This is a genomic window from Pseudomonas lundensis, assembly GCF_002269125.1.
Lineage (GTDB): Bacteria > Pseudomonadota > Gammaproteobacteria > Pseudomonadales > Pseudomonadaceae > Aquipseudomonas > Aquipseudomonas lundensis_A.
In genome coordinates this window covers 1-56,319 of record NZ_NQKI01000003.1, presented here as the reverse complement: position 1 = coordinate 56,319, position 56,319 = coordinate 1, and the positions used below count along the sequence as shown (strand labels likewise).

Below are 56,319 nucleotides of genomic sequence, written 5' to 3'. Positions count from 1 at the left end.
GTCGGGGTCAAGCTGGACGAGCTGTATCAGCCGTACTGGATCGAAGGCGCGTTGCAGGTCAAGCCGAGCAGCAGCGAGCTGGCCGATGCCGGGTATCAGATGGACGCACAGAAAATCTATGTGTACGAATTGCCAGAGTAATCGCCAGTCACGCCCGTCTCGGCTTCCGGGCCCAGTAATGGCAGGCCGCGACAGCGATTAAAGAGTGGTGGTTTGCGGGTTAGTTCACGAAATTTTCACAATTTTTCAGCCCATCGTCGTTTCATTGAGCTGGGTCAACAGAGTGGCTCGGAGCGCTCATTACCATTGGTTATATAAATTTTAAATATCCAATTGGAGCTCCCATGCACAAGTCTTTGCTCAGCGCAGCGGCACTTGCCCTTGCCGTCGTTGCCCCGCTTGCCCACGCGCACACTGAAGGCGACATTATCGTCCGTGCCGGTGCCATTACGGTTAACCCCAAAGCCGACAGCTCCAGCGTAAAAGTAGACCAGGGTCCGCTGGCGGGTACTGATCTGGGCGGCAAGGCAACCATGAGCAGCGACACCCAATTGGGTCTTAACTTTGCGTACATGGTCACCAACAACATCGGTATCGAGTTGCTGGCCGCGACCCCCTTCGAGCATGACGTGAAAATCAAAGGCACCGGCCTGGACGCGGCCAACGGCAAACTGGGTACCCTCAAGCACTTGCCACCGACCTTGAGCGTTGTGTACTACCCACTGGACTCCAAGTCTGCGTTCCAACCGTACGTGGGTGCCGGTATCAACTACACCTGGATTTATGACGAACACGTGGGCAGCCGCGCCAGCGCTGCGGGCTTCGATAACTTCAAAGCAAAAAACTCGTGGGGCATGGCCTGGCAAATCGGTGCTGACTACATGCTGACCGACAACATCATGATCAACGCCCAGGCGCGCTACATCGACATCGATACCCGCGCTACCGTAGAAAACAACGGCGTTGCGCCTGGCACTCGTGCCAAGGTCAACGTTGACGTGGATCCATGGGTTTACATGGTTGGCCTGGGTTACAAGTTCTAAGCAATCGCCGGACATAAAAAAGGCGCCTTTCGAGGCGTCTTTTTCATTTGCAGCGTGTATTAGCGACCCAACAAACGCGCCAGGCCTTCACTCATCGGCGTGGTCTCGTCCAGCTTGAAACGCTGTAACAGGCGGCTGTTATCAGCACGCGAATGCCGAATGTCACCGGAGCGCGCCGGGGCGTAGCTGATCGGTGGCAACTCGCCGACCACTTCGCTCAAAGCAGCCAACATTTGCTTGAGGGTCGTGGCTTTGTTCAGGCCCACGTTGACCGCGCCTTCTTCCACGTGTCCGGCTTCGACTGCCTGCACCAGAATCTTCACCAAATCGCCCACATACACAAAGTCGCGGGTTTGTTCACCATCGCCAAAGATGGTGATGGGCAGGCCTTTTTCAGCACGCTCACTGAAAATGCTGATCACCCCCGAGTACGGCGAAGACGGATCCTGACGCGGCCCGAAGATGTTGAAGAAGCGGAAAATCACCGGCTCCAGACCGTGCTGGCGACGGTAGAAGTCCAGATAGTATTCGCTCGACAGTTTGTCCGAAGCATACGGGGTGAGCGGCGCTTTAGCTGTGTCTTCAACAATTGACTCGCCTTCGCCGTTGTTGCCATAGACCGCTGCACTGGACGCAAAGACCACGCGTTTGACGCCCGCTTCGCGCATGGCTTCGCAGACGTTCAAGGTGCCGACAAAATTGCTCTGGTGAGTGCGTACGGGGTCATCCACCGATGCCTGAACCGACGCCACTGCCGCCAGGTGCACCACGGCACGGCAGCCGGCCATGGTTTTGGCGACCAACGCGGCATCAGCCACATCACCTTCGATCAGTTCAACCCTGGGGTTGTCCAGAGGCAGGTTGCTGCGCTTGCCGGTGGAAAGGTCATCCAAGATGCGCACTGCGTAGCCTTTGGCCAGCAATGCATCGACCAGATTGGAACCAATAAACCCGGCACCGCCGGTTACGAGAATGGGGGCATCAGCCATGACGATAAAACCTGTCCAGTAGGGCCGGGAGGCCAGCGCGCCAGGCGCGGGGCTTGATCCCGAAGGTATGCAGAATTTTTTTGCACGCCAGCACCGCATGCTGCGGTTCCTCGGCGGCATCGGGGCGCGCGGCGTGCGCTTGAGGCGTCGGCGCTTCAATGGCCAGCGGGTGCAGATTGCGCGCCTCGGTCAGAATGGCCTGCCCCAGTGCCAGCGGCGTGGTGGCCTCGTGACCGGCGTAGTGATAGGTGCCCCACAACGGCGCCGCACAGTCGAGTTGTTTGAGCACCGAGATAATCACCCGGGCTGCGTCATCGACCGGGGTGGGATTGCCGCGACGGTCATCGGCCATCAGCAATTCCCCCGTTTTTTCAGCCTGGGCCAGAAAGCGCCCCATCGCGCCATCCGGGCTGTCATCAAGCAGCCAGCCAAAACGCAGCAAGACGTGCTGCGGGCAAATCGCCCGCACCGTTTGCTCAATGCGCCATAAGGCCTGGCCGCGCAAGCCCAGCGGGACAGGCTCGTCTTTCTCGCTGTAAGCAGTGGCCCGGGAGCCATCGAACACGCGGTAGCTGGAAGGCTGTATTAGCGTGATGCCGTGGTGCTGGCACAGTTCGGCCAGACGCTCGACAGCGCGCTCCTGGGCAGTCAGGCGAGACTCGCTGACAGACTGCGCCTGAAACCAGTCGAAGTAGTAGGCAAGATTGATGACGGCGTCCGGTCGGGTGTCATCGAGCAGTTGGGTCAGACTCGCAGCATCCCAACCGTCTTGCGGCGGACGCGGGGCCAGGAAGTTGATGTCTTCCTCGGCACCCAGACGAATCAGCGCCTGCCCGAGAGCATTTCCGCCGCCCAATAACATAAGGCGCATTCGCATAGAGTGTGCAGGCTCAGTCTATTCAGAACGGTGATGTATACCAGAAAACCAACCGTACAAGCCGTTGGCCATGATCAAGACCCCCGCATTTTGCGGGTTTCTGTGCGTGTCGTCACTGACAAACTGCATCAGCGTCCTACACCGTTTATAGCGATGACGGTGGTTCATCGCTCAGTACCAACGTCGGTCGAGGGGGCGCTGCCTGCGCTGCCTGAGACGGGGCAAGCGCGTTCAGGGGGGCAAGCAACGCCTGTGGATAGGTTTGCGCAAAGTGAACGTCCTCAGACTTATCCACAAGCTTTTTCAAGCGATCGTTAAAGGCGCGTGTGATGGTGCTTTGTGCACCGGACATGGTGCGAAATTGCGCCGTAACGGTCACGCCATCGAGGTTCATGCTATCGACTCCGAACACGGTCAGCGAACCTTGCAGGCTGAGGCTTAGCAGTGGGTCATCACTGATCTGGCGCCCCGCTTCGCGAATCAGGTCGGTGGCTTTGTCGATGTCCGTGGCGTAAGTGAATTGCACAGAAAAGAACGCATAGGCGAATTGACGGGAATGGTTGACCACGGCCTTGATCTGGCCGAAGGGCACCGAGTGCACGAAGCCGCGGCTGTCACGCAAGCGCAAGGTGCGGATGGTCAGGCCTTCCACGGTGCCCGCGTGATTGGCATCGACCACAACCCAGTCACCGACCGAAATGGTGTCTTCAATAATGATGAACAGGCCGGTGATTACATCCTGAACCAATTGCTGTGAACCAAAACCGATCGCCAGACCGATCACCCCGGCTCCGGCCAGAAACGGCGCAACGTTTACCCCAAGATTGGCCATTGTGGTAATGGTGCAGACCACCACTAGAATCACTTTGATGGCATTTCGCATCAGCGGCAGGATGGTCTTGATTCGCGTGCTTGGCTCCCGCGTGCCCCGCCGGTTGGTGTTGGGCTGCAGGGCTTGTTGAATCGCTGTGTCCAGCACCACCCAGGTCAGCCACGTCACCAGCAGGATCAACAGGATATGCCCGAGGGAATCGCTAATGACCTTGCCGGTATTACTATCAGACGCAAACGCCAGCAGCGAGAAGCCCCAGATTTGCGCCAGCAGCTCAATGAATGTCACGGCCAGCGCGATACGCAACAGCGCGTACAGCACGGTCATCAAACGTTCCCGGTACGCACCGTTACGGCTGGCATGGGTACTGAACCAGTGATGCAAAATCGTGCTCAGGAACACGGTGCCGATCAACAGCCCGGTGGTCAGTAACGCGTTGCGTAACGCCTGCTCGCTGCCCTCACCCACGCCAATCAAATTAAGCATCGAAACCAGAAGCATCAGCAGGATCGGCCAGTACCAGAGCACAGAGAAAATACGCAACGACTCTTGAAGCGCTGGCTGCCCCAAGCGCTGCGCCAGCGCACGGTCGCGGATCAGGTGCGCCACTGGACGCCTCAGCTTGATGGCCAAAAAGGCAAAAATGAAACAGGCGATTAATCCCGTAACCACCGACAGGCAACTGGCAAGGTTGCCCCCGAGTTGTGGGGCGATTTGCGGACTGGTCATTGCATCGCTGAACGCAGCAAAAAAGCCGATCAGGAACAAGGGGCGCATCGAGTAGCGACGAATGATTTCCACGGCCCGTCGCTTGTGGCCGACATAAAACATGGCGCTCAGTGACAGCACCAGAGCCGCGCAAAAGACGCCGGCGCTGCTGGCATACGAAAGGCTCAGTGCCAGCGAACGGCCCATGGAATCCTGCAGAAAGCGGCTCGCGTACAGCGTGACCGGCAAGGCAATCAACGCCGGGATCAGATAAGCAACCATGTAGCGGGTTAGCGTCTGCAGGCGGGGACGATTCCTCAGGGGCCGGGTCGCGCTCACATGACGCGCCACCAGACGCCCGCCAACCATCGCGGCAGCAAAGACGCCTATCCACACTGCGGATAACCACAGGAAATCTCCTACCCCGCTCCAGGAGGGATGGGTCGAGGCCTGCTCCAGCAAGACACCGACCTCATCGGCCGCCCGCTCGGTGCGCAAGCGCCAGGTATCGAACACGTGCACGCTCAGCCCGAGCTGGCCTTGCATTTCATCCATGCCAGCACCCAAAGCGCCAAGCAATCCTCCGTCCACCAATACGGGCGGCTTGCCGTCGGTTTCCTCAGCTTTGATAACGGACGACAGCGTAGGGGCTGCCTGCGCGAATCCAATGCCTATGAGCAACAGGATGAAAAGCAAAAATACGGGTTTGAAATGAGACAAAACCGGGGTGACCTCCTGGACGTCTGTAGTCAACTGATCGATAGGGTTCAGCGAAGTTCGATTTCAGTTGCTTTGCTATTTTCTGGTTACAGCGTAGTCAATCACTTGGAAGACTTCGCACCTTCGCCAGAAAACCTTCTTACAGATCACTCAGAGAAACCCTTCGATAGTGTTTTACGCCGTCAACGCCGCGCCTAACGCGTCCAGCAATACGCTGACCTTGGCTTGGGATTGGCGGCGCTTGAGCCACAGCAAATGGATGGGCGATCCGTCCGTAGCCAGATGTGCCAACACTTGCACCAGTGTTCCCTGCGCCAGCGCGTCTTGCACCAACCAGGTCGGCAGCTGGGCGATGCCGTGTCCAGCCAGCACCGCAGCGGCTTGCCCCTCGCCATCACCAATAGCGATGTGCGCGGGCAATATCCGGCGCTCCCGACCACCGTGCGCCCCGGCGAACCACCATGGGTTGACGCTCCCGTCCGCGCGGCCATACATCACGCAATGGTGGTGCTGCAAATCCAGCTCAGTCCGAGGAACGCCTTGGCGGAGCAAATAATCGGGGGAGGCACAAAACACCAGGCGCTCGGTCCCCAGATAACGTCGGCCCAACGCTTGCGACAGCAGGTCCGGCCCGCCTATACGCACGACAATGTCGATGTCCTCTTCAACCGGGTCCACATAACGGTCCGAAAACGAAATATGCGGCTGCAGCAACCCATGTTCGCGCGCACAGCGCAAAATGGCCCCCAGCGCATGAAGGCGACCATAGGCGGCGGGCAAGTCGATGCGCACACGGCCCATGGGCTCGGTGCTGTGCGCATGCAGGGATAACTCCGCTTCCTCCAGCTCACCCAGCACATGGGTGCAGGTTCGGTAAAACCTCACACCTGCATCAGTCAGCGACAACGTGCGGGTGGTTCGAGTGAACAGTCGGGTGTCCAGCCGTGATTCCAGCCGGGCAATGGCTTTGCTAATGGCCGAACGCGTAAGGTTCAAACGCTCAGCAGCACCTGTAAAGCTACCGGTTTCAGCAACAGACACGAAAACGTCCAGGCCTTTTAACCGTTCTGAAGAAAACATCGCGCCTCGATATTGGGGAATTGAATTCATCTGATTGCGTAGTTTATAGCCGCAATCTGAATTTATTTCTCCAATAAGCTAACGCACTGTTTTTTTAGAGCGTCTCCCCATGCCCTCTTCACCTCAGGCCCATTCCACGGCCGCTCCTACAACGTCTTCACACACGGCAGTTCAAATCGCCATTATGGCCATTGCAGCCTTTGTGATTGTGACCACCGAGTTTCTGATCATCGGCCTCTTGCCTGCGTTGGCGCGGGACTTGAATGTCTCGGTTACGCTCGCAGGCCAGTTGGTGACGTTATTTGCCTTCACGGTGATGCTGTTCGGTCCAATTCTGACGGCGCGACTGGCCCATATTGACCGCAGGAAGTTGTTCACCTTTATCTTGCTGGTGTTTGCCGCGTCGAATGCGCTTGCAGCGGTGTCCGCCAATATCTGGATCTTGGCGATTGCGAGGTTTGTTCCTGCACTGCTTTTGCCCGTTTTCTGGGGCACGGCAAGTGAAACAGCCGGCCAACTCGCTGGCCCGGCTAATGCTGGGAAAGCGGTGGCGAACGTGTACATGGGTATTTCAGCAGCCCTTGTTTTCGGCATCCCGCTGGGCACGCTGGCGGCGGACGCCATTGGCTGGCGTGGCAGCTTCTGGATGTTGGCCGCCCTCTGCCTGTTAATCGCCGGGCTTATGCGCAGCTATATGCCAACTTTGCCCGGCGCGCCCCAGCGCAATCAGGGTGAAAAACAAACGCTCATTTTCAAAGACCCACGCTTTATCGCCCATGTCGCGCTGTCTGTCCTGACCTTCACAGCCATGTTCACGGCCTACACCTACCTCGCAGATACCCTCGAAAGTCTCGCGGGTATTTCGCCAGGTCATGTGGGTTGGTGGCTAATGGGCTTTGGCGCCGTCGGCATGCTTGGCAACCACATCGGTGGGCGCATGGTAGATCGCAGCCCACTGGGCTCAAGCGTGGTATTTCTCTGTCTGCTTGCGGCAGGCATGCTGGCTGCCACGCCATTGGCGGCACAACACACTGGCTTGATTGTCGCGCTGGCCGTGTGGGGCATTGCCTATACCGCACTGTTCCCGATTTGCCAGGTCCGGGTCATGCGGGCGGGGGCGAAAGCTCAGGCATTGGCCGCGACGATGAACATTTCAGCCGCCAATGCGGGTATCGGGTTAGGCGCTATCATCGGCGGCCTGGGGATTCGGCATTATGGGCTGGAGTCTCTGGGAGTCATTTCAACGGGTATTGCTGGCGTCGCAATTGTGCTTGCTGTCCTGTTGATGCGACGTCGTTAAGCGCGGTTAAAAAGCTCATCCCTGAACGGCGGTGAGCTTTTTGAAAACTGATGTGCCTGGCAAGACCTGACAGAGCCATCGGGTTTACCACAGCGCGATATCGTAAGTAAGGTAAAGACGATTACTGTCCCTGCCTCTGGCAACATCAGAACGGTATACATAATTTCGAACTTTTAAGCCCACGCCTTTAAGTGGCCCGCTTTGTACAACATACGCCAGCTCTGCGTCGCGCTCATGTTCGTGCAACTGCGCAGATCCAGCCTTGCTTTTTTTTCCACTCAAATAGCGACCCGATAGCGTCAAGCCCGGCATGCCCACCCTTGAAAAGTCATACCCATAACTGAGCATCCAAGTCTTTTCATCTTCATGAATGAACTTACCTATTCCGGCGTTGCTGAAGGAATAGACGGTCGCACCCGTGATGTACGGTAAATCGGCCTGGCCATTGAGTACTTGATAACCGGCGCTCACTCGATGGCCTGCGATTGAGTAGCTCAGCAGGCTACTGAGCAGGGTATTGTCAATTTCGCCTGCCTTCTGTGTACCGGCGCCGACACTACGGAAATAACGTAAATCGGTCGTTAATACGCCAGCTCCCCATGGCCGGTCGTGCTGAACTGAGGCGACATGCTGCCTGTAAAAGTTATCCAACTGCCCGTAGAAGTACCCCAAACGGGTATGTTCACTCAGTGTGTATTCGCCGCCTATGTATGAGAATGTTGAGCCTCGCCCCGTGAAACCGTTCGGTGTAATCGAACGGCTATCCGAGGAGTCCCTTAACTTGAATTGATTCAGGCGCCCCCCCGACAGTGTCAAATTATCGATGTCGGTGCTAGTGAACAGTGTTCCCTGATAAGACTGAGGTAAAAGGCGCGCATCGTTGTAGATCAATACCGGTGTCTTGGGCAATACAGATCCGTGTTGGACGGTGGACTGCGCAAAGCGGATTTTACCCGCGACTCCCAGGCTGGAGAATTCATCGGCGGCTTGTCCATCTGAATGCACTGCAAGCAAACCGGTCCCACTGCGCCCTCTGCCAGAGTCCAGCTTGAAACCTGCCAGACCTAATGCATCTATTCCAAATCCAATCGTGCCCGGCGTAAAACCGGACTTGAAGTCTACTAAAAAACCTTGAGCCCACTCTGTTCGCTCACTCTTCGCGTTTTTAACAGCGCGGGGGCTCAGTCCGTTCTCATCCCGGAAATTTTCGTTGAAGTAAATGTTTCGTAATTGAAGCTTCAAATGGCTCCCTTCAATAAACTCCGTAGCGTTTGAAGTAATTATCGGTAAAGCACTCAGGGACGTCGCAAGGACACCACGCAGTAAAATTTTTTTCATGGCACGACTCTTTTTTATTATTGGCGCTGCACTGGGTCTGCAACCCGAATGGGTTGTTAGGCGAAAAACATCAGACCCAAAGCGTCAACGCGCCCGTTAGAAGTGCGATAGCGGTCACAACGAGCGAAGTGAGAACCGCCCACTTGCACGCTGCTTTCTGAAAATCACCGATATGGCAGTCGAGCATGCCCATCAGCAGCAACGTAGAGGCGACCAGAGGGCTCATCAAATGAACGGGCTGGCCCAAAATTGAGGCCCGTGCAATTTCCAGGGGGCTAATGCCGTAGATAGCTGCCGCATTGGCAAGGATGGGGACAACGCCGAAGTAATACGCGTCATTGGACAGGACAAAGGTCAGCGGCATGCTGGTGATGGCCACAATAAGAGGAAACAGATGGCCCCAGTCGGACGGGATCCAGTCCACTAACGTTTGTGCCAAGGCATCAACCATCTTGGTGCCTGAGAAAATCCCCGCAAATATACCGGCACCCAATACCAGCACAACCACCGTCATGGCGTTGCCGGAGTGGGCGAGAAGGCGCTCTTTTTGTATATCCAGTTGTGGGTAATTGATCATTAATGCACACACAAACCCGATCAAAAAAAGGATGGCAGAGTGCATCAGCCCCATTACCAAAGCAGTCATAACGGCGATGACCAGCATCAAGTTGATGTAGGCCAGCCGGGGGCGCTTATGCGGGGTATCGTTCAGGATGGCTTTGATGTAACAGTCGCTACCACCGCTTGGTAAAAGCACATTGCCAATACGTTTGCGTTCTCCCCGTCCCAATAGGAAGGCGGTGAATACAACCCAGAATGCACCACCGATCATGGTGGGCAATAACGGGATGAAATATTCCCCCGCATCAAGCCCCAGCGCCGCTATCGCTCGCGTGGCCGGGCCGCCCCACGGGGTCATACCGCTCATGATGCTCAGTGACAACATCGCAATGATGCCGAGGATCATGGGGTTCATACCAATACGCTTGTATAAGGGCAACATTGCAGCGCAGGTGATCATGTACGTGGTCGTGCCGTCCCCATCCAGCGCAACGGTCAATGACAACAGTGCAGTGCCCACAGCAATCTTCATCGGGTCACCATTAACCCGTTTCAGGATTTTGCGGATCAACGGGTCAAACAGGCCTGCATCAATCATCACGCCAAAGAAAAGAATGGCAAATAACAACAATGCAGCCGAAGGCGCGACCATTTTCACGCCGTCCAGCATCATCTTTCCGGTAGTACCGCCGAAACCTCCAATCAGCGCAAATACAAGCGGAACCAGTGTCAAGGCAACTATCGGTGACAGGCGCTTGGTCATGATCAGGAACGTGAACACAACCATCATGGCCAACCCCAGGAAGGCGAGCATAGAGTATTCTCTTATTGTTATAGATGAAGTAATCGACGTCTAAGTACTAAGTGGCGTCTAACTGTTATTGAGCCCCTGCTCAGTTGGCATGCCCATCATGAACTGTATGGACGTTATACAGCGGTACATAATTACAGGCCCATCACTCAGCGAATGAATGATATTCATGGCATCACCTTTTTTAGTGTTGTTTGATGCGGTTCTATAAAACGCGACCTTAATTAAACTGACTCGCTCGTTTTCGTAAGGGAGAGGCATACACGTACCCGGAAAACAACCTGCGCGCTGTTCTTACAACAGAAGCGCAAATAATTTCGCCGCTCATGCCTGTATAAGACAACCTGACGTCGATACCACCGCTTGGGTGTTCTATGCGCACGTCTTGCTGACGTGGCTTGCAAGCCTTACCCAGCAGTTGTGCTGCCACGCTACCTTGGCTAACACAAGCGGTGGCCAGACCAATCGAGCCGGTGATGGCCAATGCACGATGACAGGCGTGAGGCATGAAATACCTGACTAGAAGCGTTCCACCTGCTTTGGATGGCGCAATCAACACGGGTTTTGGAATCACCCGGTCACTCACATCGCCTAACCCCATTGCCGCGCCAGCACGCAGGCGTATGGTTTCTAAACGGTGCAGAAATGTCGTATCGGCATCGAGCTCTACAGGCGACTCATCACCTTGCTTGCCCATGTGTCGAGCCTCAACGATCACCATCGGCATGGCCATGTCGATGCAGGTCACGGGAATGCCGTCAAATACGTCTTGAACATTGCCTGTCGGGAAAAGCGCGCCTGTCTTGCTGCCTGCAGCATCAAGGAACGTCAGGTGAACAGCCGCCGCGCTACCTGGCACACCATCAATGGCGGTCTCCCCTTCATAAGTCACCTTGCCTTGAGGCGTCTGCACTTCAGCCATCACAAACGTATGGGTGTTCAGGTTACGGATACGCACCCGGGTTGTAGGACCGCTGGGTTTAACCAGGCCTTGTTCAATAGCAAACGGGCCAACTGCACAGAGCATATTGCCGCAGTTAGGCGTCGTATCCACGCGGCGCGTTGAGACCATCACTTGGACAAAAAGGTAATCGACATCTGCATCCGGGTGGAGTGAAGGGCTGACGATGGCAACCTTACTTGTCTGAGGACTACCCCCACCAATCCCATCTATCTCCAACTCGTGACCAGACCCCATCAACGAAAGCAGTAACTCATCCCGTTCCGTAATTGACTCGGGTAGATCATGAGAAAGAAAAAACGCCCCCTTCGAAGTACCGCCGCGCATTAGAACGCATGGAACACACTGCATAATTAGTAACTCTTTTTAAATTAACTTAATGAATTATTTCCTTGCGAAGAGAGTGACAGGGAAGCAATAGTGATTCCAATGCAAAGAATTGAGTCATTATTGCGTTTCACAAAACAATAAATTCCAGCCACTTCCGGTGAAGCAGGCCTTTCTAGCGAGAGAACTTTATGGAATACGAACTCCAAGACATTCGCTCTTTCGTTAAAATTGCAGAGCTTGGCAGTTTTCACGAAGCGGCTGACGCACTTCATCTTTCTCAGCCAGCGTTAAGTCGTCGAATAAAAAAGCTTGAAGAGGGGTTGGGCACTGCCCTGCTTGATCGAACCACACGCAAAGTCAGCCTGACGAGCGTAGGCCGCGATTTTTTACCCAAAGCACGCAGACTGCTCGACGACTTTGATGACTCGATTCTTAATATTCGGGAGTTAGCGGAACGGCAAAGTGGTCGTGTCACCCTTGCCTGTATCCCCACGGCAGCCTTCTATTTTTTGCCTTCAGTGATCCGCCTCTACAACGAGCGTTATCCTAAAATCCATATTCGCCTGTTAGACCTGAGCGCCAACGACGGTCTGGAAGCAGTACTGCGTGGCGAAGCCGATTTTGGCATCAACATGATGAGTGGCCAGCACCCGGACATCGAGTTTGTGACCTTAGTGAATGAACCGTTTGTTTTGGCATGCAGACGCGATCATAAGCTGGCCAATTGCGCGTCTGTAAAGTGGTCGCAACTCAGTGAGTATCGGTTGATTGGCGTAGGTCGATTAAGCGGAAACCGCATGCTTTTAGACCACGCCTTGTCGAGTTCAAGCTGGCGGCCGACGTGGTTTTACGAAGTCCAGCACCTTTCAACTTCATTGGGTTTAGTAGAGGCAGGGCTTGGTGTATCGGTGATGCCCAGTCTTGCAATGCCTTCTGGCGATCATCCAACACTGGTCAGCGTCCCCTTGATTGATCCGGTGGTAAATCGCTCATTGGGACTGGTTTATCGCAGAGGTGCCTCTCTGTCTCCGGCGGCAGAAAAGTTCGTCTCGATCTTGCTTGAGCAGTGGCCTCAATAAGTGTCTGACCAAAGCGACGGGTATTACCGCAGACGTCGTGATGGAGGTGGGCGCTTACTTCAGCGCCAAGGAAATGCGCAACCAGCGCTACAGCGAAGGTCAGGAGGATCAGCTCGGCGCCTTGGGCTTGGTGGTGAACATCATCGTGCCGTGGAACACCCTCTACATGACGGCCGCCGTAGAGCGGCTAAAGCAGCATGGTTACCCGGTGCTGGACGAGGATCTGGCTCGGCTGTCGCCGCTGATCTTCGAGCACATCAATATGTTAGGACGGTACTACCGCGGTACCAGAAGAGGTCGCCAGAGGTGAGCTGCCGCCACTGCGTAATCCGGACGATGACCTGTGAGGATAACCAGGACGCTTCTTTGAAACATCCTCCTAGATGGGTATCGATTCGGTGTGAGTTTACTTTCGTAAAAACCAGCGTTTTCGCTCCCAATTAACTGGAATGGTACACACGTGGACAAATATCATTACAAGGGATAGCCAGCCCATTACAGAGTTATCTACATACCCCATAAACGGTAACGTGCTATCTCGCAAAAAAAAACCGTGAATAGAGGCGCATAGGACAGTATAAATCAGTGCACCCCAAAATTTTATCAGGGAGAAGCGGCTGCCTGAAAACGCGAAGCTTGCCCAAAACGCAGGCCAGTACAATAAGGCCGTAAGCAGCACGAAAGCCGAATAAAATATAAAGTTATTCATTAGAAGGGTGGCATGGGTCATACATATTTTTTACGTTCTGGATATCCATAAATCTATCGAAAGCGAAACCATGGACGGAAGCTTGCCGGTATGCCCTAATATAATCCGTATTCACGTATCTAAACAAACGCCAGGAATCGGGCTTTAATACCATTCTGCCTATGCCGTAGGCTGACGAACTTAAGTCAACCATTCCATAGGCCACATCGGCCTCACAATTACCTTTCCCCAGCATTCCAGAAGCGGCGCGATATACCGTTCTCAGTGGCCCTATGGTATCGGAACGATTCTCGAAAAGATTGCGCCCGCTTTCATAGATGTTATTAGCACCGTTGAGCATCATAGGCGCACCCGCGAAAAGGCAAAGTGTGCCCACGGAGGCGTAGCAAATCCCAGCGCCCGCAGCAAACTGAAGCGCTCCCGAGATCACGCCTGCTCCTCGTAAGGCAACGTCTCTTGCCTGGCTTAGCAGACTGTTTTGCTCATCCTTTAACTCTTTTAGTCCTTGCTCAGCGCTTTTATTACCCCGCGAGACATCATTAACAATGCCTCTGGCGTAATAAGAAACCTCTCTGTTGAATTGCAGGCGCAGCGTTCCATCTTTTATATGCCTAGCGCCTAATGTGCTGGCTTGACTACCCAACTTTGCGGCGGCTTGGCTAATCATCCAATAATCACAGCTACCAAGCATGCAACTTTCGCTTGTTGGCTTCATTCGTTATTTCCCCACGTGCTATATCCGCTGGTGCCTGCAGCGTGGTGGGTCCACGTGATATCTCGGTACCGAATAGAAATATGCTCTTGAGTTTCTGCGTCGCTTTGCAAAATAGCATGAGGCATCTCAAGTGTCAGATCGGCAATAACCCCGCCATTGATCGATACTGAATAGAATTTTTCCTGCATGCCGAAAGAAGACACTCGATAAAAACTAATTGTACAGTTTATTTCTTCTCTAGTTGAGAGTGCTTGAGCGAGGAGCGGTGAAGCTTTATCAACGTTTTTGGTGATAATGATTGGACTATGTGTTGGCTTATTAATATTTCCGATGTTGACCATGTTGTGGGTGTAAGACAGCACCATGATTTCGTCGGTATGTCCGCTCTGACATTTGTTGCCAATAGAGTCTTGGGTTGAACAACCCGCCGAAATCAGTCCTTGAGCCTTGCCGGTGATGGTCATGTAACCGTGGTTAGCCATACGTGATACTCCTTTTTAGTCGCCAAATATCCTATTACAAGGGTTTCAGGTGTGCTGTAGGGCATCTCTGAAAAGCTAAACGAAGTATTTCGAACTTGGATCCGACGGCGGCTCCGTGAAAAATATGGCCTGGTATGTCTGTGGGCAGGTCGCGAAGCTAGGGTATCCGAGCTTAAGTGCACTTTCTGTTCCGCTACTCCCCAAACCCCATCACCTGGCCGATCTAGCTGAACACGTCCATGGTGGTCATTTCAGCGATAGGGCTAAGCACCCAGTCGTACCCGCCCGCATCGGCGGCGAGAATCACCACCTCAAAGGCGCTCTCGCCGCGCTCAGACATTTTCCGCTCGCGCTGCACGGACTCATCGAACCGGGTACCGATCAGCGACACGATATCGTCATCAGCACACTTGCGGCCGAGGCGAGCCGAACTCAAGCGGGTCACCGAAGAGCGAGACATCTTAAAAAGGCCGCCGCGTACTTTGCCAAGGAGTGCGGTTGAAGTACGCCTTTATCAAGCAGCGAGCGGGCGACTATTCGATTCGACGGCTTTGCCTGACGCTGAAAGTCCACCCCAGTGGTTATTACGCTTGGTTATCCGAACCGCAATCTGCACGCGCTAAAGACGATCAGCGATTACTGGGTTTGATCAGGCATTCGTGGCTGGAGAGCGGCGGCGTTTATGGCTATCGCAACGCCCATGACGATCTGCGCGAAGTCGGTGAGGATTGTGGTCGGCATCGTGTGGCGAGGCTGATGCGTCTTAAAGGTCTGCGCTCTCAGAAAGGGTATCGCCGCCGTCCTGGCAAATACGGCGGCAAGCCTGCGGTCGCCTCACCCAATTTTACTGAAGCGCCAGTTCGATGTCGTAGACCCCAACAAAGTTTGGGTCACCGACATCACTTACATTCGTACGTATGAAGGCTGGCTGCATTTGGCGGTGGTGCTGGATCTGTTTTCTCGTTGGGTCGTTGGCTGGTCAATGAAGTCGCAGATGCCAGTGTTTTGACCATTGATGCGCTATTAACCTTCATAAAACACGAAGCCCCCGGATAGCGGGGGCTTCGTGTCTAAACCTTACAAAATAGTCTTATGCAGGCTAGAACGGGATATCGTCATCAAAGCTGTCGAAATCCGGAGCAGGTTGCGGTGCCTGCTGTTGCGGCGCCGGGCGCGACTCGCGCTGTGGCTGCTGCTGCGGTGCAGGGCGTTGAGCCTGCTGACGCGGTGCGGACTGCTGGTAATTGTTACCGCCACCCTGGTTTTGTTGGTCGCCTTGTGGGCGGCCACCCAAGAGCTGCATGGTGCCTTGCATATCAACCACGATTTCAGTGGTGTAACGCTTAATACCGTCTTTTTCCCACTCACGAGTTTGCAGCTTGCCTTCGATGTACACCTGCGAACCCTTACGCAGGTATTCGCCAGCAATTTCGGCCACTTTGCCGAACATCGATACACGGTGCCATTCCGTCTTTTCAACTTTCTGGCCGGTTTGCTTGTCAGTCCACTGTTCGCTGGTTGCCAGACTCAGGTTGGTCACGGCATTACCGTTAGGCAAGTAGCGAACTTCGGGATCCTGGCCGCATGTGCCGACCAATATAACTTTGTTAACCCCACGGGCCATAACGTTCTCCTAGGCTTCGCACGTCGGCGCCGGGTTAACCAGCTGCTCGAGTGTCGCGCGATCCAATAGTTCGGTGTCCAATTTGATATAAATGGCAGCCTCTTCGGCTACCACCACTGCATCCGTTACGCCTGCAACGGCCTTTAAACGCTCGGTCAAACCTGCTTCGCGAAGCGCCTCAGGCGACAGCGGCAAGCGCAGGCTGGTTACATACGGCGGTTCGCGCATGGTAACAGCAAAGGCTAACCAGAGTGCAGCCAGACCTGCGCATCCCAGGAACACAACCGACAGACCGCCATGCTGAAACATCCAGCCGCCAAGTATGCCGCCCAGTGCCGACCCCAGGAATTGGCTGGTGGAATACACCCCCATCGCCGTACCCTTGCCGCCCGCCGGAGACACCTTGCTAATCAGCGAAGGCAACGAAGCCTCCAGCAGATTGAACGCAGTGAAGAACACCACCGTGCCGATCACTAACGCACGCAAGCTGTCGCCGAACTGCCAAAAGAATAGCTCAGTGAGCATTAACGTCGCGACGGCACCGAGTAAAACTCGTTTCATTTTGCGTTTCTTTTCGCCGTAGATGATGAACGGAATCATGGCGAAGAACGAAATCAACAAAGCGGTCAGGTAAACCCACCAATGCTGCTCCTTGGGCAAGCCGGCTTTTTCAACCAGCGCCAGCGGCAAGGCAATGAAGCTGGACATCAACATGGCGTGCAACACAAAAATCCCGAGGTCCAGACGCAGCAGGTCGGGGTGACGCAAAGTCGGCAGCAGCGCCTGCCTGGCCACCCCCGACTCACGGTGCTGCAACGTGCCGGTTGAGCGAGGCACCATGAACATAATGATCACAATCCCCACCAGTGCCATGGCCCCGGTAGCCAGAAAAAGGCCGGACAAGCCAAAAGCGCGGGTCAACAGCGGCCCTACCACCATGGCGACTGCGAAGGATAAACCGATGGTCATACCAATCATGGCCATGGCTTTGGTACGGTGCTGTTCACGGGTTAAGTCAGAAAGTAACGCCATGACCGCCGCCGAAATCGCGCCAGCCCCTTGCAAGATGCGTCCGGCTATCACGCCCCAGATCGAGTCCGAGCACGCCGCTAACACACTGCCCAGCGCGAAAACCACCAGCCCCAGGTAGATAACCGGGCGACGGCCGATACGGTCGGAAATGACCCCGAAAGGGATCTGAAACATGGCCTGGGTCAGGCCATAAGCGCCAATCGCCAAACCAATCAAGGCGGGCGTTGCACCTGCCAGGTCCATTCCATAGGTCGCCAATACCGGCAACACCATGAACATACCAAGCATGCGGAAGGCAAACACAAGGGCCAGACCGCTTGCTGCGCGGGTCTCGCTACCACTCATGCGTTCGCTGTGGGGATCGTGCATGGAAAAACCTCGTGTGAACCGGCGGCGATTCTACCAGTCCCATCGAGTAACAGCACACACACGAGCGATGCGCGACGCTTTGTCACGTAAAAGTTATGAAGGCCCTTAATGACATCGTGCCACTAAGGACCTGCACAGCTTTCACGCAGATCCGTATACTCATTCGTTTACGTTATGCCCGCCAAGCGAGGCCGCAGTGGACAAGATCCTGATACGTGGGGCACGAACCCACAACCTGAAGAACATCGACCTGACCCTGCCCCGGGACAAACTGATCGTCATCACCGGACTGTCTGGCTCCGGCAAATCATCCCTGGCATTTGACACTTTATATGCCGAAGGCCAGCGACGTTACGTCGAGTCGCTGTCGGCCTATGCGCGGCAGTTTCTTTCAATGATGGAAAAGCCTGACGTCGACACTATCGAAGGTCTTTCGCCTGCTATCTCCATCGAGCAGAAGTCGACGTCGCACAACCCGCGATCCACCGTCGGCACAATCACTGAAATCTACGACTACCTGCGTTTGCTGTATGCACGCGTGGGGATTCCGCGCTGCCCGGATCACGATATCCCACTGGAAGCACAGACCGTCAGCCAGATGGTCGACTTGGTGTTGGCGCAACCCGAAGGCAGCAAACTGATGCTGCTGGCCCCGGTAATCCGGGAGCGCAAGGGCGAGCATTTGTCCGTCTTTGAAGAACTGCGGGCTCAAGGCTTCGTTCGGGCACGCGTCGACGGAAAGCTGTGCGAACTCGACGAGTTGCCAAAGCTCGACAAGCAGAAAAAACACTCTATCGATGTGGTGGTTGACCGTTTCAAGGTGCGAGCGGACCTGCAACAGCGTCTGGCCGAATCGTTTGAAACTGCGCTAAAGCTGGCCGATGGCATCGCGCTTGTTGCACCGATGGACGATGAGCCCGGTGAAGAGCTGATTTTCTCGGCACGCTTTGCCTGCCCTATTTGTGGGCACGCCATTAGCGAGCTGGAACCCAAGCTGTTTTCCTTCAACAACCCCGCCGGTGCATGCCCAACCTGCGACGGTCTGGGTGTTAAGCAATTTTTCGACATCAAGCGACTGGTCAACGGTGATTTGACCCTGGCCGAAGGGGCCATTCGCGGCTGGGACAGGCGTAACGTCTATTACTTCCAGATGTTGGGAGCCCTGGCCAAGCATTACGATTTCAGTCTTGAAGTGCCATTCAGCGAATTGCCTGCCGACAAACAGAAAGTCATTCTGTATGGCAGCGGCACGCAGAACGTGGATTTCCGCTATTTGAATGACCGTGGCGATATCGTCAAGCGGGCGCATCCATTTGAAGGCATCGTGCCCAACCTGGAGCGTCGCTATCGCGAAACCGAGTCAGCGACCGTTCGTGAAGAGCTGGCCAAGTTTCTCAGCACTCAGGCCTGCCCGGACTGCCGCGGCACACGCCTGCGTCGCGAAGCGCGTCACGTGTGGGTCGGGGAGAAAAACCTGCCAGCGGTGACTAACATGCCGATCGGTGATGCCACTGAATATTTCAGCGCGCTGAGCTTGACCGGACGTCGTGGCGAGATTGCAGACAAAATTCTGAAAGAGATTCGCGAACGCCTGCAATTTTTGGTGAATGTGGGCCTCGATTATCTATCGCTGGATCGCAGCGCTGATACGCTGTCCGGCGGCGAAGCGCAGCGTATCCGGTTGGCCAGCCAGATCGGTGCTGGGCTGGTGGGTGTTCTTTATATCCTTGACGAACCCTCTATCGGCTTGCATCAGCGCGATAACGATCGCCTGCTCGGCACGCTCAAGCACCTTCGAGACATCGGCAATACCGTGATTGTGGTCGAGCATGATGAAGATGCTATTCGTCTGGCGGACTATGTAGTGGACATCGGCCCGGGCGCGGGCGTGCATGGCGGACACATCGTTGCCGAAGGCACGCCGGCCGAGGTGATGGCACATCCTGACTCGCTGACCGGTAAATACTTGTCGGGACGGGTGAAGATTGAAGTTCCAGCCAAGCGCACTCCGCGTAATAAAAAGCTGACGCTGGCGCTCAAAGGAGCTCGTGGTAACAACCTGCGTAATGTTGACCTCGAAATCCCTATTGGCCTGCTGACCTGCGTGACCGGGGTTTCGGGTTCGGGCAAGTCCACGCTGATCAATAACACGCTCTACCCGCTCAGCGCGACAGCCTTGAACGGCGCGACCACACTAGAAGCGGCGGCTCACGACAGCATTAAAGGGCTTGAACATCTGGATAAGGTCGTCGATATCGACCAAAGCCCGATTGGGCGCACGCCGCGCTCGAACCCAGCAACCTACACCGGGCTGTTTACGCCGATTCGCGAGCTGTTCTCCGGCGTACCGGAATCACGCTCCCGGGGTTATGGCCCGGGGCGTTTCTCTTTCAACGTGAAAGGCGGGCGTTGCGAGGCGTGTCAGGGCGATGGCCTGATCAAGGTAGAAATGCACTTTCTGCCGGACATCTACGTGCCGTGCGACGTGTGCAAGAGCAAGCGTTACAACCGCGAAACCCTTGAGATCAAGTACAAGGGCAAGAGCATCCATGAAGTGCTGGAGATGACGATTGAAGAAGCCCGCGAGTTCTTCGATGCTGTCCCTGCGCTGGCGCGTAAGCTGCAAACGCTAATGGATGTAGGTTTGTCGTATATCAAGCTGGGGCAATCTGCCACAACGCTGTCAGGCGGCGAAGCTCAGCGCGTCAAGTTGTCCCGCGAGCTGTCAAAGCGCGACACGGGCAAAACGCTGTACATCCTCGACGAGCCAACAACAGGGCTGCATTTCGCCGATATCCAGCAATTGCTGGATGTGCTGCATCGGTTACGCGATCACGGCAATACCGTGGTGGTCATTGAGCACAACCTGGATGTGATCAAGACCGCGGATTGGCTGGTTGACCTGGGCCCTGAAGGCGGTTCAAAGGGCGGCCAGATCATTGCAACCGGAACGCCTGAAGACGTGGCCAACATGAAACAATCACACACCGGGTTCTACCTGAAACCGCTGTTAATTCGCGACAAAGCTTAAATCGGCGTATGAAAAAGGCCCTGCCATCGTGATGATGTCAGGGCCTTTCAGTAAGCGTCATCGCAACATGAAGTTGCGACAGATCATGACGTTAATCAGAACTGCGATTGAAGGTAGTTCTGCAGGCCAATCGACTTTATCAGCCCCAGCTGTTTCTCCAGCCAGTAGGTGTGGTCTTCTTCGGTGTCCGCGAGTTGGATACGCAGCATGTCGCGGCTGACGTAATCTTTGTGGAGCTCACAGAGTTCAATACCTTTGCACAGCGCGGCTCGAACTTTGTATTCAAGACGCAAATCCGCGGCAAACATCTCCGGGACGGTGGTGCCCACATCCAGATCATCCGGACGCATGCGTGGCGTGCCTTCGAGCATCAGAATCCGGCGCATCAACGCATCAGCGTGCTGTGCCTCTTCTTCCATCTCGTGATTGATGCGTTCGTAAAGCTTGGTGAAACCCCAGTCTTCGTACATACGGGAATGGACGAAATATTGATCACGTGCAGCCAGCTCGCCGGTGAGCAACGTGTTGAGATAATCGATTACTTCCGGGTGCCCTAGCATCGGCCCACATCTCCCTGCTTGAAAGGCTGTAGTTTGAACCAAGCTGACCTGGAGGTCACGGTTCAATCGCAATAAATGTGCTGTTTATCTGAGATAACGAGGCTAAAAAACGCAAAAACCGCCCAATTGAGGGCGGTTCTGCTTCTCACTTAGAGTTAGTTACGCTGTACACCCAACGCTTTTGCCACGCCTTCACCGTATGCCGGATCAGCGTTATAGAAGTGCGGCAATTGACGCTGCACCACTTCGTCGGACACCCCGGCCATCGCGCCGGCAATGTTGTTGATCAACAGTGCTTTCTGTTCGGGGCTCATCAAACGGAACAGAGCGCCCGCGTGGCTATAGTAGTCAGTGTCCTCGCGGTGATCATAACGATCTGCTGCACCACTCAATGCTAATGGCGGCTCAGCATACTGTGGCGCCTGCTTGGGAGCGTCAGTGTAGCTGTTGGGCTCATAGTTAGGCGCAGCACCGCCGTTATTGCCATAGGCCATGGAGCCATCGCGCTGATAGGTGTGCACGGGGACACGTGGCGAATTGATCGGCAAATGCTGGTGGTTGGTGCCCACGCGATAACGATGGGCATCTGCGTAGGCGAACACGCGACCCTGAAGCATGCGGTCAGACGACAAACCAACGCCTGGGATCATATTGCTGGGGCCAAACGCTGCTTGTTCAACTTCGGCAAAGTAATTGAGCGGGTTACGGTTGAGCTCCAACTCGCCAATCTCGATCAGCGGAAACTCTTTCTGCGACCAGGTTTTAGTGACATCAAACGGATTTTCGTAATGCGCTGCCGCCTGCGCTTCGGTCATGACCTGCATGCAAACACGCCACTTAGGGAAATCTCCCCGTTCAATCGCACCGAACAGATCGCGCTGAGCATAGTCAGGGTCTGTACCCGCCAAACGAGCCGCCTCTTCAGGCTCCAGGTTTTTAATACCTTGTTTGGTTTTGTAATGCCACTTGACCCAATGACGCTCACCAGCCGCGTTGATCAGGCTGTACGTGTGACTGCCAAATCCATGCATATGGCGATAGCCATCCGGTATGCCGCGGTCAGAAAACAAAATAGTGACTTGGTGCAATGACTCGGGCGAATGTGACCAAAAGTCCCACATCATTTGTGCGCTTTTCAGGTTGCTTTGCGGCAGACGCTTTTGGGTGTGGATAAAGTCCGGAAACTTGAGGGGATCACGGATAAAGAACACGGGCGTGTTGTTACCCACGATGTCCCAATTGCCTTCTTCGGTATAGAACTTGATTGCAAAGCCGCGAGGGTCACGCTCAGTGTCGGCAGAGCCGCGCTCACCGCCGACCGTGGAAAAGCGCATGAATGTCGGCGTTTGCTTGCCAACAGTATCGAACAGCTTCGCGCTACTGTACTGCGACATGTCACGCGTAACGGTGAATGTCCCGTGAGCCCCCGAGCCCTTGGCGTGTACGCGACGCTCTGGAATGTTTTCACGGTTGAAGTGTGCGAGCTTCTCGATCAAATGGAAGTCATCAAGCAGCAAAGGCCCACGAGGACCGGCAGAACGAGAATTCTGGTTATCAGCAACTGGGGCGCCGCTGGCAGTGGTAAGCGTTTTGATCTGGTTCATGCGTTTACTTCCTCAGTCAGTCTTGTTACTGCCGTGTGATCGGCTGACGAGGAGTATTGACCATGTATTTAGCATGGGCAAATTCATTAAATGATGGAGATCAATAGAAAACCACAATACAACACGCACAAAAAACCGGGCACTAGGCCCGGTTCTTTGTAGAGACTGACGTCTTACTCAGCGGATACAGCTTCACCGCCAACTGGACGATCAACCAACTCGACGTACGCCATAGGCGCGTTGTCGCCAGCGCGGAAGCCGCACTTGAGGATGCGCAGGTAGCCACCCTCACGAGTTGCATAACGCTTGCCCAGATCGTTGAACAGCTTACCAACCATGGCTTTCGAGCGAGTACGGTCGAATGCCAGACGGCGGTTAGCAACAGAATCAATCTTGGCCAGAGTAATCAGCGGCTCAGCAACGCGACGCAATTCTTTGGCTTTCGGCAGAGTCGTTTTGATCAGCTCGTGCTCGAACAACGACACAGCCATGTTTTGAAACATAGCCTTACGGTGCGAGCTAGTGCGGCTCAGGTGACGACCACTTTTACGATGACGCATGGTTCATTCCTTACCAAACACAACGTTCGGTGATTACGACGATCAGGCAGTCGCCTTGTCGTCCTTCTTAAGACTTGCAGGCGGCCAGTTGTCGAGGCGCATGCCGAGGGACAGACCACGGGAGGCCAGAACGTCCTTGATTTCAGTCAAGGATTTCTTGCCCAGGTTCGGAGTCTTCAACAGTTCTACTTCAGTGCGCTGAATCAGGTCACCGATGTAGTAAATGTTCTCCGCCTTAAGGCAGTTGGCCGAACGCACGGTCAGTTCCAGATCGTCAACCGGACGAAGCAGGATCGGATCGATCTCGTCTTCCTGTTCGATAACCACTGGCTCGCTGTCACCCTTGAGGTCGACGAATGCAGCCAACTGCTGTTGCAGGATGGTTGCAGCACGACGAATGGCCTCTTCAGGATCCAGGGTACCGTTGGTCTCCAGATCAATAACCAGTTTGTCCAGGTTAGTACGCTGCTCGACACGGGCGTTTTCCACCACGTATGCGATGCGACGTACCGGGCTGAACGAAGAATCCAGCTGCAAGCGACCAATGCTGCGGCTTTCATCTTCATCGCTCTGACGCGAGTCTGCTGGTTCATAACCACGACCACGAGCTACGGTGAGCTTCATGTTCAAGGCGCCGTTAGACGCCAGGTTGGCGATTACGTGATCGGGATTAACGATCTCGACATCATGATCCAGCTGAATATCGGCAGCGGTAACCACCCCCGAACCCTTCTTCGACAAGGTCAGCGTAACTTCGTCACGGCCGTGCAGCTTGATAGCCAGACCTTTAAGGTTCAACAGGATTTCAATTACGTCTTCCTGTACACCTTCGATGGCGCTGTACTCGTGGAGCACACCATCAATCTCGGCCTCGACTACTGCACAGCCTGGCATTGAGGACAACAGGATGCGGCGCAGCGCGTTGCCCAGGGTGTGGCCAAAACCACGCTCGAGAGGCTCGAGTGTGATTTTAGCGCGGGTTGGACTGACAACTTGCACATCAATATGGCGAGGTGTCAGGAACTCATTTACCGAAATCTGCATGGATGCACCTATTTTCTAGCCCTTACTTGGAGTAGAGCTCGACAATCAGGCTTTCGTTGATGTCGGCGGACAGATCACTGCGAGCTGGAACGTTCTTGAAAACGCCCGACTTCTTCTCAGTGTCTACTTCTACCCATTCTACGCGGCCACGTTGGGCACACAGATCGAGAGCTTGGACAATGCGAAGCTGGTTCTTTGCTTTCTCGCGGATAGCGACCACGTCACCAGCACGTACCTGGTAGGACGGAACGTTAACGGTCTGACCGTTTACGCTGATCGACTTGTGCGATACCAACTGACGAGATTCGGCACGAGTAGAACCGAAACCCATACGGTATACGACGTTATCCAGACGGCATTCGAGCAGTTGCAGCAGGTTTTCACCAGTTGCACCTTTCTTGCCAGCAGCTTGTTTGTAGTAGCCGCTGAACTGACGCTCGAGAACGCCGTAGATACGACGGACCTTCTGCTTTTCACGCAGTTGGGTGCCGTAGTCGGATTGGCGACCGCGGCGCTGGCCGTGGATGCCTGGAGCAGCTTCAATATTGCACTTCGATTCGATAGCGCGCACACCACTCTTCAGGAAGAGATCGGTGCCTTCACGACGTGCCAGTTTGCATTTTGGACCAATGTAACGAGCCATTCTTTACAGTCTCCTGGATTACACGCGGCGCTTCTTCGGCGGACGGCACCCGTTGTGCGGGATTGGCGTCACGTCGGTGATGCTGGCGATCTTATAGCCACAGCCGTTCAAAGCACGGACAGCGGACTCACGACCTGGACCTGGGCCCTTAACGTTAACGTCAAGGTTTTTCAGGCCATATTCCAGCGCAGCTTGACCAGCACGTTCAGCAGCTACTTGAGCAGCGAACGGGGTGGACTTGCGAGAACCGCGGAAACCCGAACCACCGGAGGTTGCCCAAGAAAGCGCATTACCCTGACGGTCGGTGATGGTCACGATGGTGTTGTTGAAAGACGCGTGGATGTGGGCGATGCCATCAACCACTGTCTTTTTAATTTTTTTACGAGGACGAGCAGCAGGTTTTGCCATGACTAAATTCCTGTCGATTCGCTGGTGCGATTACTTGCGGATCGGCTTACGCGGACCTTTGCGAGTACGCGCGTTGGTCTTGGTACGCTGACCGCGCACTGGAAGACCACGACGATGGCGCAGACCGCGGTAGCAGCCCAAGTCCATCAAGCGTTTGATTTTCATGTTGACTTCACGACGCAGGTCACCTTCAGTGGTGAACTTCGCCACTTCGCCACGCAGCTGTTCAATCTGCTCGTCGCTCAGATCCTTGATCTTAGCGGCTGGGTTTACACCAGCATCTACACAGATTTTCTGTGCAGTAGTGCGACCAACACCATAGATGTAGGTCAGCGAGATAACAGTGTGCTTGTTATCTGGAATGTTAACGCCTGCAATACGGGCCATTCAGTGGGACTCCAATTGACAGCTACCTACGCCCCGGAAGCCAAGAAATAGGGCGCGAGATAATATCGCTGTAATAACAAATAATCAACCCAGCAGCGCACTAGCTGCTGGGCTTCAAACAGATCACACTCAGCCTTGGCGCTGTTTGTGACGTGGTTCCGCGCTGCAAATTACCCGAACAACACCTTCGCGGCGAATAATCTTGCAGTTACGGCACAGCTTTTTCACCGATGCACGAACTTTCATCACCAACTCCTCTAACCTTATGGGTACTTCAGCGAAGCATTCCGCTGCCGTAGCCCTTCAGGTTGGCTTTCTTCATCAGGGATTCGTACTGGTGCGAAACGAGGTGCGATTGTACTTGCGACATGAAGTCCATAACAACCACAACAACGATCAGCAACGAGGTCCCGCCAAGGTAGAACGGAACGTTGGCCGCAACCACCAGAAACTGGGGCAGCAGACACACGGCCGTCATATAAAGAGCACCGAACAGAGTCAAACGAGTCAAAACGCCATCAATATAGCGCGCCGACTGCTCGCCTGGACGGATACCCGGAATAAAGGCACCGGACTTCTTCAGGTTTTCCGCTACGTCTTTCGGATTGAACATCAACGCCGTATAGAAGAAGCAGAAGAAAATAATCCCTGCACTAAACAGCAGAATATTCAACGGCTGACCAGGAGCGATCGACTGTGAGATGTCCTGCAACCAGCCCATACCTTCAGACTGACCAAACCAGGCACCCAGCGAAGCCGGGAACAGCAAAATGCTGCTCGCGAAAATAGCCGGGATAACGCCGGCCATATTCACTTTCAGCGGCAGGTGGCTTGTCTGAGCAGCAAAGACCTTACGGCCTTGCTGACGCTTAGCGTAGTGAACAGCAATACGACGCTGGCCACGCTCAATGAACACCACAAAACCGATAATCGCTACTGCCAGCAAACCGATAGCAACCAGAGCGAAGATATTGATATCACCCTGACGCGCAGACTCGAACGACTGCCCAATTGCTCTCGGAAGACCGGCGACGATACCCGAAAAAATCAACATCGAGATACCGTTGCCAACTCCACGCTCAGTAATCTGCTCACCCAGCCACATCATGAACATTGCACCAGCCACAAAGGTGGTCACTGCAACGAAATGAAAGCCCAGGTCACCAGTGAACGCTACGCCCTGCCCTGCCAGACCAATGGACATGCCAATAGCCTGGACAAGAGCAAGAGCGACAGTGAGGTAGCGGGTGTACTGGCTAATCTTGCGACGGCCAGCCTCACCTTCCTTCTTCAACTGCTCCAGCTGCGGGCTAACAGCGGACATAAGCTGCATGATGATCGATGCCGAAATATACGGCATGATCCCCAGCGCAAAAATACTCATCCGCTCCAGCGCGCCGCCGGAAAACATGTTGAACAAGCTAAGAATGGTCCCCTCATTCTGTCGAAACAGGTCCGCCAGCCGGTCCGGGTTAATACCAGGAACTGGGATGTGTGCGCCTATCCGATAGACGATGATCGCCAGGAATAGAAAACGCAGACGAGCCCAGAGCTCGGACAACCCGCCTTTGCTGAGCGCTGAGAGAGCACCTTGCTTAGCCATTTATTCCTCGAACTTGCCGCCAGCTGCTTCGATAGCCGCACGCGCACCTTTGGTGGCTGCGATACCTTTGATGGTGACAGCGCGAGTCACTTCACCGGACAACATGATTTTCACACGTTGAACGTTGACATTGATCACGTTGGCATCCTTCAGAGTCTGCACAGTTACGATGTCGCCTTCCACTTTAGCCAGCTCGGACAAACGCACTTCTGCGCGATCCATGGCTTTCAGGGAAACGAAACCGAACTTAGGCAGACGGCGATGCAACGGCTGTTGGCCGCCTTCAAAGCCTGGAGCAATGGTGCCACCGGAGCGGGAAGTCTGACCTTTGTGACCACGGCCACCAGTCTTACCCAAACCACTACCGATACCACGGCCCGGACGATGCTTTTCGCGACGGGAACCCGGCGCTGGACTCAGATCATTGAGTTTCATCGATTAACCCTCTACACGCAGCATGTAGTAAGCCTTGTTGATCATCCCGCGATTCTCGGGAGTATCAAGTACTTCTACAGTGTGACCGATGCGACGCAGACCCAGACCTTTAACGCACAATTTGTGGTTAGGGATACGGCCGGTCATGCTTTTGATCAGCGTTACTTTAACGGTAGCCATGATCAGAAGATCTCCTTAACGCTTTTGCCACGCTTGGCGGCAATAGATTCAGGAGACTGCATAGCTTTCAAACCTTTAAAAGTGGCGTGAACCACGTTTACAGGGTTAGTCGAGCCGTAGCACTTAGCCAGTACGTTCTGAACGCCAGCAACTTCGAGGACAGCACGCATTGCGCCGCCAGCGATGATACCGGTACCTTCAGAAGCAGGCTGCATGTACACCTTCGAAGCGCCATGAGCAGACTTCATTGCGTACTGCAGGGTGGTGCCGTTCAGATCAACCTGGATCATGTTGCGGCGAGCAGCTTCCATTGCCTTCTGGATCGCAGCAGGCACTTCACGTGACTTGCCACGGCCGAAGCCAACACGCCCTTTACCATCACCAACCACGGTCAACGCGGTGAAAGTGAAGATACGGCCGCCTTTAACGGTTTTGGCTACGCGGTTAACTTGAACCAGCTTCTCAATGTAGCCTTCGTCGCGCTTTTGGTCGTTATTTGACATAACTTAGAACTCCAGCCCAGCTTCACGAGCAGCCTCAGCCAGCGCTTTAACGCGGCCGTGGTACTTGAAGCCAGAGCGGTCGAAAGCCACCTGCGAGACGCCAGCGGCTTTTGCACGCGTAGCGACCAGCTGGCCAACCTTTGTGGCCGCGTCGATGTTGCCAGTGGCAGCATCACGCAGTTCTTTGTCCAAAGTCGAGGCGCTTGCCAGGACTTTGCTGCCGTCGGCCGAGATGACCTGGGCATAGATGTGCTGCGAAGAGCGGAACACGCAGAGACGCACGACTTCTAATTCGTGCATTTTCAGACGTGCTTTGCGAGCGCGACGCAGTCGAGTAACTTTTTTGTCGGTCATTTGCTAGGCCCTACTTCTTCTTGGCTTCTTTACGGCGGACGACTTCGTCCGCGTAACGCACACCTTTACCTTTGTAAGGTTCTGGCGGACGGAAGTCGCGGATCTCAGCGGCCACTTGACCTACTAGCTGCTTGTCGATGCCCTTGATCAGGATATCGGTTTGGCTAGGGGTCTCAGCGGTGATGCCTTCCGGCAGTTCGTAATCCACTGGGTGCGAGAAGCCAAGAGCCAGGTTCAGCACTGTGCCTTTTGCTTGCGCTTTGTAACCAACACCGACCAGCTGGAGCTTACGCTCGAAGCCTTGGCTTACGCCTTGGACCATGTTGTTTACCAACGCACGAGTGGTACCAGCCATTGCGCGAGTTTGTTGATCGCCATTGCGAGCAGCGAAACGCAGCTCACCAGCTTCTTCAACGATCTCAACGGACGAATGGATGTTCAGTTCTAGAGTGCCCTTGGCACCCTTCACCGAAAGCTGTTGGCCGGCGAATTTTACTTCAACACCAGCTGGCAGCTTAACGGGGTTCTTAGCGACGCGTGACATGCTTATCCCCCCTTAGAACACAGTGCAAAGAACTTCGCCGCCGACACCGGCAGCGCGCGCAGCACGATCCGTCATCACACCTTTGTTGGTGGAGACGATAGACACACCCAGACCGCCACGAACTTTCGGCAGATCTTCGGAGGACTTGTACTGACGCAGGCCTGGACGGCTAACGCGCTTAACTTCTTCGATAACCGGACGGCCTTCGAAGTACTTCAGCTCGATAGACAGCAGTGGTTTGATTTCGCTGCTGATCTGATAATCCGCGATATAACCTTCGTCCTTCAGGACTTTGGCTACAGCTACCTTCAACGTGGAAGATGGCATGCTTACGACGGACTTTTCAGCCATCTGGGCATTACGGATTCGAGTTAGCATGTCCGCTAACGGGTCCTGCATACTCATGGGCTAGACGCTCCTGATACAAAAAGAATTAGCCTTGCGGCTACAACTGTCGCCGAGTGACTCAATGCTTAAAAAGCACGGGCTCAGGCGAGCCGGTCATTCTAGACACACACCAGAAATGAATCAAGCCCCAATAGGGGCTTGATTCATGTTCAAGGTCACCGACTGTCAGGATCTCGCGAGCCTGACATCGATAACTTTGCTTGTACGGCTTACCAGCTGGCTTTAACCAGACCTGGTACGTCACCGCGCATTGCTGCTTCACGCAATTTGTTACGACCGAGGCCGAACTTGCGGTAAACACCATGCGGACGACCAGTCAGGCGGCAGCGGTTACGCATGCGCGAGGCGCTTGCGTCACGTGGCTGCTTCTGCAGAGCTACTGTCGCTTCCCAACGCGCTTCTGGACTTGCGTTCAGATCAACGATGATTGCTTTCAGCTCGGCACGCTTCTTGGCGTACTTGGCAACCGTGAGCTGACGCTTCAGCTCGCGGTTTTTCATGCTCATCTTAGCCATGGTCCTACTCCAATCAGTTGCGGAACGGGAATTTGAATGCACGCAGCAATGCGCGACCTTCATCATCCGTCCGAGCAGTGGTGGTCAGGGTAATATCCAGACCGCGGAGTGCATCGATCTTGTCGTAGTCGATTTCCGGGAAGATGATCTGCTCTTTAACGCCCATGCTGTAGTTACCACGACCATCGAAGGACTTGGCATTCAGGCCGCGGAAGTCGCGAACCCGAGGCAGGGAGATCGACAGCAGACGATCCAGGAATTCATACATACGCTCACGGCGCAGAGTTACTTTGACGCCGATCGGCCAGCCTTCGCGAACTTTAAAGCCTGCGATGGACTTGCGAGCGTAAGTCACAACAACTTTTTGACCCGTGATCTTTTCCAAATCAGCTACAGCGTGTTCGATGACTTTTTTGTCGCCGATCGCTTCGCCCAAACCCATGTTCAGGGTGATTTTGGTAACGCGCGGAACTTCCATCACGTTCGAAAGCTTAAGTTCTTCCTTAAGTTTCGGAGCGATTTCCTTCCGGTAAATCTCTTTTAGTCGTGCCATGGTCTTATCTACCTAGCAGTGTTCAAGCATCAACCGCTTTTTGGGTCGACTTGAAGACACGAATTTTTTTGCCTTCTTCTACTTTGAAACCAACGCGGTCAGCCTTGTTGGTTTCGCCGTTGAAAATGGCGACGTTAGAAGCGTGCAATGGCGCTTCTTTTTCGACGATACCGCCTTGTACGCCCGACATCGGGTTAGGCTTGGTATGACGCTTAACCAGGTTCAGACCACCAACAACCAGACGGTTGTCAGCGAGAACCTTAAGCACCTTACCGCGCTTACCTTTGTCTTTGCCGGCGATCACGATGATCTCGTCGTCACGACGAATCTTTTGCATGTCGGATCTCCTTACAGCACTTCTGGGGCGAGCGAGACGATCTTCATGAACTTCTCAGTACGAAGCTCACGGGTCACTGGCCCAAAGATACGGGTGCCGATAGGCTCTTGCTTGTTGTTCAGAAGAACAGCAGCGTTGCCATCAAAGCGGATAATGGAGCCATCTGCACGGCGAACACCGTGACGAGTGCGGACTACTACAGCAGTCATCACTTGGCCTTTTTTCACTTTACCGCGCGGAATTGCTTCCTTGACGGTAACTTTGATGATGTCACCGATACCAGCGTAACGACGATGGGAGCCACCCAGCACCTTGATGCACATAACGCGGCGTGCGCCGCTGTTATCGGCCACATCGAGCATGGATTGAGTCTGAATCATATAATTTCTCCGACCCCTAGTCCTTAGACTTCCACAGCGCGTTCGAGAACATCAACCAGAGCCCAAGACTTAGTCTTGGCCATCGGACGAGTTTCACGAATAGTGACTTTGTCGCCGATGTGGCACTGATTGGTTTCGTCGTGCGCGTGCAGCTTAGTCGAACGCTTAACGTATTTACCGTAGATCGGGTGCTTAACGCGACGCTCAATCAGAACGGTGATGGTTTTGTCCATCTTGTCGCTGACAACACGGCCAGTCAGCGTACGGACAGTTTTTTCGGCTTCAGCCATGATTACTTACCTGCCTGCTGTTTGAGCACAGTCTTCACGCGAGCGATGTCACGCTTAACTTGCGAGAGCAGATGCGACTGCCCCAACTGGCCAGTTGCTTTCTGCATGCGCAGATTGAACTGGTCGCGCAGCAAGCCGAGCAGTTGCTCGTTCAGCTGCTGTGCGGATTTTTCACGAAGTTCATTCGCTTTCATCACATCACCGTCCGTTTAACAAAGGAGGTGGCGAGCGGCAGCTTTGCAGCAGCCAGGGCGAAAGCCTCACGCGCCAGCTCTTCAGAAACACCCTCGATTTCATACAGGACTTTGCCTGGCTGAATCTGGGCAACCCAATATTCCACGTTACCCTTACCTTTACCCATACGAACTTCGAGAGGCTTTTTGGTAACAGGCTTGTCCGGGAATACACGGATCCAGATCTTGCCACCACGTTTTACGTGACGGGTCAGTGCGCGACGCGCTGACTCGATCTGACGAGCGGTGAGACGACCACGAGCAACAGACTTCAGCGCGAACTCGCCGAAGCTGACTTTGCTACCGCGCAATGCCAGGCCACGGTTGTGGCCAGTCATTTGCTTGCGGAACTTCGTACGCTTAGGTTGTAACATTTGGCGTACCCCTTACTTAGCAGCTTTTTTACGAGGCGCTGGTGCTTGCGGTTTCAGTTCTTCTTGGCGACCACCAATTACTTCGCCTTTGAAGATCCAAACCTTTACACCGATCACACCGTAAGTGGTGTGAGCTTCGTAGTTGGCATAGTCGATGTCGGCACGCAGGGTGTGCAATGGCACACGACCTTCGCGATACCATTCAGTACGTGCGATTTCAGCACCGCCGAGACGACCGCTCACTTGGATTTTGATGCCCTTGGCACCAATGCGCATAGCGTTCTGTACAGCGCGCTTCATAGCGCGACGGAACATTACACGACGCTCCAGCTGCTGAGCTACGCTCTGCGCAACCAGCATACCGTCGAGCTCCGGCTTACGGATCTCTTCGATATTGATGTGCACAGGCACACCCATTTGCTTGGTCAGGTCCTGACGCAGTTTCTCAACGTCCTCACCTTTCTTCCCGATAACAATACCTGGACGAGCGGTGTGGATGGTGATGCGTGCAGTTTGGGCCGGACGATGGATATCGATACGGCTTACGGACGCGCTTTTTAGTTTGTCTTGGAGGTATTCACGCACCTTCAGATCAGCGAACAAGTAGTCCGCATAAGTCCGGCCGTCTGCGTACCAGACGGAGGTGTGCTCCTTGACGATTCCCAGGCGAATGCCAATGGGATGTACTTTCTGACCCATCTCTTCGACTCCGTTACTTGTCAGCAACCTTGACAGTGATATGGCAAGACCGCTTGACGATGCGATCAGCGCGGCCTTTGGCACGCGGCATGATGCGCTTCAGCGAACGCCCTTCGTTGACGAAAACGGTGGCGACTTTCAAGTCATCAACGTCTGCGCCTTCGTTATGCTCGGCGTTGGCTACGGCCGACTCCAGCACTTTCTTGATGATCTCGGCGGCTTTCTTGTTGCTGAAAGCCAACAGGTTGAGCGCTTCGCCCACCTTCTTCCCGCGGATCTGGTCGGCGACCAAGCGGGCTTTCTGGGCGGAGATTCGAGCGCCCGACAACTTAGCGGCTACTTCCATCGTTCCTTACCCCTTAACGCTTGGCTTTCTTGTCTGCCACGTGCCCACGATAAGTGCGGGTACCGGCAAACTCGCCTAGTTTATGGCCAACCATGTCTTCGTTCACGAGAACTGGAACATGCAGACGACCGTTATGCACAGCAATGGTCAGACCGACCATTTGTGGCAGGATCATCGAACGACGCGACCAGGTTTTCACCGGCTTGCGATCATTCTTTTCCGCCGCCACTTCGATCTTCTTCAGTAGGTGAAGATCAATAAAAGGACCTTTTTTCAGAGAACGTGGCACTGTCGTATCCCTCTATTTACTTGCGACGACGGACGATCATTTTGTCGGTACGCTTATTACCACGAGTCTTCGCGCCCTTAGTCGGGAAGCCCCATGGCGATACCGGATGACGACCACCAGAGGTACGACCTTCACCACCACCATGTGGGTGGTCAACCGGGTTCATGGCAACACCACGAACGGTTGGGCGAACGCCACGCCAGCGTTTGGCACCAGCTTTACCCAGCGAACGAAGGCTGTGCTCGGAGTTCGAGACTTCACCCAGGGTCGCACGGCATTCAGCCAGAACTTTACGCATCTCACCGGAGCGCAGACGCAGGGTCACATAGACACCTTCACGAGCTACCAGCTGAGCAGAAGCACCAGCGGAGCGAGCGATTTGCGCGCCTTTACCCGGCTTCAATTCGATGCCGTGTACGGTGCTACCAACTGGAATGCTACGCAGCTGCAGCGAGTTACCTGGCTTGATCGGAGCCAAAGCACCCGAGATCAGCTGGTCACCAGCGCTCACGCCTTTAGGGGCGATGATGTAACGGCGTTCGCCGTCTGCGTACAGCATAAGAGCAATGTGAGCAGTACGGTTTGGATCGTATTCAATACGCTCGACAGTGGCAGGAATGCCATCTTTGTCGTTGCGACGGAAGTCGACCATACGGTAATGCTGCTTATGACCACCACCGATGTGACGCGTGGTAATGCGGCCATTGTTGTTACGACCACCAGACTTCGATTTTTTCTCGAGCAGCGGTGCGTGAGGAGCGCCTTTATGCAGCTCCTGGTTGACCACCTTGACCACATGACGGCGGCCAGGGGAAGTCGGTTTGCATTTAACGATTGCCATGATGCACCCCTTCCTTACTCAGCACTGCTGCTGAAATCGAGATCTTGGCCTGGCTGAAGGGAGATTACTGCCTTCTTCCAGTCATTACGCTTGCCCACGCCGCGAGCGGTGCGCTTGCTCTTACCCAGAACATTCAGGGTAGTAACACGCTCAACTTTCACGCTGAACAGGCTTTCGACGGCCTTCTTGATTTCCAGCTTGGTTGCATCAGTAGCAACCTTGAAAACGAACTGGCCTTTCTTGTCTGCCAGAACCGTAGCCTTCTCGGAAACGTGCGGGCCAAGCAGAACTTTAAATACGCGTTCCTGGTTCATCCCAGCAGCTCCTCGAATTTCTTCACGGCCGACACGGTGATCAACACCTTGTCGTATGCGATCAGACTAACTGGATCGGAACCTTGCACGTCACGAACATCAACGTGTGGCAGGTTACGAGCAGCCAGGTACAGGTTCTGATCAACAACTTCAGACACGATCAGGACATCAGTCAGACCCATGCCATTCAGTTTGTTCAGCAGATCTTTGGTTTTCGGCGCTTCAACAGCGAAGTCCTGAACCACGACCAGACGATCAGTACGCACCAGCTCAGCAAGGATGGAACGCATTGCTGCGCGGTACATCTTCTTGTTCAGCTTCTGAGAGTGATCCTGTGGACGAGCTGCGAATGTAGTACCACCGCCACGCCAGATTGGGCTACGGATAGTACCGGCACGAGCACGGCCAGTACCTTTCTGACGCCAAGGGCGCTTACCGCCACCACGAACGTCGGAACGGGTCTTTTGCTGCTTGCTACCTTGACGGCCGCCGGCCATGTAGGCCACGACTGCTTGGTGAACCAGCGTCTCGTTGAACTCGCCGCCAAATGTCAGTTCGGAAACTTCGATCGCTTGAGCGTCATTTACGTTTAATTGCATGTCAGCTTCCCCTTAACCGCGAGCCTTGGCCGCCGGACGTACAACCAGGTTGCCGCCAGTAGCGCCAGGAACAGCACCCTTGACCAACAACAGATTGCGTTCAGCGTCGACGCGCACTACTTCGAGGGACTGCACGGTCACGCGCTCAGCGCCCATATGACCGGACATTTTTTTGCCCTTGAATACACGACCAGGAGTCTGGCACTGGCCAATAGAGCCCGGGACGCGGTGGGAAACGGAGTTACCGTGAGTGTTATCTTGGCCACGGAAATTCCAACGCTTGATCGTACCCTGGAAGCCTTTACCTTTGGACTGACCGGTCACATCGACCATCTGACCTGCGGTGAAGATTTCAGCGTTGATCAGATCGCCTGCCTGGTACTCGCCTTCTTCAAGGCGGAATTCCATTACGGTACGACCAGCTGCAACGTTTGCCTTGGCGAAGTGACCCGCCTGAGCAGCTGTTACGCGCGAAGCGCGACGCTCGCCGACAGTGACTTGCACTGCACGATAGCCATCGGTTTCTTCAGTTTTGAACTGGGTGACGCGATTCGGCTCGATCTCAATGACCGTGACCGGAATGGAGACACCTTCTTCGGTGAAAATACGGGTCATACCGCATTTACGACCGACTACACCAATAGTCATGTTGTAAACCTCATGAGTGTACGGGGCTTTCACCCGCTATGGCCGCCCATTTCAGAGCGTTACACGACTAAGACCCAAGTCTTAGCCGAGGCTGATCTGCACTTCCACACCGGCCGCAAGATCAAGCTTCATAAGTGCATCAACGGTTTTATCCGTTGGCTGGACGATGTCCAGTACGCGCTTATGAGTACGGATCTCGTACTGGTCACGCGCGTCTTTGTTGACGTGCGGGGAGACCAGAACGGTGAACCGCTCTTTACGGGTAGGCAGTGGAATTGGACCACGCACTTGAGCACCAGTACGTTTCGCGGTTTCCACGATTTCCTGGGTTGATTGGTCGATCAGGCGATGGTCAAAAGCCTTCAACCTGATACGGATTTGCTGATTTTGCATTGGATTTCAGACTCCAGATTGCTATTCCCACCGAGCGCAATACGCCCGTTAAAAGGAGGCGCAATTCTATAGACGACCCCAGTAGGTGTCAACTCAATAAAAAAAGCCCCCGCTGGGCGGGGGCTTTTTCATGCAATCATCGATTACTCGATGATTTTGGCTACGACGCCAGCGCCGACGGTACGACCGCCTTCACGGATAGCGAAACGCAGACCATCTTCCATCGCGATGGTTTTGATCAGGGTAACAGTCATTTGAATGTTATCACCTGGCATTACCATTTCAACGCCTTCTGGCAGCTCGCAGTTACCAGTCACGTCAGTAGTACGGAAGTAGAACTGTGGACGGTAGCCTTTGAAGAACGGAGTGTGACGACCGCCTTCTTCCTTGCTCAGAACGTAAACTTCTGCAGTGAACTTGGTGTGCGGCTTAACCGAACCCGGCTTAACCAGAACCTGACCACGCTCAACGTCGTCACGCTTGGTACCACGCAACAGAACGCCGCAGTTTTCGCCTGCACGACCTTCGTCAAGCAGCTTGCGGAACATTTCAACGCCGGTGCAAGTGGTAACAGTAGTGTCACGCAGACCAACGATTTCCAGCGGATCTTGAACGCGAACGATACCGCGCTCGATACGACCAGTCACAACAGTACCGCGACCAGAAATCGAGAACACGTCTTCGATTGGCATCAAGAATGGCTTGTCAGTCAGACGAACTGGCTCTGGGATATAGGTATCCAGAGTTTCAACCAGTTTACGAACGGCAGTGGTGCCCATTTCGTTTTCGTCGTTACCTTCCAGAGCCATACGAGCAGAACCGATGATGATCGGAGTGTCATCACCTGGGAAGTCGTAAGTGCTCAGCAGATCGCGCACTTCCATCTCAACCAGTTCCAGCAGCTCAGCGTCGTCTACCAGGTCAGCCTTGTTCAGGAAGACCACGATGTACGGAACGCCAACCTGACGGGACAGCAGGATGTGCTCACGGGTTTGCGGCATCGGACCATCAGCAGCCGAACAAACCAGAATTGCGCCGTCCATCTGGGCAGCACCAGTGATCATGTTCTTCACGTAGTCAGCGTGACCTGGGCAGTCAACGTGAGCGTAGTGACGAATTGTCGAGTTGTACTCAACGTGAGCAGTGTTGATGGTGATACCACGAGCTTTTTCTTCTGGTGCGCTGTCGATCTTGTCGAAGTCAACGCGAGCAGAACCGAAAACTTCGGAGCAAACACGAGTCAGAGCTGCAGTCAGAGTGGTTTTACCATGGTCAACGTGACCGATAGTGCCAACGTTGACGTGCGGTAGGGAACGATCAAATTTTTCTTTAGCCACGACAATTAACTCCTTGCCTAAAGGACTGAACTAAATCAGCCTTGTTTTTTAGTAACAGCTTCGACGATGTGCGACGGAGCTGTATCGTATTTTTTGAATTCCATAGAGTAGCTTGCGCGACCCTGGGACATGGAACGAACGTCAGTTGCATAACCGAACATTTCGCCCAACGGAACCTCGGCACGGATTACCTTGCCAGAAACCGTATCTTCCATACCCTGAATCATGCCGCGACGACGATTCAAGTCGCCCATCACGTCACCCATATAGTCTTCTGGTGTAACAACCTCTACCGCCATGATCGGCTCAAGCAGCTCACCGCCACCTTTGGTAGCCAGTTGCTTGGTCGCCATGGAAGCAGCCACCTTAAACGCCATCTCGTTAGAGTCGACGTCGTGGTAAGAACCATCAAACACGGTAGCCTTCAGGCCGATCAGCGGATAGCCGGCAACAACACCGTTCTTCATCTGCTCTTCGATACCCTTCTGGATAGCCGGGATGTATTCCTTAGGAACCACACCACCTACCACTTCGTTCACGAACTGCAGACCTTCCTGACCTTCGTCAGCAGGTGCAAAACGGATCCAGCAATGGCCAAACTGACCACGACCGCCGGACTGACGAACGAACTTGCCTTCGATCTCACAGCTCTTCGTGATGCGCTCACGATAAGAAACCTGAGGCTTACCGATGTTGGCTTCGACGTTGAACTCACGCTTCATCCGGTCAACCAGGATGTCGAGGTGCAATTCGCCCATACCAGAGATGATCGTCTGACCAGTCTCTTCATCAGTTTTTACACGGAAAGATGGATCTTCCTGAGCAAGCTTGCCCAGTGCGATACCCATTTTTTCCTGGTCATCCTTGGTCTTAGGCTCAACCGCAACCGAAATAACCGGCTCCGGGAATTCCATACGAACCAGGATGATTGGCTTATCAGCGGCGCACAAGGTATCACCAGTGGTGACATCCTTCATGCCGATCAAGGCCGCGATGTCACCAGCGCGCACTTCCTTGATCTCTTCACGGGCGTTTGCGTGCATTTGCACCATACGACCCACGCGCTCTTTTTTGCCTTTAACCGAGTTGATAACGCCGTCACCGGAGTTCAATACGCCCGAGTAAACCCGAACGAAGGTCAAAGTACCCACGAATGGGTCGGTAGCAATCTTGAACGCCAAAGACGAGAACGGTTCAGCATCATCTGCATGACGCTCCATCTCGATATTTTCGTCATCCGGGTCAGAACCCTTGATGGCCGGAATATCGGTAGGGGCAGGCAGATAGTCGATCACGGCATCGAGAACCAGGGGAACACCCTTGTTCTTGAAGGAAGAACCACAAACAGCCAAAACGATCTCACCAGCGATAGTACGCTGACGCAGAGCCGCTTTGATTTCCTCGATGGAAAGCTCTTCGCCTTCGAGGTACTTGTTCATCAGCTCTTCACTGGCCTCGGCCGCAGCCTCAACCATATGGCTGCGCCACTCTTCAGCCAGCTCTCGCATTTCTGCAGGAATAGCCTCACGACGTGCAGTCATACCCTTGTCAGCATCGTTCCAGTAAACCGCTTCCATGGTCATCAGATCAATCTGACCCTGGAAGTTGTCTTCGGAGCCGATAGCCAGCTGGATAGGCACTGGAGTATGACCCAGACGCTTCTTGATCTGACCTACTACGCGCAGGAAATCTGCACCCGCACGGTCCATCTTGTTTACGTAAACAAGACGCGGAACGCCGTACTTGTTGGCTTGACGCCATACGGTTTCAGACTGAGGCTCAACACCAGAGGTGCCGCAGAACACAACAACCGCGCCATCGAGCACACGCAAGGAACGCTCTACTTCAATCGTGAAGTCAACGTGACCCGGTGTATCAATTACATTAAAACGGTAGTTGTCGTACTGCTTGGCAGAACCCTGCCAAAAGGTAGTGATCGCAGCAGAAGTGATGGTAATACCACGCTCCTGCTCCTGCACCATCCAGTCCGTGGTCGCGGCGCCATCATGCACCTCGCCCATCTTGTGACTTTTGCCGGTGTAAAAAAGTACCCGCTCAGTAGTCGTGGTTTTACCCGCGTCCACGTGAGCACAGATACCAATGTTACGGTAGCGGTTAATCGGTGTAGTACGAGCCATAAAGCCCTCGCAAAGTGAGTAGCGCTGAAATTAGAAGCGGTAGTGCGAGAAAGCTTTGTTAGCTTCAGCCATACGGTGCACGTCTTCACGCTTCTTAACTGCTGCGCCTTTGCCTTCAGCAGCGTCCAACAGTTCGCCAGCCAAACGCAAAGCCATAGACTTTTCGCCGCGCTTGCGCGCGAAGTCTACCAACCAGCGCATGGCCAGAGCGTTACGACGGGACGGACGAACTTCGACCGGAACCTGGTAAGTAGCACCGCCTACACGGCGCGACTTCACTTCGACCAGCGGAGCGATGGCGTCGAGTGCTTTCTCGAAGAGTTCCAGGGGATCGCTGTTCTTACGCTCTTTAACCTTCTCCAGTGCGCCATAAACGATACGCTCGGCAACGGCTTTTTTGCCGCTTTCCATCACGTGGTTCATGAACTTGGCCAGGATTTGGCTTCCGTATTTTGGATCGTCAAGCACTTCGCGCTTGGCTGCTACGCGTCTTCTTGGCATGGATAAGCCCTCAAACGGTCTTCAGGTTAGCTCGGAACCATTACATCTTGACGATGTACGTCCGACCTTACTCTTATCGACTCAGAAAAAAAGAAATCTGCATTATTTACCAGCTACCGAAAACTACTTCGGCTTCTTGGTACCGTACTTCGAACGACCCTGGTTACGACCTTTAACGCCGGAAGTATCCAAAGAACCGCGAACGGTGTGATAACGAACACCTGGCAAGTCTTTTACACGACCGCCACGAATCAGTACCACGCTGTGCTCTTGCAGGTTGTGGCCTTCACCGCCGATGTACGAGGAAACCTCGAAACCGTTGGTCAGACGCACACGGCATACTTTACGCAGTGCCGAGTTAGGTTTTTTCGGCGTAGTTGTATACACACGAGTGCACACACCACGACGTTGCGGGCAGTTTTGCAGCGCAGGCACGTCGGATTTCTCGACGATACGCTTACGCGGCTGACGTACCAGCTGGTTGATAGTTGCCATCTACTAGCTCCACTGTTGTCTTGCGACGCTATTGTCTTGCAAGAAAAGCAAAATGGCAGGAACGAATTCCCGCCAAATTTAGGGGTACAAGAGTCTAAAGAGGATCTTGCCCCCAGTCAAGGCAAGGCCCCGACCTTCCGCACCATCAAACCTAGACTATTGGTCTCGATTCGATGAACGGAACAGCCAGGGCCCTTCCTTCATTCAGGACTGAACTCAGTTACCGCTAGAGTTCAGTGCTTCGGTCAGTGCGGCTTCCACCTCACTGGCGCTTACACGCAATGGTTTGTCAGCATCACGGCGACGTTTGCGCTCGCTGTGATAAGCCAAACCAGTACCTGCCGGGATCAAACGACCCACGACAACGTTTTCTTTCAGGCCGCGCAGGTAATCGCGCTTGCCTGTTACCGCTGCTTCGGTCAATACGCGAGTTGTCTCTTGGAAAGAGGCCGCAGAAATGAACGATTCAGTCGACAACGACGCCTTGGTGATACCCAGCAGAACACGAGTGAACTTGGAGACAAACTTGTCTTCAGTGCTCAAACGCTCGTTCTCGGTCAACACCTGCGTCAACTCCATCTGGTCACCCTTGATGAAGGAGGAGTCGCCAGATTCGGAAATCTCAACTTTACGCAACATCTGACGCAAGATCGTCTCGATGTGTTTATCGTTGATTTTCACGCCTTGCAGACGGTATACGTCCTGGATTTCATTAACGATGTACTTAGCCAGCGCACTCACACCCAGCAAACGCAGGATGTCATGCGGATCGCTAGGACCATCGGAGATAACCTCACCGCGGTTCACTTGTTCGCCTTCGAAGACGTTCAGGTGACGCCATTTCGGAATCAGCTCTTCGTATGGATCGCTACCGTCATTCGGGGTAATAACCAGACGACGCTTGCCCTTGGTTTCTTTACCGAATGCGATGGTGCCGCTGACTTCAGCCAAAATCGAGGCTTCTTTCGGACGGCGCGCTTCGAACAAGTCAGCAACGCGTGGCAGACCACCGGTGATGTCTCGAGTTTTCGAAGTTTCTTGTGGAATACGAGCGATAACGTCACCGATCGCGATTTCCGCACCATCCGCTACACCAACCAAAGCGTTCGCTGGCAGGAAGTACTGAGCCGGTACATCAGTACCTGGCAACAGCAAGTCTTTGCCATCTACACCCACCATCTTCACAGCGGGACGGATGTCCTTGCCAGCAGCTGGACGGTCTTTGGCATCAAGCACTTCGATGTTGGTCATACCGGTCAATTCGTCTGTCTGACGCTTGATCGTGATGCCTTCTTCCATGCCCACGTAGGTCACGGTACCTTTCATTTCAGTAACGATTGGGTGAGTGTGCGGATCCCACTTGGCTACGATAGAGCCAGCGTCAACCTTGTCACCTTCCTTAACCGAAATTACAGCGCCGTACGGCAGCTTATAGCGCTCACGCTCACGACCGAAATCATCAGCAATTGCCAGCTCACCGGAACGCGACACAGCCACTAGGCAGCCATCGACACGCTCAACGTGCTTCAGGTTATGCAGACGGACAGTACCGCCATTCTTCACCTGAACGCTGTCAGCAGCGGAGGTCCGGCTAGCCGCACCACCGATGTGGAACGTACGCATTGTCAGCTGTGTACCCGGCTCACCGATCGACTGAGCAGCGATTACGCCGACAGCTTCACCGATGTTCACCTGGTGACCACGAGCCAGATCGCGACCGTAGCACTTGGCGCAGATACCGAAACGGGTTTCGCAGCTGATTGGCGAACGAACGATTACTTCGTCGATGCTGTTGAGCTCGATGAATTCAACCCATTTCTCATCAACCAAAGTACCTGCCGGAACAATAACTTCCTCAGTACCCGGCTTGAATACGTCACGGGCGATCACACGACCCAATACACGCTCACCCAACGGCTCTACAACGTCGCCGCCTTCAATATGTGGCGTCATCAACAGACCGTGCTCGGTACCACAATCAACTTCAGTTACAACCAGATCTTGCGCAACATCCACAAGACGACGGGTCAGGTAACCGGAGTTAGCCGTTTTCAAGGCCGTATCCGCGAGACCCTTACGAGCACCGTGAGTCGAGATGAAGTACTGGAGTACGCTCAAACCTTCACGGAAGTTCGCAGTGATCGGCGTTTCGATAATGGAGCCGTCTGGCTTGGCCATCAGACCACGCATACCGGCCAGCTGACGGATCTGTGCTGCAGAACCACGAGCGCCGGAGTCAGCCATCATGTACATCGAGTTGAACGACTCTTGCTCAACTTCATTGCCATGACGGTCAATAACCTTCTCTTTCGAGAGGTTCGACATCATCGCCTTGGAAACTTCATCGTTAGCTTTCGACCAAAGGTCGATTACTTTGTTGTACTTCTCGCCCTGAGTAACCAGACCGGAGGCGTACTGGCTTTCGATCTCTTTAACTTCATCGGTGGCAGCACCGATGATGCGGGCTTTTTCATCCGGGATAACGAAGTCGTTAACGCCGATGGAAACGCCGGAAATGGTCGAGTAAGCAAAACCGGTGTACATCAACTGGTCAGCAAAGATCACAGTCTCTTTCAAACCAACCACGCGATAGCACTGGTTGATCAGTTTCGAGATTGCCTTTTTCTTCATTGGCAGGTTAACGACGTCGTACGATAGACCTTTTGGAACAACTTGGAACAACAGTGCACGGCCGACAGTTGTGTCGACAATACGGGTGTTGGTCACGCTGCCACCATCACGATCATTGACGGTTTCGTTGATCCGCACCTTGACCTTGGCGTGCAGTGCGGCTTCGCCGGCACGGAACACACGGTCAACTTCTTGCAGATCCGCGAACACACGACCCTCGCCTTTAGCGTTGATCGCCTCGCGGGTCATGTAGTACAGACCCAATACAACGTCCTGCGACGGAACGATGATTGGCTCACCGTTAGCTGGCGACAGAATGTTGTTGGTCGACATCATCAACGCACGCGCTTCGAGCTGAGCTTCCAGTGTCAGCGGTACGTGTACAGCCATTTGGTCGCCGTCGAAGTCGGCGTTGTACGCGGCGCAGACCAGCGGGTGCAGCTGAATAGCCTTACCTTCGATCAGTACCGGTTCAAACGCCTGGATACCCAGACGGTGAAGGGTCGGCGCACGGTTCAGGAGAACCGGGTGTTCACGGATTACTTCAGCGAGAACGTCCCAAACCTCTGGCAGTTCGCGCTCAACCATTTTCTTGGCAGCTTTAATGGTAGTCGCGAGACCGCGCATTTCCAGCTTGCCAAAAATGAACGGCTTGAACAGCTCAAGTGCCATTTTTTTCGGCAGACCGCACTGGTGCAGACGCAAGGTCGGACCTACGGTAATTACCGAACGACCCGAGTAGTCAACACGCTTACCGAGCAAGTTCTGACGGAAACGACCCTGCTTACCCTTGATCATGTCAGCCAGGGATTTCAGAGGACGCTTGTTCGAACCGGTGATAGCACGGCCACGACGACCGTTGTCGAGCAGCGCATCAACAGCTTCCTGCAACATCCGTTTTTCGTTGCGCACGATGATGTCTGGGGCAGACAGATCCAGCAGGCGCTTCAAACGGTTGTTACGGTTGATCACTCGACGATAAAGATCGTTGAGGTCGGAAGTCGCGAAACGACCGCCATCCAGCGGGACCAATGGACGCAGATCTGGCGGCAGAACCGGCAGAACGGTCAGCACCATCCACTCAGGCAGGTTGCCGGAGCCCTGGAAGGCTTCCATCAACTTCAGACGCTTGGACAGCTTCTTGATCTTGGTTTCAGAGTTGGTTTGCGGAATCTCTTCGCGCAGACGTCCAATCTCATGCTCCAAGTCGATAGCGTGCAGCAGTTCGCGAACAGCTTCGGCACCCATACGGGCATCGAAATCGTCGCCGAACTCTTCCAGCGCTTCAAAATACTGCTCATCGTTCAGCAGCTGACCTTTTTCCAGCGTGGTCATACCCGGATCGATAACAACATAGCTCTCGAAGTAGAGAACGCGCTCGATATCACGCAGGGTCATGTCCATCAGCAAACCGATACGGGACGGCAGCGATTTCAAGAACCAGATGTGGGCTACTGGCGAAGCCAGTTCAATGTGAGCCATGCGCTCACGGCGGACCTTGGCCAGCGCGACTTCAACGCCGCACTTCTCACAGATCACACCACGGTGTTTCAAGCGCTTGTACTTACCGCACAGGCACTCGTAATCCTTTACAGGGCCAAAAATTTTGGCGCAGAACAGGCCGTCACGCTCAGGCTTGAACGTACGGTAGTTGATGGTTTCCGGCTTTTTAACTTCACCGAACGACCACGAACGGATCATCTCAGGCGAGGCCAATCCAATACGGATGGCGTCGAACTCTTCGACTTGACCCTGGTTTTTCAGCAAATTCAGTAGGTCTTTCAAGGCCTTTCCTCCTGGCGGAGCAGAGAGCGGGCAGTACAGCCCCGCTCTCGATTCGCGTCACGTGTTATTCGGTTTCCAGATCGATATCGATGCCGAGGGAACGAATTTCTTTGATCAACACGTTGAAGGACTCGGGCATGCCCGGCTCCATACGGTGATCGCCGTCCACGATGTTTTTGTACATCTTGGTACGGCCGTTCACATCGTCCGACTTCACTGTGAGCATTTCTTGCAGAGTGTATGCCGCGCCATAGGCTTCCAGCGCCCAGACCTCCATCTCCCCGAAACGCTGACCACCGAACTGCGCCTTACCACCCAACGGCTGTTGAGTAACCAGGCTGTAAGAACCGGTAGAACGAGCATGCATCTTGTCGTCTACCAAGTGGTTCAGTTTCAGCATGTACATGTAGCCAACGGTAACCGGACGCTCAAACTTGTTGCCGGTACGACCGTCAGTCAGCTGCATCTGGCCGCTATCTGGCAGATCTGCCAGACGCAACATGGCCTTGATTTCGCTTTCCTTGGCACCGTCGAACACCGGGGTAGCCATCGGAACACCGCCGCGAAGGTTCTTCGCCAGATCAAGAATTTCCTGATCCGAGAAGTCATCCAGGCTTTCTTGACGACCGCCAATTTCGTTGTAGATCTCATGCAGGAACTTACGCAGGTCTGCGACCTTGCGTTGCTCCTCAATCATGAGGTTGATCTTCTCGCCCAACCCTTTGGCTGCAAGGCCCAAGTGAGTTTCAAGAATCTGACCAACGTTCATACGCGAAGGTACGCCCAACGGGTTGAGGACAACATCAACCGGGGTGCCATTGGCATCGTACGGCATGTCTTCAACCGGCATGATCACGGAGACCACACCCTTGTTACCGTGACGACCAGCCATCTTGTCACCCGGCTGGATGCGACGACGGATTGCCAGGTAAACCTTGACGATTTTCAGCACACCTGGAGCCAGGTCATCGCCTTGCTGCAACTTGCGCTTCTTGTCTTCGAACTTGTCATCCAACAGACGACGACGGTCGATGATGTAAGCCTGAGCTTTCTCAAGTTGCTCGTTCAGAGCATCTTCAGCCATGCGCAGCTTGAACCACTGACCATGCTCAAGACCATCCAGAACCTCATTGGTGATTTCCTGGCCTTTCTTGAGACCAGCACCGCCTTCGGCAATGTTACCCACCAATGCGGAGCGCAGGCGCTCGAATGTTGCACCTTCAACGATACGGAACTCTTCGTTCAGGTCCTTGCGAATTTCGTCCAGCTGGGTTTTTTCAATCGACAGTGCACGAGCGTCACGCTCAACGCCGTCGCGAGTGAAAACCTGAACGTCAATGACAGTGCCTTTGGTACCGGTCGGCACACGCAGGGAAGTGTCTTTAACGTCGCTGGCTTTTTCACCGAAGATTGCGCGCAACAGCTTCTCTTCTGGAGTCAGCTGCGTCTCACCTTTCGGTGTCACTTTACCAACCAGAATGTCGCCTGGGCCGACTTCAGCACCCACGTAAACGATACCGGCCTCATCCAGTTTATTCAGCGCAGCTTCGCCCACGTTCGGGATGTCTGCAGTGATTTCTTCTGGACCAAGCTTGGTGTCACGAGCCACACAGGTCAGTTCCTGAATGTGGATCGTGGTGAAACGGTCTTCCTGAACTACACGTTCCGACAGACAGATGGAGTCTTCGAAGTTGAAGCCATTCCATGCCATGAAGGCAATACGCATGTTCTGACCCAGAGCCAGCTCACCCATGTCGGTGGACGGGCCATCAGCCATGATGTCGCTACGCTGAACCCGATCACCTTTGCGAACCAGCGGACGCTGGTTGATGCAGGTGTTCTGGTTAGAGCGTGTGTACTTGGTCAGGTTGTAGATGTCGACACCGGCTTCACCGGTTTCAACTTCGTCATCTGCAACACGAACAACGATGCGACTAGCATCTACGGAGTCAATAACGCCACCACGACGGGCTACTACACAAACCCCGGAGTCACGCGCTACGTTACGCTCCATGCCTGTACCCACCAACGGCTTGTCAGCACGCAGTGTCGGTACAGCTTGACGCTGCATGTTCGAACCCATCAATGCACGGTTGGCATCGTCATGCTCGAGGAACGGAATCAGCGACGCAGCAACCGAAACTACCTGTTTCGGCGACACGTCCATCAAGGTGACGTCTTCCGGCGCCTTAACAGTGAACTCGTTCAAGTGACGTACAGCTACCAACTCATCGATCAGGACTTTCTGATCGTTCATGGTGGCTGAAGCCTGAGCAATAACGTGATCTGCTTCTTCAATGGCAGATAGGAACACGATCTCGTCGGTTACCACGCCTTCTTTCACAACACGGTACGGGCTCTCAAGGAAACCATACTGGTTGGTGCGGGCATAAGCAGCCAATGAGTTGATGAGACCGATGTTCGGGCCTTCCGGCGTTTCAATCGGGCATACACGACCGTAGTGCGTCGGGTGTACGTCACGAACTTCAAAACCGGCACGCTCACGCGTCAAACCACCTGGGCCCAGTGCAGAAACACGGCGCTTGTGGGTGATTTCGGAAAGCGGGTTGTTCTGGTCCATAAATTGCGAAAGCTGGCTGGAACCGAAGAACTCTTTCACCGCCGCAGCAACTGGCTTGGCATTGATAAGGTCTTGCGGCATCAGGCCTTCGCTTTCTGCCATCGACAGACGCTCTTTAACTGCACGCTCGACACGTACCAGTCCAACGCGGAACTGGTTTTCGGCCATCTCGCCTACGCAGCGAACACGACGGTTACCCAAGTGGTCGATGTCATCGACGATGCCTTTACCGTTACGGATGTCGACCAGAGTCTTCAACACTGCAACGATATCTTCCTTGCACAGCACACCCGAACCTTCGATTTCGGTACGACCAATACGACGGTTGAACTTCATTCGGCCGACCGCAGACAGGTCATAACGCTCAGGACTGAAGAACAGGTTGTTGAAAAGGGTCTCGGCAGCGTCTTTGGTTGGCGGCTCGCCTGGACGCATCATGCGGTAGATTTCGACCAGTGCTTCCAATTGGTTGCTGGTGGAATCAATTTTCAGCGTGTCAGAGACGAACGGACCACAGTCGATGTCGTTGGTATACAACGTTTCAATACGGACAACCTGGCTCTTGGCAACTTTTGCCAGAATTTCGGTTGTCAGCTCTGTGTTGCATTCCGCAATGATTTCGCCGGTAGCCGGGTGCACGATTGCCTTGGCCGTTGTGCGTCCCAGGACATAGTCCAGAGGCATAACGAGCTCTTTGACACCGGCTTTTTCCAGCTGGTTGATATGACGAGCGGTAATACGACGACCTTGCTCGACAATCACCTTGCCCTTGTCATCCATGATATCGATGACTGCAATTTCACCGCGCAGGCGCTGGGGCACCAGCTCCAGGCTGATGCTCTCACCTTGCACGTGGAATACGTTTGTGGTGTAGAACGCTTCAAGCACTTGCTCAGTGGTATAACCCAGTGCACGCAGCAGCACGGACGCAGGCAATTTGCGACGACGGTCGATACGTACGAACACGCAGTCTTTCGGGTCGAACTCGAAATCCAACCACGAACCACGGTAAGGAATGATACGCGCGGAATAAAGCAGCTTACCGGAGCTGTGCGTTTTGCCGCGGTCGTGATCGAAGAACACGCCCGGGGAACGGTGCAGCTGGGAAACAATTACACGCTCGGTACCATTAATAACGAAGGTACCGTTCTCAGTCATCAATGGGATTTCGCCCATGTAGACTTCTTGCTCTTTGATGTCCTTGATCGCTTTGTTCGACGATTCTTTGTCGAAAATGATCAAGCGAACTTTAACCCGCAAAGGTACGGCGTAAGTTACACCGCGCAACACGCATTCTTTGACATCAAATGCCGGTTCACCCAAACGATAACCCACATACTCCAGCGCAGCATTGCCGGAGTAGCTGATGATCGGGAAAACGGATTTGAAGGCCGCATGCAGGCCCACGTCGCGGAACTGATCTTTAGTCGCTCCCGCCTGCAAGAATTCACGATACGAATCCAGCTGGATTGCCAAGAGATACGGCACATCCATGACGTCCGGCAACTTGCTAAAGTCCTTGCGGATACGTTTTTTCTCAGTATATGAGTAAGCCATCAGCGTTCCCCAGCTTGGTCACCTGCTTGTTTGGCCCCTCCCGACGGGAGCAGCCAGAAAATCGTGCAAACCCCTTGGTTTGCTCCACCGCACAGGGTGGTTACAGCACGTTAAAAGCGCCGACCCAGTCGGAAGCCAATAACGGAAAAAGGCCGGTGGCAAGAGCCACCAGCCATCAGCCTCAGCTTAACGCTTGGGCTGGAGACGCAAGGTCGATGCTTACTTCAGCTCGACTTTAGCGCCTGCTTCTTCCAAGGTAGCCTTGGCTTTGTCAGCTGCGTCTTTGGAAACAGCTTCCAGAACCATAGCTGGAGCGCCGTCAACTACTGCCTTGGCTTCTTTCAAGCCCAGACCAGTCAGCTCACGTACAGCCTTGATCACGTTAACTTTCTTCTCGCCAGCTTCAGTCAACATAACGTTGAATTCAGTTTGCTCTTCAACAACAGCAGCGGCAGCAGCAGGACCAGCAGAAGCAGCAGCAGCGGAAACGCCGAACTTCTCTTCCATTGCCTTGATCAGCTCAACGATTTCCAGAACGGATTTTTCGCCGATTGCTTCGATGATTTGCTCGTTAGTCAGAGACATGACTATATATTCCTGTATTGGGGTGACAGCCTAAGCGGCCATCGAAATAAACAATAAACGCTGAAAAAAGTCGCTTAGCCTTAAGCTGCAGCTGCTTCTTTCTGGTCGCGAAGTGCTGCCAGAGTACGAGCCAATTTGCTGGTTGCGCCTTGAATCACGCTCATCAGCTGAGAAATTGCTTCGTCACGGGTCGGCAGGCTTGCCAGTACGTCGATCTGATTAGCTGCGAGGAACTTGCCCTCGAACGCAGCTGCCTTGATCTCGAACTTATCCTGACCTTTCGCGAACTCTTTGAACAAACGGGCAGCAGCGCCAGGATGCTCATTCGAGAATGCGATCAAGGTCGGGCCAGTGAACACGTCGTTGAGAACACTGTATTCAGTGTCAGCAACAGCGCGCTTTAGCAGTGTGTTACGTACAACACGTACGTAAACACCAGCTTCACGAGCCTCTTTACGGAGTCCGGTCATAGCGCCAACTGTCACGCCGCGGGCATCAGCCACAACAGCAGACAGGGCAACTTTGGCAGCCTCGTTGACTTCAGCGACGATGGCCTTCTTGTCTTCGAGTTTAATTGCCACGGGTTTAACTCCTGCTTGTTACCGTTTCATCCAACCGAGGCCGGATGTCGTTTTGGTGTCTGATTCGGTAAGGAACCGGGAGCACCATCTGCGTAGGCTTGAGGTTTAAGACTTGCGTCGCCTACGGTCTTGGATAGCCCCCGCCAGGCAGGGACCCCAATCTTTCAATCGGCACATTTACATGCACCAGATTTGTCTTACGCGTCCAGGGAACCTTGGTCGATGACCAAGCCTGGGCCCATTGTGGTGCTCAGGGTAACGCGTTTGACGTAAATACCTTTCGAGGAAGCAGGCTTGATACGCTTCAGATCAGCGATCAGGGCTTCAACGTTTTCCTTCAGCTGAACGGCGTCGAAACCGATCTTGCCAACGGAGGTGTGGATGATACCGTTTTTGTCAGTGCGATAACGAACCTGACCAGCTTTAGCGTTTTTAACCGCGGTAGCAACGTCTGGAGTCACAGTACCAACCTTAGGGTTAGGCATCAGACCGCGCGGACCAAGGATTTGACCCAACTGACCAACAACACGCATTGCATCCGGAGAGGCAATAACTACGTCGTAGTTGAGGTCGCCGCCTTTCATTTCAGCAGCCAGATCGTCCATACCTACGCGATCAGCACCTGCAGCCAGAGCAGCTTCAGCAGCTGGACCCTGAGTGAAGACAGCTACACGTACAGTCTTGCCAGTACCGTGTGGCAACACAGTTGCGCTACGAACTACCTGGTCAGATTTACGCGGGTCTACACCCAGGTTTACGGCGATATCAAAGGACTCGCTGAATTTTACAGTCGACAGCTCAGCCAGCAAAGCAGCAGCGTCTACGAAGTTGTAAGACTTGCCAGCTTCAATTTTACCGGCGATTGCCTTTTGACGCTTAGTCAGCTTAGCCATTACACACCCTCCACGTTAAGGCCCATGCTACGAGCAGAACCGGCGATGGTACGCACGGCTGCTTCCATATCAGCTGCAGTCAGATCCGCGTTTTTGGTTTTCGCGATTTCTTCCAGCTGAGCACGAGTAACGGTGCCAACCTTAACGGTGTTTGGACGAGCGGAACCGCTAGTCAAACCGGCAGCCTTCTTCAGCAGAACCGAAGCAGGAGTCGATTTGGTTTCGAACGTGAAGCTACGGTCGCTGTAAACAGTGATGATCACAGGAGTCGGCAGACCTGGTTCAATGCCTTGAGTACGGGCGTTGAACGCTTTGCAGAATTCCATGATATTCACACCGTGCTGACCCAAAGCTGGACCAACAGGCGGGCTTGGGTTGGCCTGAGCGGCCTTTACTTGCAGCTTGATGTAAGCGGTAATTTTCTTGGCCATGAGGCACTCCAATTACGGGTTCAGACGCCTAAGAAAGGCTCCCCGGCTACTTGCGTGTTTATCCCAGTGACGACAAAACCCCACGGCGAAGCCATGGGGTTGGGATGCGTATTCAGTTAGACCTTTTCGACCTGACTGAACTCTAGCTCTACCGGAGTAGAGCGACCGAAAATGAGCACAGCCACCTGGATGCGACTCTTTTCGTAGTTAACCTCTTCGACTGTACCGTTGAAGTCAGCGAAAGGACCGTCTGTGACACGAACGACCTCGCCCGGCTCGAACAACGTCTTCGGCTTAGGCTTATCACTACCATCAGCAACACGACGCAGAATTGCTTCTGCTTCTTTATCTGTGATCGGCGCTGGCTTGTCAGCGGTGCCGCCAATGAAGCCCATGACACGAGGTGTATCCTTGACCAAGTGCCAAGTACCTTCGTTCATGTCCATTTGGACCAGCACATAACCAGGGAAGAACTTGCGCTCACTTTTGCGCTTCTGGCCATTACGCATTTCAACCACTTCTTCAGTGGGAACCAGAATTTCGCCGAAGCCATCTTCCATGCCTGCCAGCTTGATGCGCTCAATCAAAGAGCGCATAACATGCTTTTCGTAACCCGAATAAGCATGCACAACGTACCAACGCTTAGCCACGGGACACCCTTAGCCAACAATCAAGGAAACAAGCCAGCCGAGCAGGGAATCAAGCCCCCACAACAGCAACGCCATAACTAGAACAACAGCTACAACAATCAGAGTAGTCTGCGTAGTTTCTTGGCGAGTTGGCCATACGACTTTACGAATCTCAATACGAGCTTCCTTTACCAGGACAGCAAACGACTTACCCTTAGCGGTCTGCAGGCCTACGTAGACAGCGACTGCAGCAAGAACAAGAAGTGCAATGACACGATACAGGATCGGCGAACCAGAATAATACTGATTCCCAACAACGCCTACCGCAACAAGGGCAACAACTGCCAGCCACTTGAGGAGATCGAAGCGAGAGCCTTGAACTTCAGCCTTGGGAGTCATCAAAGAGGATCCTGTGAAAAGAAAGCCAGACGCAATGAGCGAATCTGGCAGGTCAGGAGGGAATCGAACCCCCAACCTACGGTTTTGGAGACCGTCGCTCTGCCAATTGAGCTACTGACCTAAAACATTATCGAGCCGCGAATTATGCAGCCTCGAGAGAGACTTTTCAACAACAAATGCAACCGCTTCCGCCAAACTAGCCAAACAACAGCAAAATGACGATGCAAGGAGCAGAATGCGTGCAACCCACAACAGCAATTACAATCCGGAGCAGTAAGCGCCACAAGGCACCAACCGGCAAACACTCCACACAAGCCTTTCAGCCCGCTAAAACAAAGGCAGATATTTTCATATCTGCCTTTGAATTATGGAGCTCTTGAGCGGATTTGAACCGCTGACCTCACCCTTACCAAGGGTGTGCTCTACCAACTGAGCTACAAGAGCAAAAACCTGTAAACCAGCATATATGGAGCGGGTGGCGGGAATCGAACCCGCATCATCAGCTTGGAAGGCTGAGGTTCTACCACTAAACTACACCCGCAAATTATGCTGATTTGCGCAAATATGGTGGAGGGGGAAGGATTCGAACCTTCGAAGTCGTAGACGTCAGATTTACAGTCTGATCCCTTTGGCCGCTCGGGAACCCCTCCTGAGCTGAGCGGGATTATACATCATCCCAACCCCTTGTCAACCACTTTCTCAATAAAATCATTGAGTTAGCATATCGACTTACTTCACAGCCAGACTCGTTTTCGACTATCACTGTGGAGCGGGCGCCATTCTATGCAAACACGTGACAAGCTGCAACCCCTAGCATGGGTTTTTTTCAACTTTTAACTCCTTGAATTCATTCAGAAGATTCAATACGTCCTGATTACCCTTCATAGGCGGACCTGCGCTCATCACCTTAAAGAGAGCACCCTCACCTATCTGCTCCACCAGCAGTTTCTTATCCATCATCTTCTGAAGAATTTCTTTTTCTTCACCGCCAGAACCCAAAACTCGTAGATAAATGCATCCACCATCCTCAACTGGCAGCTTTTGAGCGCCGGCCTCACTGAGAAGTCGAATATCCTGCTTGCTACCCTTATACAGAGATAACGAAATTATCTCCTTACCCCTCAGAGGCGCCTCTTGTTGATGCCAGATGAAATAAAAGACATTCAACACCACCAGCAACATCAACAACCAACGCATAGGCACCTCAAGAAAAAGGACAGGCGACAGCCAGTCCGACAAACACCAGATCTTTGACTACCCGTGCTTCAGGCACTGTATCCGCAATCAAATCTGCATCCCCACCCGTAAGCAATATCTTGAAATTATCGCCCCAGTACTCGCGCGCCAATTGTATTTGTGTAGCTACAAAGCCACGCAGCATAAGTAAACAGCCCCGCTCTACAGCTTCAATTGTCGTGCGCCCGGGCTCAATACGCTGCATTGCCCCCGTGACCGATGCAACGTCATATTTGATGCGACGCGTGTGAGTTTGTAATTGATTACGCATAAGCGGCATTCCAGGGCAGATAAACCCTCCGATATGCAGCCCATCATTTGAGACAAAGTCCGCAGTGACTGCTGTACCCAAGTCGAGGACTAGGCATGCCCCACCAACTAATGCATATCCTCCAACGAGGGCGAGCCATCGATCCAGGCCTAGACGCTCAAAGTCTTCGTAGCCATTAGTCACTCCCGCAAGATTAGGAGCGGGGACCGCACATAAAACCTCAATAGAAAATTCTGAGGCAAGCGCCGCAATCAGCTGCGATGTTTCTACGTCACTGCGCACACTGACCATACGACAATGTGTGATATTCAAATCGGGGCGGGCCAAAATAGCAGAGACTAATCCACCTTCTGAATCAGCAATTCCTCCAGTCACCGGCCCTTTGGAATCAAGCACTCTCCATTTGATGAAGCTATTACCGCAATCGAGCTCAAGAATCATCGCGCAATCTCAAACTAAGCTCGCCGCCACTGTACGTTCTCAATTCACCATTAACGCACAAGCGCAATGCTCCTTGCTGATCCACACCGACCACAACCCCATCAACCTGGTGCAAGCCAGCCATCAATGAAACATCGCGACCTTGCCACACGTGATTCTTCTCCCACTCAGCATGAAACGAAGAAAACCCCGTCACTGCGTGAGCATTCAAATAATTTTTCAGCCGTTTATTCAGCGCGTTTATAACCTCATTACGCTCAACTCTCATGCCGGTTTCCAAGCTCATTGACGTCCAGGGTTGGCCCACGCCTGTGGCGGTTCTCATATTTACGTTAATACCAATACCTATGACAACGTGACATACGTCTGCGGGATCACCGACTAACTCCAATAGGATTCCAGCGATCTTCTTGTCGCCAACCAATACATCGTTAGGCCACTTCAGCCCCACTGCCTGTAGACCGAAATCTTTAAGCGTATTCAATACAGCAAGACCGACCACAAGACTCAGCGCCTCCAGCTGACGCAACCCACCATCCACTCGAAGCACTAAACTGTAGTAAACATTCTGCGCAAAAGGACTTTCCCAATTCCGCCCTCTGCGCCCTCGCCCGGCATTTTGCTGTTCAGCGACAATCACGTAAGGCGCAGAATGCCCTTTATTGATCTGACGAAATGCTTCCGCATTGGTTGAGTCCACTATTTCGTGGAGATGTACGGGATAACAGCTGTTCGAGAAGCCTGCCTCATCTAGAAGATCCAGAGGGAATGCTAATTGATAGCCTCGACCACGAACCTTATGGATAGACAGATTTGAGTCCGCCTCTAATCTTTGTAATTGCTTCCATACAGCACTGCGGCTTATACCCAATTGGGCGCCTAATGCCTGCCCAGAGTGAAAGTGGCCATCCTTAAGGAGTTTCAACAACGTCAGCATGCAAGTATCGCCTCACTATCAGGCACGCATCATAACGATGAGCTAGCAGATTGCATAGAAGCTGAAATGCGTGCGGGGACGGGGCAAGGAGTGTCCAGCGTAGAGATGGCGTGCACGCTCTTTTTCAGCCACAAAAACAAAATCCCTGTCTGCGTGAGCAGACAGGGATTTTGGAATTCAATCTTGACGATGACCTACTCTCACATGGGGAAACCCCACACTACCATCGGCGATGCATCGTTTCACTGCTGAGTTC

The 56,319-nt window shown here is 53.8% G+C and carries 60 protein-coding genes, 4 tRNA genes, 1 rRNA gene and 3 pseudogenes (1 of these 68 only partly in view); 7 read left to right on the top strand and 61 right to left on the bottom strand.

The genetic code is table 11. The features are described 5' to 3' along the window. Positions 1-141 carry the 3' end of a DUF3299 domain-containing protein gene (locus CJF39_RS03265; protein ID WP_094992123.1) on the top strand. The gene continues 390 nt to the left of window position 1, outside the view, so only the last 141 of its 531 coding nucleotides appear in the window; the start codon falls outside the window, past its left edge; the stop codon is at positions 139-141. Between the two features lie 203 nt (positions 142-344). After that, the gene (locus CJF39_RS03260) at positions 345-1,043 is read left to right on the top strand and encodes an OmpW/AlkL family protein (protein WP_094992122.1); all 699 of its coding nucleotides are present in this window, start codon (positions 345-347) and stop codon (positions 1,041-1,043) included. 59 nt (positions 1,044-1,102) lie between these two features. Here CJF39_RS03260 and CJF39_RS03255 read toward each other — a convergent pair whose 3' ends face one another. The 4 genes from CJF39_RS03255 to CJF39_RS03240 form a co-directional block, all read right to left on the bottom strand. After that, positions 1,103-2,032 (bottom strand): NAD-dependent epimerase/dehydratase family protein, encoded by a 930-nt coding sequence (locus CJF39_RS03255; RefSeq protein WP_094992121.1) that lies wholly within the window; start codon positions 2,030-2,032, stop codon positions 1,103-1,105. Further along, the gene (locus CJF39_RS03250) at positions 2,025-2,909 is read right to left on the bottom strand and encodes a sugar nucleotide-binding protein (protein WP_094992120.1); all 885 of its coding nucleotides are present in this window, start codon (positions 2,907-2,909) and stop codon (positions 2,025-2,027) included. The genes CJF39_RS03255 and CJF39_RS03250 overlap by 8 nt, the downstream gene beginning before the upstream one ends. A gap of 145 nt (positions 2,910-3,054) precedes the next feature. Further along, positions 3,055-5,169 (bottom strand): mechanosensitive ion channel family protein, encoded by a 2,115-nt coding sequence (locus CJF39_RS03245; protein ID WP_094992119.1) that lies wholly within the window; start codon positions 5,167-5,169, stop codon positions 3,055-3,057. A 174-nt stretch (positions 5,170-5,343) separates the two neighbouring features. After that, the gene (locus tag CJF39_RS03240) at positions 5,344-6,249 is read right to left on the bottom strand and encodes a LysR substrate-binding domain-containing protein (RefSeq protein ID WP_094992118.1); all 906 of its coding nucleotides are present in this window, start codon (positions 6,247-6,249) and stop codon (positions 5,344-5,346) included. 109 nt (positions 6,250-6,358) lie between these two features. Here CJF39_RS03240 and CJF39_RS03235 point away from each other — a divergent pair, with 109 nt between their 5' ends. Then, positions 6,359-7,549, top strand: a complete 1,191-nt coding sequence (locus CJF39_RS03235; protein ID WP_094992117.1) for an MFS transporter — start codon at positions 6,359-6,361, stop codon at positions 7,547-7,549. A gap of 84 nt (positions 7,550-7,633) precedes the next feature. On the opposite strand, the gene CJF39_RS03230 is transcribed toward CJF39_RS03235, so the two are convergent. From CJF39_RS03230 to CJF39_RS03220, 3 genes are all read right to left on the bottom strand, one after another. Then, positions 7,634-8,887 (bottom strand): OprD family porin, encoded by a 1,254-nt coding sequence (locus tag CJF39_RS03230; RefSeq protein ID WP_094992116.1) that lies wholly within the window; start codon positions 8,885-8,887, stop codon positions 7,634-7,636. A 70-nt stretch (positions 8,888-8,957) separates the two neighbouring features. After that, entirely contained in the window at positions 8,958-10,262 is a 1,305-nt protein-coding gene (locus CJF39_RS03225; protein ID WP_094992115.1) for a CitMHS family transporter, read from the bottom strand. A 217-nt stretch (positions 10,263-10,479) separates the two neighbouring features. Beyond that, positions 10,480-11,571 carry a 4-oxalomesaconate tautomerase gene (locus CJF39_RS03220; protein ID WP_094992114.1) on the bottom strand — a complete coding sequence of 364 codons (1,092 nt, stop codon included), beginning with the start codon at positions 11,569-11,571 and terminating at the stop codon, positions 10,480-10,482. A 167-nt stretch (positions 11,572-11,738) separates the two neighbouring features. Between CJF39_RS03220 and CJF39_RS03215 the strand changes: the two genes are divergently transcribed. Continuing rightward, positions 11,739-12,629 (top strand): LysR family transcriptional regulator, encoded by an 891-nt coding sequence (locus tag CJF39_RS03215; protein ID WP_070411080.1) that lies wholly within the window; start codon positions 11,739-11,741, stop codon positions 12,627-12,629. A gap of 82 nt (positions 12,630-12,711) precedes the next feature. After that, positions 12,712-12,976: pseudogene (locus CJF39_RS03210) on the top strand (Tn3 family transposase); the annotation flags it as partial. Positions 12,977-13,330: 354 nt separating this feature from the next. Here the strand turns inward: CJF39_RS03210 and CJF39_RS03205 are convergent. Together CJF39_RS03205 and CJF39_RS03200 are read right to left on the bottom strand one after the other, a co-directional pair. Continuing rightward, positions 13,331-14,053, bottom strand: coding sequence for a DUF4225 domain-containing protein (locus CJF39_RS03205; protein WP_249275313.1), 723 nt, complete (start codon positions 14,051-14,053; stop codon positions 13,331-13,333). Further along, positions 14,050-14,535, bottom strand: coding sequence for an Hcp family type VI secretion system effector (locus CJF39_RS03200; RefSeq protein WP_094992113.1), 486 nt, complete (start codon positions 14,533-14,535; stop codon positions 14,050-14,052). Before CJF39_RS03200 ends, CJF39_RS03205 begins: the two co-directional genes overlap by 4 nt. 289 nt (positions 14,536-14,824) lie before the next feature. Here CJF39_RS03200 and CJF39_RS03195 point away from each other — a divergent pair. Beyond that, a pseudogene (locus CJF39_RS03195) lies at positions 14,825-15,585 on the top strand (IS3 family transposase); the annotation flags it as partial. A gap of 49 nt (positions 15,586-15,634) precedes the next feature. Here the strand turns inward: CJF39_RS03195 and CJF39_RS03190 are convergent. Both CJF39_RS03190 and CJF39_RS03185 read right to left on the bottom strand, forming a co-directional pair. Continuing rightward, positions 15,635-16,159: a single-stranded DNA-binding protein gene (locus CJF39_RS03190; protein WP_047283157.1), complete on the bottom strand. Its 525-nt coding sequence runs from the start codon at positions 16,157-16,159 to the stop codon at positions 15,635-15,637. Positions 16,160-16,168: 9 nt separating this feature from the next. Then, complete coding sequence (locus CJF39_RS03185) at positions 16,169-17,560, bottom strand: MFS transporter (protein WP_094992112.1); 1,392 nt, start codon at positions 17,558-17,560, stop codon at positions 16,169-16,171. Between the two features lie 196 nt (positions 17,561-17,756). On the opposite strand from CJF39_RS03185, the gene uvrA reads away from it, so the two are divergent. Next, the gene (gene uvrA / locus CJF39_RS03180; protein WP_094992111.1) at positions 17,757-20,591 is read left to right on the top strand and encodes an excinuclease ABC subunit UvrA; all 2,835 of its coding nucleotides are present in this window, start codon (positions 17,757-17,759) and stop codon (positions 20,589-20,591) included. Positions 20,592-20,686: 95 nt separating this feature from the next. On the opposite strand, the gene bfr is transcribed toward uvrA, so the two are convergent. From bfr to rrf, 50 genes and pseudogenes are all read right to left on the bottom strand, one after another. After that, positions 20,687-21,151 (bottom strand): bacterioferritin, encoded by a 465-nt coding sequence (gene bfr, locus CJF39_RS03175; protein WP_047277866.1) that lies wholly within the window; start codon positions 21,149-21,151, stop codon positions 20,687-20,689. A 155-nt stretch (positions 21,152-21,306) separates the two neighbouring features. Next, a complete protein-coding gene (locus CJF39_RS03170; RefSeq protein WP_094992110.1) occupies positions 21,307-22,755 on the bottom strand; it encodes a catalase in 1,449 nt (482 codons plus the stop codon). Between the two features lie 173 nt (positions 22,756-22,928). After that, positions 22,929-23,315, bottom strand: coding sequence for a 50S ribosomal protein L17 (gene rplQ, locus CJF39_RS03165; protein ID WP_016779185.1), 387 nt, complete (start codon positions 23,313-23,315; stop codon positions 22,929-22,931). 42 nt (positions 23,316-23,357) lie between these two features. Next, on the bottom strand, positions 23,358-24,359 hold the full coding sequence (locus CJF39_RS03160; protein WP_003176403.1) for a DNA-directed RNA polymerase subunit alpha: 1,002 nt from the start codon (positions 24,357-24,359) through the stop codon (positions 23,358-23,360). Between the two features lie 22 nt (positions 24,360-24,381). Then, complete coding sequence (gene rpsD / locus CJF39_RS03155) at positions 24,382-25,002, bottom strand: 30S ribosomal protein S4 (RefSeq protein WP_003444359.1); 621 nt, start codon at positions 25,000-25,002, stop codon at positions 24,382-24,384. Positions 25,003-25,020: 18 nt separating this feature from the next. Continuing rightward, positions 25,021-25,410 carry a 30S ribosomal protein S11 gene (gene rpsK, locus CJF39_RS03150; RefSeq protein ID WP_007924177.1) on the bottom strand — a complete coding sequence of 130 codons (390 nt, stop codon included), beginning with the start codon at positions 25,408-25,410 and terminating at the stop codon, positions 25,021-25,023. A 30-nt stretch (positions 25,411-25,440) separates the two neighbouring features. After that, complete coding sequence (rpsM, locus tag CJF39_RS03145; RefSeq protein WP_047277874.1) at positions 25,441-25,797, bottom strand: 30S ribosomal protein S13; 357 nt, start codon at positions 25,795-25,797, stop codon at positions 25,441-25,443. 129 nt (positions 25,798-25,926) lie between these two features. Next, positions 25,927-26,043, bottom strand: a complete 117-nt coding sequence (gene rpmJ, locus CJF39_RS03140) for a 50S ribosomal protein L36 (protein ID WP_002555468.1) — start codon at positions 26,041-26,043, stop codon at positions 25,927-25,929. A gap of 28 nt (positions 26,044-26,071) precedes the next feature. Beyond that, positions 26,072-27,400 carry a preprotein translocase subunit SecY gene (secY, locus tag CJF39_RS03135; protein WP_003444361.1) on the bottom strand — a complete coding sequence of 443 codons (1,329 nt, stop codon included), beginning with the start codon at positions 27,398-27,400 and terminating at the stop codon, positions 26,072-26,074. Further along, entirely contained in the window at positions 27,401-27,835 is a 435-nt protein-coding gene (rplO, locus tag CJF39_RS03130) for a 50S ribosomal protein L15 (RefSeq protein ID WP_047277881.1), read from the bottom strand. A gap of 3 nt (positions 27,836-27,838) precedes the next feature. Further along, a complete protein-coding gene (gene rpmD, locus CJF39_RS03125) occupies positions 27,839-28,015 on the bottom strand; it encodes a 50S ribosomal protein L30 (RefSeq protein ID WP_003186033.1) in 177 nt (58 codons plus the stop codon). Between the two features lie 2 nt (positions 28,016-28,017). After that, entirely contained in the window at positions 28,018-28,518 is a 501-nt protein-coding gene (gene rpsE, locus CJF39_RS03120; RefSeq protein WP_003186035.1) for a 30S ribosomal protein S5, read from the bottom strand. A 3-nt stretch (positions 28,519-28,521) separates the two neighbouring features. After that, the gene (rplR, locus tag CJF39_RS03115) at positions 28,522-28,872 is read right to left on the bottom strand and encodes a 50S ribosomal protein L18 (RefSeq protein WP_003444364.1); all 351 of its coding nucleotides are present in this window, start codon (positions 28,870-28,872) and stop codon (positions 28,522-28,524) included. Between the two features lie 10 nt (positions 28,873-28,882). After that, the gene (gene rplF, locus CJF39_RS03110) at positions 28,883-29,416 is read right to left on the bottom strand and encodes a 50S ribosomal protein L6 (protein WP_003176412.1); all 534 of its coding nucleotides are present in this window, start codon (positions 29,414-29,416) and stop codon (positions 28,883-28,885) included. Between the two features lie 12 nt (positions 29,417-29,428). Next, positions 29,429-29,821, bottom strand: a complete 393-nt coding sequence (gene rpsH, locus CJF39_RS03105) for a 30S ribosomal protein S8 (protein WP_047277884.1) — start codon at positions 29,819-29,821, stop codon at positions 29,429-29,431. A 212-nt stretch (positions 29,822-30,033) separates the two neighbouring features. Then, positions 30,034-30,339 (bottom strand): 30S ribosomal protein S14, encoded by a 306-nt coding sequence (gene rpsN / locus CJF39_RS03100; protein ID WP_047277885.1) that lies wholly within the window; start codon positions 30,337-30,339, stop codon positions 30,034-30,036. 13 nt (positions 30,340-30,352) lie between these two features. Further along, positions 30,353-30,892: a 50S ribosomal protein L5 gene (gene rplE, locus CJF39_RS03095; RefSeq protein WP_003186044.1), complete on the bottom strand. Its 540-nt coding sequence runs from the start codon at positions 30,890-30,892 to the stop codon at positions 30,353-30,355. Positions 30,893-30,914: 22 nt separating this feature from the next. Beyond that, positions 30,915-31,229 carry a 50S ribosomal protein L24 gene (rplX, locus tag CJF39_RS03090; protein ID WP_042561341.1) on the bottom strand — a complete coding sequence of 105 codons (315 nt, stop codon included), beginning with the start codon at positions 31,227-31,229 and terminating at the stop codon, positions 30,915-30,917. A gap of 11 nt (positions 31,230-31,240) precedes the next feature. Further along, positions 31,241-31,609, bottom strand: coding sequence for a 50S ribosomal protein L14 (rplN, locus tag CJF39_RS03085; protein ID WP_002555479.1), 369 nt, complete (start codon positions 31,607-31,609; stop codon positions 31,241-31,243). Between the two features lie 23 nt (positions 31,610-31,632). Continuing rightward, complete coding sequence (gene rpsQ / locus CJF39_RS03080; protein ID WP_003194644.1) at positions 31,633-31,899, bottom strand: 30S ribosomal protein S17; 267 nt, start codon at positions 31,897-31,899, stop codon at positions 31,633-31,635. Between the two features lie 2 nt (positions 31,900-31,901). Then, on the bottom strand, positions 31,902-32,093 hold the full coding sequence (gene rpmC / locus CJF39_RS03075; protein ID WP_003444371.1) for a 50S ribosomal protein L29: 192 nt from the start codon (positions 32,091-32,093) through the stop codon (positions 31,902-31,904). Further along, positions 32,093-32,506: a 50S ribosomal protein L16 gene (gene rplP, locus CJF39_RS03070; RefSeq protein ID WP_003186052.1), complete on the bottom strand. Its 414-nt coding sequence runs from the start codon at positions 32,504-32,506 to the stop codon at positions 32,093-32,095. Before rplP ends, rpmC begins: the two co-directional genes overlap by 1 nt. A gap of 12 nt (positions 32,507-32,518) precedes the next feature. Continuing rightward, positions 32,519-33,205, bottom strand: coding sequence for a 30S ribosomal protein S3 (gene rpsC / locus CJF39_RS03065; protein WP_003176422.1), 687 nt, complete (start codon positions 33,203-33,205; stop codon positions 32,519-32,521). 13 nt (positions 33,206-33,218) lie between these two features. Then, complete coding sequence (gene rplV, locus CJF39_RS03060) at positions 33,219-33,551, bottom strand: 50S ribosomal protein L22 (RefSeq protein ID WP_003444373.1); 333 nt, start codon at positions 33,549-33,551, stop codon at positions 33,219-33,221. A 13-nt stretch (positions 33,552-33,564) separates the two neighbouring features. Beyond that, positions 33,565-33,840, bottom strand: coding sequence for a 30S ribosomal protein S19 (gene rpsS, locus CJF39_RS03055; protein WP_003232420.1), 276 nt, complete (start codon positions 33,838-33,840; stop codon positions 33,565-33,567). 16 nt (positions 33,841-33,856) lie between these two features. Beyond that, on the bottom strand, positions 33,857-34,681 hold the full coding sequence (gene rplB, locus CJF39_RS03050; protein ID WP_047277892.1) for a 50S ribosomal protein L2: 825 nt from the start codon (positions 34,679-34,681) through the stop codon (positions 33,857-33,859). Between the two features lie 14 nt (positions 34,682-34,695). Then, on the bottom strand, positions 34,696-34,995 hold the full coding sequence (gene rplW, locus CJF39_RS03045) for a 50S ribosomal protein L23 (RefSeq protein WP_003444375.1): 300 nt from the start codon (positions 34,993-34,995) through the stop codon (positions 34,696-34,698). Beyond that, entirely contained in the window at positions 34,992-35,594 is a 603-nt protein-coding gene (rplD, locus tag CJF39_RS03040) for a 50S ribosomal protein L4 (RefSeq protein ID WP_047277894.1), read from the bottom strand. The genes rplW and rplD overlap by 4 nt, the downstream gene beginning before the upstream one ends. Positions 35,595-35,606: 12 nt before the next feature. Beyond that, positions 35,607-36,242 (bottom strand): 50S ribosomal protein L3, encoded by a 636-nt coding sequence (gene rplC / locus CJF39_RS03035; protein ID WP_003444377.1) that lies wholly within the window; start codon positions 36,240-36,242, stop codon positions 35,607-35,609. Positions 36,243-36,323: 81 nt separating this feature from the next. Further along, entirely contained in the window at positions 36,324-36,635 is a 312-nt protein-coding gene (gene rpsJ, locus CJF39_RS03030; protein WP_003186070.1) for a 30S ribosomal protein S10, read from the bottom strand. Positions 36,636-36,778: 143 nt separating this feature from the next. Next, the gene (gene tuf / locus CJF39_RS03025; protein WP_025857206.1) at positions 36,779-37,972 is read right to left on the bottom strand and encodes an elongation factor Tu; all 1,194 of its coding nucleotides are present in this window, start codon (positions 37,970-37,972) and stop codon (positions 36,779-36,781) included. Between the two features lie 35 nt (positions 37,973-38,007). Next, complete coding sequence (gene fusA / locus CJF39_RS03020) at positions 38,008-40,110, bottom strand: elongation factor G (protein WP_094992109.1); 2,103 nt, start codon at positions 40,108-40,110, stop codon at positions 38,008-38,010. A 30-nt stretch (positions 40,111-40,140) separates the two neighbouring features. After that, a complete protein-coding gene (gene rpsG, locus CJF39_RS03015) occupies positions 40,141-40,611 on the bottom strand; it encodes a 30S ribosomal protein S7 (RefSeq protein ID WP_016779172.1) in 471 nt (156 codons plus the stop codon). A gap of 123 nt (positions 40,612-40,734) precedes the next feature. After that, complete coding sequence (gene rpsL, locus CJF39_RS03010) at positions 40,735-41,106, bottom strand: 30S ribosomal protein S12 (protein WP_002555494.1); 372 nt, start codon at positions 41,104-41,106, stop codon at positions 40,735-40,737. A 216-nt stretch (positions 41,107-41,322) separates the two neighbouring features. Then, positions 41,323-45,522, bottom strand: a complete 4,200-nt coding sequence (rpoC, locus tag CJF39_RS03005; RefSeq protein WP_047277900.1) for a DNA-directed RNA polymerase subunit beta' — start codon at positions 45,520-45,522, stop codon at positions 41,323-41,325. A gap of 64 nt (positions 45,523-45,586) precedes the next feature. Further along, on the bottom strand, positions 45,587-49,660 hold the full coding sequence (gene rpoB, locus CJF39_RS03000; RefSeq protein ID WP_047277902.1) for a DNA-directed RNA polymerase subunit beta: 4,074 nt from the start codon (positions 49,658-49,660) through the stop codon (positions 45,587-45,589). Positions 49,661-49,879: 219 nt separating this feature from the next. Beyond that, a complete protein-coding gene (gene rplL / locus CJF39_RS02995; protein WP_094992108.1) occupies positions 49,880-50,245 on the bottom strand; it encodes a 50S ribosomal protein L7/L12 in 366 nt (121 codons plus the stop codon). 80 nt (positions 50,246-50,325) lie between these two features. Then, entirely contained in the window at positions 50,326-50,826 is a 501-nt protein-coding gene (rplJ, locus tag CJF39_RS02990) for a 50S ribosomal protein L10 (protein ID WP_003444392.1), read from the bottom strand. A 197-nt stretch (positions 50,827-51,023) separates the two neighbouring features. Continuing rightward, on the bottom strand, positions 51,024-51,719 hold the full coding sequence (gene rplA / locus CJF39_RS02985; RefSeq protein ID WP_016779167.1) for a 50S ribosomal protein L1: 696 nt from the start codon (positions 51,717-51,719) through the stop codon (positions 51,024-51,026). Next, positions 51,719-52,150, bottom strand: a complete 432-nt coding sequence (gene rplK / locus CJF39_RS02980; RefSeq protein ID WP_008008888.1) for a 50S ribosomal protein L11 — start codon at positions 52,148-52,150, stop codon at positions 51,719-51,721. Before rplK ends, rplA begins: the two co-directional genes overlap by 1 nt. Before the next feature lie 116 nt (positions 52,151-52,266). Beyond that, complete coding sequence (nusG, locus tag CJF39_RS02975) at positions 52,267-52,800, bottom strand: transcription termination/antitermination protein NusG (protein ID WP_094992107.1); 534 nt, start codon at positions 52,798-52,800, stop codon at positions 52,267-52,269. Positions 52,801-52,809: 9 nt separating this feature from the next. Next, complete coding sequence (secE, locus tag CJF39_RS02970; protein WP_094992106.1) at positions 52,810-53,178, bottom strand: preprotein translocase subunit SecE; 369 nt, start codon at positions 53,176-53,178, stop codon at positions 52,810-52,812. Positions 53,179-53,223: 45 nt separating this feature from the next. Beyond that, a tRNA-Trp gene (locus CJF39_RS02965) sits at positions 53,224-53,299 on the bottom strand. A gap of 247 nt (positions 53,300-53,546) precedes the next feature. After that, positions 53,547-53,622, bottom strand: a tRNA-Thr gene (locus tag CJF39_RS02960). Between the two features lie 23 nt (positions 53,623-53,645). Further along, positions 53,646-53,719: transfer RNA gene (locus CJF39_RS02955), tRNA-Gly, on the bottom strand. Between the two features lie 24 nt (positions 53,720-53,743). Beyond that, positions 53,744-53,828, bottom strand: a tRNA-Tyr gene (locus tag CJF39_RS02950). Between the two features lie 163 nt (positions 53,829-53,991). Further along, a pseudogene (locus CJF39_RS02945) lies at positions 53,992-54,375 on the bottom strand (hypothetical protein); the annotation flags it as partial. 7 nt (positions 54,376-54,382) lie between these two features. Next, complete coding sequence (locus CJF39_RS02940) at positions 54,383-55,126, bottom strand: pantothenate kinase (RefSeq protein WP_094992104.1); 744 nt, start codon at positions 55,124-55,126, stop codon at positions 54,383-54,385. Beyond that, the gene (birA, locus tag CJF39_RS02935) at positions 55,116-56,063 is read right to left on the bottom strand and encodes a bifunctional biotin--[acetyl-CoA-carboxylase] ligase/biotin operon repressor BirA (RefSeq protein WP_094992103.1); all 948 of its coding nucleotides are present in this window, start codon (positions 56,061-56,063) and stop codon (positions 55,116-55,118) included. Before birA ends, CJF39_RS02940 begins: the two co-directional genes overlap by 11 nt. 181 nt (positions 56,064-56,244) lie before the next feature. After that, positions 56,245-56,319 (bottom strand): 5S ribosomal RNA (rrf, locus tag CJF39_RS23600); the annotation flags it as partial.

Bases quoted from the DNA above. Each gene is read 5' to 3' on its own strand.
- CJF39_RS03260 (WP_094992122.1), top strand. From the start codon at position 345: ATGCACAAGTCTTTGCTCAGCGCAGCGGCACTTGCCCTTGCCGTCGTT.
- CJF39_RS03255 (WP_094992121.1), bottom strand. From the start codon at position 2,032: ATGGCTGATGCCCCCATTCTCGTAACCGGCGGTGCCGGGTTTATTGGT.
- CJF39_RS03250 (WP_094992120.1), bottom strand. From the start codon at position 2,909: ATGCGAATGCGCCTTATGTTATTGGGCGGCGGAAATGCTCTCGGGCAG.
- CJF39_RS03240 (WP_094992118.1), bottom strand. From the start codon at position 6,249: ATGTTTTCTTCAGAACGGTTAAAAGGCCTGGACGTTTTCGTGTCTGTT.
- CJF39_RS03235 (WP_094992117.1), top strand. From the start codon at position 6,359: ATGCCCTCTTCACCTCAGGCCCATTCCACGGCCGCTCCTACAACGTCT.
- CJF39_RS03230 (WP_094992116.1), bottom strand. From the start codon at position 8,887: ATGAAAAAAATTTTACTGCGTGGTGTCCTTGCGACGTCCCTGAGTGCT.
- CJF39_RS03225 (WP_094992115.1), bottom strand. From the start codon at position 10,262: ATGCTCGCCTTCCTGGGGTTGGCCATGATGGTTGTGTTCACGTTCCTG.
- CJF39_RS03220 (WP_094992114.1), bottom strand. From the start codon at position 11,571: ATGCAGTGTGTTCCATGCGTTCTAATGCGCGGCGGTACTTCGAAGGGG.
- CJF39_RS03215 (WP_070411080.1), top strand. From the start codon at position 11,739: ATGGAATACGAACTCCAAGACATTCGCTCTTTCGTTAAAATTGCAGAG.
- CJF39_RS03205 (WP_249275313.1), bottom strand. From the start codon at position 14,053: ATGAAGCCAACAAGCGAAAGTTGCATGCTTGGTAGCTGTGATTATTGG.
- CJF39_RS03200 (WP_094992113.1), bottom strand. From the start codon at position 14,535: ATGGCTAACCACGGTTACATGACCATCACCGGCAAGGCTCAAGGACTG.
- CJF39_RS03190 (WP_047283157.1), bottom strand. From the start codon at position 16,159: ATGGCCCGTGGGGTTAACAAAGTTATATTGGTCGGCACATGCGGCCAG.
- CJF39_RS03185 (WP_094992112.1), bottom strand. From the start codon at position 17,560: ATGCACGATCCCCACAGCGAACGCATGAGTGGTAGCGAGACCCGCGCA.
- bfr (WP_047277866.1), bottom strand. From the start codon at position 21,151: ATGCTAGGGCACCCGGAAGTAATCGATTATCTCAACACGTTGCTCACC.
- CJF39_RS03170 (WP_094992110.1), bottom strand. From the start codon at position 22,755: ATGAACCAGATCAAAACGCTTACCACTGCCAGCGGCGCCCCAGTTGCT.
- rplQ (WP_016779185.1), bottom strand. From the start codon at position 23,315: ATGCGTCATCGTAAAAGTGGTCGTCACCTGAGCCGCACTAGCTCGCAC.
- CJF39_RS03160 (WP_003176403.1), bottom strand. From the start codon at position 24,359: ATGCAGATTTCGGTAAATGAGTTCCTGACACCTCGCCATATTGATGTG.
- rpsD (WP_003444359.1), bottom strand. From the start codon at position 25,002: ATGGCTCGTTACATTGGTCCAAAATGCAAACTGGCACGTCGTGAAGGC.
- rpsK (WP_007924177.1), bottom strand. From the start codon at position 25,410: ATGGCAAAACCTGCTGCTCGTCCTCGTAAAAAAATTAAAAAGACAGTG.
- rpsM (WP_047277874.1), bottom strand. From the start codon at position 25,797: ATGGCCCGTATTGCAGGCGTTAACATTCCAGATAACAAGCACACTGTT.
- rpmJ (WP_002555468.1), bottom strand. From the start codon at position 26,043: ATGAAAGTTCGTGCATCGGTGAAAAAGCTGTGCCGTAACTGCAAGATT.
- secY (WP_003444361.1), bottom strand. From the start codon at position 27,400: ATGGCTAAGCAAGGTGCTCTCTCAGCGCTCAGCAAAGGCGGGTTGTCC.
- rplO (WP_047277881.1), bottom strand. From the start codon at position 27,835: ATGAAACTCAATGATCTGAGTCCAGCGCCGGGTTCCCGTCGCGAAAAG.
- rpmD (WP_003186033.1), bottom strand. From the start codon at position 28,015: ATGGCTACCGTTAAAGTAACGCTGATCAAAAGCATGACCGGCCGTATC.
- rpsE (WP_003186035.1), bottom strand. From the start codon at position 28,518: ATGTCAAATAACGACCAAAAGCGCGACGAAGGCTACATTGAGAAGCTG.
- rplR (WP_003444364.1), bottom strand. From the start codon at position 28,872: ATGACCGACAAAAAAGTTACTCGACTGCGTCGCGCTCGCAAAGCACGT.
- rplF (WP_003176412.1), bottom strand. From the start codon at position 29,416: ATGTCACGCGTCGCTAAGAACCCCGTTAAGCTGCCAGCTGGTGTTGAA.
- rpsH (WP_047277884.1), bottom strand. From the start codon at position 29,821: ATGAGTATGCAGGACCCGTTAGCGGACATGCTAACTCGAATCCGTAAT.
- rpsN (WP_047277885.1), bottom strand. From the start codon at position 30,339: ATGGCTAAGATGAGCATGAAAAACCGCGAGCTGAAGCGTCAGCTCACG.
- rplE (WP_003186044.1), bottom strand. From the start codon at position 30,892: ATGGCACGACTAAAAGAGATTTACCGGAAGGAAATCGCTCCGAAACTT.
- rplX (WP_042561341.1), bottom strand. From the start codon at position 31,229: ATGCAAAAGATTCGTCGTGACGACGAGATCATCGTGATCGCCGGCAAA.
- rplN (WP_002555479.1), bottom strand. From the start codon at position 31,609: ATGATTCAGACTCAATCCATGCTCGATGTGGCCGATAACAGCGGCGCA.
- rpsQ (WP_003194644.1), bottom strand. From the start codon at position 31,899: ATGGCTGAAGCCGAAAAAACTGTCCGTACGCTGACTGGCCGTGTTGTC.
- rpmC (WP_003444371.1), bottom strand. From the start codon at position 32,093: ATGAAAGCGAATGAACTTCGTGAAAAATCCGCACAGCAGCTGAACGAG.
- rplP (WP_003186052.1), bottom strand. From the start codon at position 32,506: ATGTTACAACCTAAGCGTACGAAGTTCCGCAAGCAAATGACTGGCCAC.
- rpsC (WP_003176422.1), bottom strand. From the start codon at position 33,205: ATGGGTCAGAAAGTACATCCCATTGGCATTCGCCTGGGAATCGTCAAG.
- rplV (WP_003444373.1), bottom strand. From the start codon at position 33,551: ATGGAAGTAGCCGCTAAGTTGTCGGGCGCTCGAATCTCCGCCCAGAAA.
- rplB (WP_047277892.1), bottom strand. From the start codon at position 34,681: ATGGCAATCGTTAAATGCAAACCGACTTCCCCTGGCCGCCGTCATGTG.
- rplW (WP_003444375.1), bottom strand. From the start codon at position 34,995: ATGAACCAGGAACGCGTATTTAAAGTTCTGCTTGGCCCGCACGTTTCC.
- rplD (WP_047277894.1), bottom strand. From the start codon at position 35,594: ATGCAATTAAACGTAAATGACGCTCAAGCGATCGAAGTTTCCGAACTG.
- rplC (WP_003444377.1), bottom strand. From the start codon at position 36,242: ATGACTATTGGTGTAGTCGGTCGTAAATGCGGTATGACCCGTATTTTC.
- rpsJ (WP_003186070.1), bottom strand. From the start codon at position 36,635: ATGCAAAATCAGCAAATCCGTATCAGGTTGAAGGCTTTTGACCATCGC.
- fusA (WP_094992109.1), bottom strand. From the start codon at position 40,110: ATGGCTCGTACTACACCGATTAACCGCTACCGTAACATTGGTATCTGT.
- rpsG (WP_016779172.1), bottom strand. From the start codon at position 40,611: ATGCCAAGAAGACGCGTAGCAGCCAAGCGCGAAGTGCTTGACGATCCA.
- rpsL (WP_002555494.1), bottom strand. From the start codon at position 41,106: ATGGCAACTATCAACCAGCTGGTACGTCAGCCGCGTAAGCGTATCGTC.
- rpoB (WP_047277902.1), bottom strand. From the start codon at position 49,660: ATGGCTTACTCATATACTGAGAAAAAACGTATCCGCAAGGACTTTAGC.
- rplL (WP_094992108.1), bottom strand. From the start codon at position 50,245: ATGTCTCTGACTAACGAGCAAATCATCGAAGCAATCGGCGAAAAATCC.
- rplA (WP_016779167.1), bottom strand. From the start codon at position 51,719: ATGGCTAAGCTGACTAAGCGTCAAAAGGCAATCGCCGGTAAAATTGAA.
- rplK (WP_008008888.1), bottom strand. From the start codon at position 52,150: ATGGCCAAGAAAATTACCGCTTACATCAAGCTGCAAGTAAAGGCCGCT.
- secE (WP_094992106.1), bottom strand. From the start codon at position 53,178: ATGACTCCCAAGGCTGAAGTTCAAGGCTCTCGCTTCGATCTCCTCAAG.
- CJF39_RS02940 (WP_094992104.1), bottom strand. From the start codon at position 55,126: ATGATTCTTGAGCTCGATTGCGGTAATAGCTTCATCAAATGGAGAGTG.
- birA (WP_094992103.1), bottom strand. From the start codon at position 56,063: ATGCTGACGTTGTTGAAACTCCTTAAGGATGGCCACTTTCACTCTGGG.